Here is a 55914-nt window from a genome sequence, read left to right on the forward strand (position 1 = left end):
GATGTGCACAGATTTTAAAAATCATACAAATATTTTTATGTGATTGATTTTTGAGATTATTTGTTATTTTTACGCAGCAGTAATTAAGTATGAGTTTCAGGTTATTTCTAAGCCCATGAATGGGCTGCTGCCTGCTTAAGAAAACAGGCGTCGTGTCACGCACTGAGAAAAATGATCTCCAGCCGTTACGTTTAAACAACGCGGGATGACGCCTGGACAGCCTTCATCCCGTTGTACAACCCGATCGCAAGACCTGATTAATAAAAAATATAAGCTGACCTGATTAAAGTGATTTTTGATGTAAATTACGACTTTGTGGTGATCCGATAAATAAAAATAAGCCGCGCGGGTGAGATATTTAAAATGTTTCAGCGGACATACTCTTCACCGTAACGACGCGTTAACACAATACGAGTCGTTTTAACAAGTAGCATTGTTATAGGGTTATGGCGTGATTAAATAACCAGGTCCAGGGTGACAACATGAAAAACACATCGTTAATTATGATGTTTACATTACTGGGTGCGCCTGGATTTGTAACCGCAGCGAATTCAGATTTGGCAAATGCTGAATATAACTTTGCGGTTAACGAATTAAGTCTTTCATCACTCAATCAGGCAGCCATTATTGGTCAACGGGGCGTTTTCAATAACGCTGAGGTTAGCCAGGACGGTTCAAGACTCTTATCCATTGTATCTCAGGATGGGGCGGGTAACAGAGCGAGAGTTGATCAATCAGGGAGTTACAATTTAGCCTGGATCGATCAGAGCGGTAACGGGAATGATGCAGGTATTACGCAAGATGGATACGGTAATAGCGCGAAAATTATCCAGAAAGGGTCGGGTAATAGAGCAAATATTACGCAGTACGGTACGCAGAAAACCGCAGTTGTAGTGCAGAAACAGTCGCAAATGGCGATTAACGTTATTCAACATTAGCGCGTTCGCGACGACTTTAATCAATCCGATGGGGGTTTACCATGAAATTTATCAAAGTGGCAGCACTTGCAGCAATCGTAGTTTCTGGTAGTGCTATGGCGGGTTCTATTAATCAGGGCGGATGGGGTCATGGACATGGTCATGGTGGAAACAGTGGCCCAAATTCAACCCTGAATATTTATCAGAACGGTGGCGGTAACTCTGCGGTTGCCCTGCAGACAGACGCCAGAAATTCCGTCCTGAATATTAGCCAGACCGGCGGCTTTAACGGTGCTGACGTTGGTCAGGGTTCTGATGACAGTAAAATCAACCTGACCCAGAAAGGTTTTGGCAACAGTGCGACACTTGATCAGTGGAACAGTAAAAAATCCGTTATGAACGTTAGCCAGTCCGGCGGCTTTAACGGTGCACTCGTAGACCAGACTGCGTCCAACTCGACTGTTAACGTTACCCAGATCGGTTTTGGTAACCACGCGTCAGCTCATCAGTACTGATACTGAAATCTGTGCTACAAAAAAACAGGGCATCAGCCCTGTTTTTTTCGGGAGTTCATCATGAATACCTTAATTCTACTCGCCGCGCTTTCCAGCCAGATCACCTTCAAAACGTCACAGCAGGAAAATATGACCACCATTGTTCCTCAGGTCACTCTGGCGCAGTCGTGTGATTGTCAGGTTCAGATTGTTTCTGTGCGAGAAGGGCAGGGGGGACAAAGTTCTTCCCGGCAGCAAAACACCCTTTTTATACCCGCTAATCAGACGATTGATTTAATGCGCCTGAGTTTAAATATTAATGCGGGAGACACGGTAAAAATCGTTGTCACCGTTTCAGACGGTAAATCGCTGCATTTATCACAACAGTGGTCGCCAGCGGAACGCTCGCTCTAAACGTTCATGAAATCAATAGGTTGAGAATGTGGCGGGTCTGTGCCGTTGAGCTATGCTGATATCAGGGACCAGGTCGTTATGTTCCGTAACGTGAAACTTCGTTTGCAATAATAAATGAAGCGCGTTTACCCCTCATGGACGATTTTCATTGAGGAGTACCTATAATGAACAACTATTTTGCTCGACTCATGGCAGGTCTGGGTCTGGTCGTTTCTGCTTTGAGTATCCCGGCTTATTCGGCCACGGTTGTTGACGGCGGTGTCATTCATTTTCGCGGTGCCATTGTCGCCGACCCCTGTGAAGTCACTCCCCAGAAGCAACAGTTTGCCATGTCATGTCCAGATAATAACCGTATGCAAACGCGTATGGTCAGCTATGAAGAGGCGCTTAACGGGAAAGTGAGCGACTCAAACGTGGCAACGCTCAATATGAAATACCTTAATCCTGAAAAAACGCTCGCGGTTGTCGAAATCCAGTATCGCTAATGCGCGCTCTCCCGCCCTGCGATGGATGAGGATTTTTTCTGATAGTTTTTTCTCCCGGTCTCCTCTGCGATACACTTAAGAAAATGGCGGGTTGCAGAGGGGCTTTATGAAACCGCAAATTGAAATTATTCATGGCGATATTACGACAGTGCACGTCGACGTTATCGTCAATGCGGCCAATCCATCCCTGATGGGGGGAGGCGGCGTGGACGGGGCTATCCACCGGGCTGCCGGACCGCAGCTGCTGGAAGCCTGTAAAACCGTGCGGCAACAGCAGGGCGAATGTCCTCCCGGTCACGCGGTGATTACGCTGGCGGGCAATCTGCCTGCGAGAGCGGTAATTCACGCGGTAGGGCCGGTCTGGCATGGCGGGGACCAGCACGAAGCGAGTATTCTGGAAGAGGCTTACCGGAACTGTCTGCGACTGGCCGCCGACAACGGTTATAAAACGATGGCGTTTCCGGCCATCAGCACCGGCGTGTATGGTTACCCTAAGGCCGCTGCCGCAACGATCGCCGTAGAAACCGTTTACCGCTATTTGTCGCTAAAACCGCTGCCAGAGAAGGTGATTTTTGTCTGTTTCGACGACGACACCACGCATCTTTATCAGCGGCTTCTGACTCAGCGCAGACAAGAGCTGGAGAGCTGATGCAAACGCGGCGCATCTGATGCGCCGCGTGATTTATGAGGCTTTTGCCTGCGGTTTTCCTGAAAAGAGGAAGCGCAGGAGCGGGATCCGCAGATGGATTTCGTAGAGTACGATTGCCACCCCTACAACAAACACCAGCCCGGTAAAGAAGCCCAGCGTGTTGGAGGCGATGTGCGGTGTGATGTAAGCCCCGAAGAAAAGCGTCAACGGGTGATGCACCAGATAAATAAACAGTGATGCATTAACGAAGTAGGTCACGCGGCTGGACTTAAAGTTCAGCAAGCGGTGGCCCAGTGCGAATACCACGTTCACCATCCACAGCCCCAGCAGCATAGTGATCACGCTTTCCGTTTCATACATCCAGGCGTCGCCGCTGCCGTAGCGCTGATTCAGCAGATAGGCCGCGAACGCGAGGGTGGCCCCCAGCGCGCACCACGGTGATGGGGTGACAAACAGCGATTTAAGCTTCGTATGAATAAAAGCCAGCGCGCCGATTAAAAAGAACGGAATGTAGAACAGGGACTGCATCACCACAAAATTAAATAACCCGTCGCTCAAAATCGGCGGATAGACGATAAGCAGCGTCCGTCGCACGGCGGCATAGGCAATCCCCAACAGCAAGAAGAGCACAGACAGTTTGCCCATCGTAACGTTGGCGAAGAAGGTGTCGGCTTTTGTACTCAGACGGTGGCGCAGGCGGCTGAAAATCAACAGGCTCACCGTTGTGAGCACCACCAGCACCAGCAGGAACCACAGGTGAGACACCAGCTCCCAGACCAGCGTATTGTACTTTTCATACAGCGTAAGGTTCGGCCAGTTCTCCGCTTTGCCTTTGACATATTGCAACATAATGAACTGAGGCAGCGTCAGCAGTGGAATTGCGGTCAGCATGGGGATCCCCACGCGCTCTACGCGCACTTTCCACCAGCGCTTGAGCGGGTATCGCAGAAACAGCATGTAAGAAAAATAGCCGGATATGACGAAGAATACCTGCATACGGAAGGCGTGAATAAAGTCATTAAACAGCGTCAGCCACCAGGAGGGCATCTGGCTATTCACATGCCAGGTGTGGCTTGAGTAAATCAGCGAAATGTGAAAGGGGATCCCCAGTAGCATCAGCCAGGCCCTGATCGAGTCGAGGAAATATTCACGTTCTGTTGGTGTTGTGCTCATATAACGTTGTGCATTCTCAGACTTTTCGTCTTATCCCTAAGACTCATAATGGTTACATTCGAAGCCAACCCTACACCAAGACCGACACCCTGTCTCCAGGATAAGCACGCAAAGTGAATAGCGGGTTCTTTCATTTGCTTATTCCATGAGCCAGCAGCTGAACAAAGCAGTGATAATGTTGTCGGATTGCCTGAGTTTCCATTAAAATGGATCGGATCGATATAAGCACACAAAGGGGGAAGTGCTTACTTATTATGAAACATAAACCACAGATGATGAAAATGCGTTGGTTGGGTGCTGCAGTGGTGTTATCACTGTATACCTCATCGGCACTGGCCTTTAACATCGACGATGTCGCAAAACAGGCAAAATCGATGGCAGGCAAGAGCTACGAAGCGCCGAAAAGTAACTTGCCCTCCGTTTTCCGCGACATGAAGTATGCGGACTATCAGCAGATCCAGTTCAATCACGACAAAGCGTACTGGAGCAATATTAAAACCCCGTTCAAGCTTGAATTTTATCATCAGGGTATGTACTTCGACACGCCTGTTGCCATCAATGAAGTGACGGCAACCGCGGTACGTAAGATCAAGTACAGCCCGGATTACTTCAATTTTGGCAATGTGCAACACGACAAAGATACGGTGAAAGACCTGGGCTTCGCAGGCTTTAAGGTGCTTTACCCGATCAACAGCAAAGATAAAAACGACGAAATCGTCAGCATGCTTGGAGCCAGCTATTTCCGCGTTATTGGCGCGGGGCAGGTGTACGGGCTTTCTGCGCGTGGTCTGGCTATTGATACCGCGCTGCCATCAGGTGAAGAGTTCCCGCGTTTCCGTGAGTTCTGGATTGAACGTCCAAAGCCAACGGATAAGCGTCTGACCATTTATGCGCTGCTGGATTCCCCGCGTGCAACCGGTGCCTATCGCTTTGTAATTATGCCGGGTCGTGACACGGTAGTTGACGTGCAGTCCAAGGTTTACCTGCGTGATAAAGTGGGCAAACTGGGCGTTGCGCCACTGACCAGTATGTTCCTGTTTGGGCCGAACCAGCCGTCACCGGCAACTAACTTCCGCCCGGAACTGCACGACTCCAACGGTCTGTCTATTCATGCCGGCAACGGTGAGTGGATCTGGCGTCCGCTGAATAACCCGAAACATCTGGCGGTTAGCAGCTTCGCAATGGAAAACCCGCAAGGTTTTGGCCTGCTGCAGCGTGGTCGTCAGTTCTCCCGCTTTGAAGATTTGGACGATCGCTATGACCAGCGACCAAGCGCCTGGGTCACGCCAAACGGTGACTGGGGTAAAGGCAAGGTCGAGTTGGTAGAGATTCCAACCAACGACGAAACCAACGATAACATCGTCGCTTACTGGACGCCGGATCAACTGCCGGAAGCCGGTAAAGAGATGAACTTCAAGTACACCATTACCTTCAGCCGCGACGAAGATAAGCTGCATGCGCCGGATAACGCGTATGTAATGCAGACTCGCCGCTCAACGGGTGATGTGAAGCAGTCTAATCTTATCCGTCAGCCTGACGGTACCGTGGCGTTTGTCGTGGACTTCACAGGCCAGGATATGAAGAAACTGTCGCCGGACACCGCCGTTGCCGCTCAGGCCAGCATCGGTGATAACGGTGAAATCGTTGAGAATACCGTGCGTTACAACCCGGTAACCAAAGGCTGGCGTCTGACCTTGCGCGTGAAAGTGAAAGATCCGAAACAGACCACTGAAATGCGTGCTGCGCTGGTCAGTAACGATCAGCCGCTGAGTGAAACCTGGAGCTATCAGCTACCTGCCAATGAATAATACATCTGAATATATTGATGCCATGCCGCTGACGGATATCGAAAAAGCGGCACTGCCAAAGAGCGACATCCGCGCGGTTCACACCGCGCTGGATGGTGAACATCATACGTTTTCCCGTGATGATGATACGCCGCTCGGGTCAGTCAAGGCGCGTCTGGAGCAGGCCTGGCCGGACTCGCTGGCGGAAGGGCAGTTGATTAAAGACGACGAAGGACGCGATCAGCTTCAGGCGATGCCGAAGGCTACGCGTTCCTCTATGTTCCCCGATCCATGGCGCACCAACCCGGTGGGTCGCTTCTGGGATCGCCTGCGCGGGCGTGATGTGACGCCGCGCTATCTGTCGCGCCTGACGAAAGAAGAGCAGGCGTCCGAACAGAAATGGCGTACCGTTGGGACAATCCGTCGCTATATCCTGCTGCTTCTGACGCTGGCGCAGACGGTCGTCGCGACCTGGTACATGAAAACTATCCTGCCTTACCAGGGCTGGGCGTTTATCAACCCGACGGACATGATGGGCCAGGATCTCTGGGTCTCCTTCATGCAGCTGTTGCCGTATATCCTGCAGAGCGGCATTCTCCTGCTGTTCGCGGTCCTCTTCTGCTGGGTCTCGGCCGGTTTCTGGACCGCGCTGATGGGCTTCCTGCAATTGCTCATGGGGCGTGACAAATACAGCATTTCGGCGTCAACGGTCGGGGATGAACCCCTTAATCCCGAGCACCGTACCGCGCTGATTATGCCTATCTGTAACGAAGACGTTGACCGCGTATTTGCGGGCCTGCGTGCGACCTGGGAGTCCGTGAAGGCGACAGGCAACGCGGAGCATTTCGACGTTTACATCCTGAGCGACAGCTACAACCCGGATATCTGCGTGGCGGAACAAAAAGCGTGGATGGAGCTGATTGCAGAAGTGCAGGGCGAAGGCCAGATCTTCTACCGTCGTCGCCGTCGTCGCGTGAAGCGTAAAAGCGGCAATATCGATGACTTCTGCCGTCGCTGGGGTAACCAGTACAGCTACATGGTGGTGCTGGATGCTGACTCCGTCATGAGCGGAGAGTGCCTGAGCGGTCTGGTGCGTCTGATGGAAGCCAACCCTAACGCCGGTATCATTCAGTCCTCGCCAAAAGCGTCCGGAATGGACACCCTTTATGCGCGCTGCCAGCAGTTCGCCACCCGTGTTTACGGGCCGCTGTTTACGGCCGGTCTGCACTTCTGGCAGCTGGGTGAGTCGCACTACTGGGGCCACAACGCCATTATCCGCGTGAAGCCGTTCATTGAACACTGTGCGCTGGCGCCGCTGCCGGGTGAGGGTTCGTTTGCCGGTTCTATTCTGTCGCATGACTTCGTAGAAGCGGCGTTGATGCGTCGTGCTGGCTGGGGCGTCTGGATTGCCTACGACCTGCCGGGATCCTACGAAGAGCTGCCGCCGAACCTGCTGGACGAGCTTAAGCGTGACCGCCGCTGGTGTCACGGTAACCTGATGAACTTCCGCCTGTTCCTGGTAAAAGGGATGCACCCGGTTCACCGCGCGGTGTTCCTGACGGGCGTGATGTCTTATCTCTCCGCACCGCTGTGGTTTATGTTCCTGGCGCTGTCGACTGCCTTACAGGTGGTTCATGCCCTGACGGAGCCGCAATACTTCCTGCAACCGCGGCAGCTGTTCCCGGTGTGGCCGCAGTGGCGTCCGGAGCTGGCGATTGCGCTGTTTGCCTCCACCATGGTGCTGCTGTTCCTGCCTAAGCTGCTCAGCATCATCCTGATCTGGTGCAAAGGCTCGAAAGAGTACGGCGGTTTCTTCCGCGTGACCCTTTCACTGCTGCTGGAAGTGCTGTTCTCGGTCCTGCTGGCGCCGGTACGTATGCTGTTCCACACCGTGTTTGTGGTCAGTGCGTTCCTGGGCTGGGAAGTGGTCTGGAACTCACCGCAGCGTGACGACGACTCCACGCCGTGGGGTGAAGCCTTTATGCGCCACGGTTCTCAGCTGCTGCTGGGTCTGGTGTGGGCTGCCGGGATGGCGTGGCTGGATCTGCGCTTCCTGTTCTGGCTGGCGCCGATTGTCTTCTCGCTGATCCTGTCGCCGTTTGTGTCCGTGATTTCCAGCCGTTCAACGGTGGGGTTGCGAACCAAACGCTGGAAGCTGTTCCTGATCCCGGAAGAGTATTCCCCGCCGCAGGTGCTGGTGGATACCGATCGTTACCTGGAACAGAACCGCAGTCGCTCGCTGGATGACGGCTTCATGCACGCCGTGTTTAACCCGTCATTCAACGCCCTGGCGACGGCAATGGCGACCGCGCGTCACCGCGCCAGCCAGGTGCTGGAGATTGCCCGCGATCGTCACGTTGAGCAGGCGCTTAACGAGACCCCGGAAAAACTCAACCGCGACCGTCGTCTGGTGCTGTTGAGCGACCCGGTGACAATGGCGCGTCTTCACTACCGCGTGTGGTCCGCTCCGGAGAAATACTCTTCGTGGGTGAACTACTATAAGGACGTGAAGCTGAATCCGCTCGCTCTGAAGGCGAAGTAAGCAGTTAAATAAGGCGAGTAAGCGAAGCTCCACCCGCCATATAAAATACCGGCTTAATCGCCGGTATTTTTTTAGAGGTTAAAGATGAGAATAATCATCGTCGTTATGGTGGCATGCCTGCTCAGCGGCTGCGGCAGTATCATCAGTCGCACCATCCCAGGGCAAGGCCACGGAAATCAGTATTACCCGGGCGTGAAATGGGATCTTCGTGATTCCGCGTGGCGCTACCTGACCGTGCTCGATCTACCGTTCTCGCTGATTTTCGACACGCTGTTGCTGCCGATAGATGCCAGCCACGGCCCTTACGAATAGCGTAAATTAACGCTCGTCCCACTCGTCGGCTGCGGTTTGACCTTCTTCCGTATCCAGCGGCGGCTCGAGCTGAAACTCACCCTCATCCCACTCGTGCAGGGTATTCTCTTCCAGCCATTCCTGCCGAAGTTCGATTTCGTCATAGTCGCCATCAAAGACGGCCTGCGCACCTTCACCACTTAATATCGGCAAACATTCCCCTTCTTCACCGTCATCGGCAAAGAATTCGGCCTGCCACATAATATCCCCATCCTGCAGAACGTATTTTTGGATATTAAGCTGTTGCACGTCAGCATCTTCTTCTTCAACGCCGGGGTTGTCGGCGAGGAACTCTTCACGAGCGGCATCAATAGCTTCTTCCAGCGTGGCGTACATGGTCATTGGTGTCTCCCTGTTTTCCAGAAGGTTTCAGGGAAAGAATAGCTGAATATAAGATTCTGCAAGTATGAATGCGAAAATAAGCTATCAGGCGTTCGTCTTATTCCGTCACGGGCCGCAGCGCGCGGGATAAACTGAACCATGAATAGATGGCATTGAACAACACGACGCCCGCCGTCACGATAAAGACGGCGCGAAAACCGAAGCTGGCGGAAATCCCGGCCCCGAGCAGCGGTCCGGTGACGTTACCGATGTCGCGGAATGACTGGTTATAGCTGAAAATACGCCCGGCAATCTGGTTCGTGGAGTTGTAGACCAGCAGGGTCTGTACGGCGGGCAGCAGCGCGCCGTCGGCGGCACCCAGCAAAAAACGCAGGACGCCCAGCTGCCATGGCGTTTGCACCATCGACATCGGGATAAGCAGCAGGACGGAAATCACCAGCGCGCAGATCAGAATTTTTTCCGGACCCACCCGGTCTCCCAGTTTCCCCAGCCTCGGGGCGCTCAGCAGCGCCGCCACGCCGGGTACGGAGGCAATCAGCCCGCTGATGAACGCAATATTGCTGACGTTACCCGCCAGGTCGCGAACGTACAGCGTCAGAATAGGGGCAATCGACCCGGTGGCTACCTGAATAATCAGGGTTGTCACGAACAGGCTCAGCACCAGTCTGGGATTTTTGAGCGAGGTCAGCACCTCTCTGGCGTGGAGCATCTCTTTTTTGGCGACAGGCGTGAAGTTTTCCCGGATACAGAGCAGGGTGACGATGAAGCACAGGAACAACACGCTGGCGGTGATAAAGAAGACCGGGCGCAGGCCGTAGTTATCCGCCAGTAATCCCCCGGCCAGCGGTCCAAGCAGAGCACCGCTCACGCCGCCGGTTGAGAGCGTGCCCAGCGCCCAGCCGCTTTTATGGCGGGGAATTTGCGTGGCAATCAGCGCATTCGCGTTGGGAATAAATCCCCCCAGCAGGCCCAGCAGCGCGCGCAGGATCAGAAACTGCCAGACGTTCTGCGCCACGCCCATCAGCGCCATGATAATGGCCATCCCCAGCGCCGAACGCAGCAGCATGATTTTACGTCCCTTGCGATCGGCAAGGCCGCCCCAGAAGGGCGAGGCCATCGCGGAAAAGAGAAATGTGATGCTGAATACCAGACCGGACCACATATTGAGCGCGCTGTGGCCCGTAACGCCTAGCTGTTCGACGTAGAGCGGCAGGAATGGCATAACCAGGCTAAAGGCCGCGCCGGTAAGAAAACAGCCAAGCCACGCAACCGCGAGGTTACGCTTCCAGTTTATGGGGGCATCTGAGGGTGACATAACTATCCGCATAATGAGGTGCAGAGCACCTGAAGCATAAAGTAATAAGCCTGCTAATTATGCGCCTGGGTTATGATTGCCGCAATGATGAGGAGCTTTTAAAGCTAAAACGGCATGCGGCCCTGAGGACCGCATGAGGATTAATAGCGGGACGGCGTGCCTTGTGGCCGCGTTTTAAAACGGCGGTGCAGCCACATGTACTGCTCGGGCGCCAGCATGATGCACTTCTCCACAACGCTGTTCATCCAGCGCGCGGTGGTTTCCGCATCGTCAAGCGGTGGCGCAAGCTCCGGCTCCAGCATCATCAGCTCGTAGCCTGAACCATCCGGCTTACGGCGAGGGACGAAAGGCACGATGGCGGCTTTGGACATCCGCGCCAGCATCCAGGTACCGGTCGTTGTGGCGGCCTCTTCAACGGCGAAGAAGGGAACAAATACGCTGGCCTGTGGGCCATAGTCGTGGTCGGGGGCATACCAGACCACTTCGCCGGATTTCAGCGCGCGGATCATCCCCTTCAGGTCCTTACGGTCGATCATGCTTTTGTTGGAGCGCATGCGGCCGTTGGTCTGGATTAAATCGATGACCGGGTTATCGTTAGGACGATAAACGCCAATGCCGGGCGCCTGCATGCCGAACATGCGCGCCCCGATTTCCAGCGTCAGGAAATGAACGCCGATCAGCAAAACGCCCGTCTGGTTGGCCTGAAGCGTATGCACAGGCTCCATGCCGGTTCCCGTTACCTCGCTCCAGCGGGCCATGCGTTTGTCCGGCCAGAACCACGCCATACCGGTTTCCATGAGCCCCATCCCGACGGATTCGAAATTCTTCGCGACCATATCGTGACGCTCTGGCTCGCTCATCTGCGGAAAACACAGCTCAAGATTGCGGTACGCGATTCTGGCGCGACGCTTCATAAACAGTTGCGCGAAGCGGCCCAGAAATTTACCCAACCGAAAAATAACAGGGTAGGGAAGCTGTACCAGAAGCCATAAAAAGCCGATGCCAAGCCAGGTCAACCAATAGCGGGGATGCAAAAGGGCGGCAGTAAATTTTGGTAACTGGGTCATGTCTTTCCTGTGTTCAAACGTCCTGTTTTGCTAGTGTCTCATTTTTTGAGACATAGCCAAAATATCTGCTTTCGAAGCGTACACGAATACAGCAATTGTTAAGCCTGATTAATCAGGGTGTGTGAAATGTAGCGTAAATTGTGGGGATGTAAATTGGTTTTGTTTGCTATATGATGCCGACCGATTTTTCATTCTCTCTAACGATTCCAGGACTGTACACCATGCCAGTGTTACACAACCGCGTGTCGAATGAGATGTTGAAAGCGCGTATGTTGGCTGAAACCGAACCGCGCACAACCATCTCTTTCTATAAATACTTCACGATCGACGATCCGCAGGCGACCCGCGATGCGCTTTATCAGGCGTTTACGGCCCTGAACGTCTTCGGCCGCGTCTACCTTGCCCGTGAAGGCATTAACGCGCAAATTAGCGTACCGGAAAGCAAAGTCAGCGCTTTCCGCGAGTGTCTTTATCAGTTCGATCCGGCCCTCGACGGCTTACGCCTGAACATTGCCCTGGACGATGACGGGAAATCCTTCTGGGTGCTACGTATGAAGGTGCGTGAACGCATCGTGGCGGACGGTATCGACGATCCTGCGTTTAACGCGGCGGATGTCGGTGAATATCTCAAGGCTGCGGAAGTGAATGCGATGCTGGACGATCCGGATGCCGTGTTCATTGATATGCGTAACCACTATGAATACGAAGTGGGGCATTTCGAGAACGCGATGGAAATCCCGGCCGATACCTTCCGCGAGCAGCTGCCCAAAGCGGTTGAGATGATGCAGGAACATAAAGATAAAAAGATCGTTATGTACTGTACCGGCGGTATCCGCTGTGAGAAAGCCAGCGCGTGGATGAAGCACAACGGCTTTAATAAGGTCTGGCATATTGAAGGCGGCATTATCGAGTACGCCCGCCGCGCCCGCGAGCAGGGTTTACCGGTACGCTTTATCGGGAAAAACTTTGTCTTTGACGAGCGTATGGGTGAGCGTATTTCTGAAGACGTTATCGCCCAGTGCCACCAGTGCGGCGCACCGTGCGATACCCACACCAACTGCAAAAACGACGGGTGTCATCTGCTGTTCATTCAGTGCCCGGCCTGTGCCGAGAAGTTTAACGGCTGCTGTAGCGAACTGTGCAGCGAAGAGAGCATCCTGCCGGAAGAAGAGCAGCGTCGCCGTCGCGCAGGACGTGAAAACGGCAACAAGATTTTTAATAAATCACGCGGCCGTCTGAATACCAAACTGGGTATCCCTGACCCGGAATGATAATAACGCCCGGCACGGCGAAAGCCTGCCGGGCGAATCTATTATGATTTCTGCTGTACGCCTTCAACGGAAATAATCAGCTCAACGTCCTGAGACGCCGGGCCTAAATCCGTTGTGATATTAAAATCTTTCAGGTGAATTTTACCCGCCGCTTCAAAACCTGCGCGTTTACCGCCCCACGGATCGTCACCCTGACCCAGTAATTTAGCATCCAGCGTGACCGGTTTTGTTACGCCGTTAAGCGTCAGGTTGCCGGTAATATTCAGCTTATCACCCTCTTTTTTCACTTCCGTGGAGGTGAAGGTAGCCTGCGGGTATTTCCCGACATTGAGGAATTCCCCACTGCGCAGATGTTTATCACGTTCAGCATGATTAGTATCCACGCTGTTGGTATTAATGGTTACGTTGACCTTATCGGCGGCAGGATTCTTCTCGTCAAAGGTGAATGTGCCGTCAAAATCTTTAAAGGTACCGTACAGCCAGCTGTATCCCAGGTGCTGAATACGGAAATTGACGAAAGCGTGCTGGCCCTCCTTATCAATTTTATAATCAGCCGCCACGGCGGAACCGGCGGTGAATAACAGAGAACCCAGGGCGATACCCAGCAGGTGTTTTTTCATTTTATGCTCCAGAGTCAACTGACGAGCGGCCAAGCATGCGCTTTAGCGTATCGTCTTTATCAATAAAATGGTGCTTGAGGGCGGCAAGCCCGTGCAGCACGGACAGGATCACGACGCTCCACGCAAGCCAGAGGTGAACGACCCCGGCGGTGTCAGCCTGAGCGCCCGCATCGCTGAGCGTTGCCGGGACGTCAAAAAGGCCAAAGACGCTAATCGGCTTACCGTCCGCCGTTGAGATAAGGTAGCCGCTGATCAGAATGGCGAAGAGCAGCGCATAGAGCGCGATATGCGCGGCAACGGCACTCAGGCGGGTCATTTTTCCGTGGGTCTTCGGCGCCGCGGGCGGCGGGGAAATATGTCGCCAGATCACGCGAAAAACCAGACCCAGCATCAGGAGAACGCCAATGCTTTTATGTAACTCCGGTGCCTGGTGATACCAGCCGTCGTAATAGCTGAGCGTGACCATCCAGAGTCCAAGGCCAAACATACCGTAGACGGCAATAGCAAATATCCAGTGCAAACCTATGGATATTATTCCGTAGCGCCGAGAGGTGTTACGCAGTTGCATCAGAATGTCCATTTTCGTATTAACCGAAGGGTAAAAATGAACGGGAAGATGTGACATTGCAACTGAAATAATTGTCTATTGATTTGTATTTTATTTATTTCAGCAATTTTGAAAGGAAAGGGCGAAGGTAATTCAATGCCTTCGTGCAAGAGGAGTTGAGAGTTTCAATAAAGCTAAATTAATGTCAATTATTGTCAGTCAGGGTTTTCAATAAAATACAACGTAAACAAAATCAATAATAGCCAGCAGCGCCCACAATAAGATATAGAGCATGAAATGCTCGCGAATATTATTCATCAGAAAGCTAACGATCCTGCGCATAATGCCCCGTAATGCAGTGTGAATAAAACGGGCCCCGGAACCTCCGGAGCCCGTGCGGATTATCTGTTAAAACGCGAGAGTGAGAAGGGCGTCAGATCAAACTGCGGCGCGATGCCCTGGCCAAACTGTGCGGCGATCTCGCCCAGCACGGAAGCGAACTTAAAGCCGTGGCCGCTCAGCCCGGTGATCAGCAGGACGTTGTCATGCCCTGGCAGGGTATCAATGATAAAGTCTTCATCCAGCGTGTTGTCGTAGGTACAGGCCGCGCCATACAGCAAGCCACCGACGCCCGGAAGGATAGTACGCAGGAACGAGAAGGCTTCCGAACCATCCTGTGGATAGGCGCCAAAAGGCTTACGCTCTTCAGGGGAGGCGATCGCCTGGCCACCGTTGTGTTTACCGATTTTCAGCGCGTCTTTCTCGGAAGGGAAACCGTAGAACTGATCGCCATTCGGCAATTCGCCGGTGAAGGCCGGGAATTTATTCTGCGCGCTGTAGCGACCATCCGACTGGAACCAGGAGAAGACCTTCCGCACCGGCTGGATTGGCAGTTCCGGCAGCAGGCGAGTGACCCAGGTTCCGGCGCTGACGAGCAGGCGGGACGCTGAATAGTCGCCGTCAAAAGTCGTTACCGTGACGCCATTCTCGTCATGGGTGATGGCCTCCACCGGACAGTTAAACAGCTGCGCACAGCCGGCCTTAGCGGCAAGATCGATCCAGGTTTTGATTGCCGTTTCACAATGCAGCACGCCGGAGTGGGCTTCAAAGAGGCCGATGTAATCGTCCGGGACGGTAATTTCAGGCCAGCGCGCGGTAATGCCCGTTGCGTCCAGCTTCTCAACATCCAGATTAAAGGCTTTTGCGCTGCGCTCGACGCCGGCGAGAAAATCAGAATGAGCAGGGCCAAGGTTGATGACGCCGGTACGCTCGAAAATACGCTCTTCGGTCTGTGTCGCCAGTTCATCCCACAGCGTCTGGGCGCGAAGCACCAGCGGCACATAGCGCTCGCCTTCTCCATACGCATGGCGCATGAGACGGGTATCGCCATGATGGCTGCCCTCCGAATGAGGAGGAAGGTGGGCATCGATCATCAGGACCTTCAGACCTGCCTGTGTTGCGTAATAACCGGCGGCGGAACCCACGGAGCCGCTACCAATAATGATTAAGTCGTATCTCATATGCATCTCATAAACTGATGTTTTGTTAGCAGAGTAATTAACAACGCGGGGTTAGACAAGGGAGAAATAAATAAGGCACCGCGTGGGTGCCTGTAGAGAGAAAAGTGGGCATAAGCTTAGTGCCGTTTATACTCATTTTCCTGATAGTCGCCAGATTCTATTTTTGCAATACCTGCCTCTAAAATAGAAATAAACTGACGGGCGACGTCTGTTGTTAGCCACAGCGTCTGTCCAACTTCCGCTTCTTCACGGTTGAGTTGATTCGGGGTCTGGTAGTGCAAACGCAGCATCAGCGCATCGTAGCTATCTACGGTACTGATATCCCAGCCAACCAGTGGATGGGTCTGGATCACTTCACTATTCTTTTCCATTATAACCCCCTTAATGCGTGTTAGAAGACAACGGCTCTGAGGTTCAATGCATGTTTTTCTGAAAGCATCTTCAGTATACCAAGTAATAAGGGTTCCAACGGGAAAAATAAACAGGTGGCAACACATTTTTCTGCTTTTTAGGATTGTTCGAACAATAAAACACCATCTCGTTCACGATTTTTAAAGAAGATGCCGAATTAATTTGAACTTGCAGGATTTTTAGACAAAAAAAGCCGGGGCGACCCGGCAAAAAAACACAATGAGGGAGCAGTGTTAATCTGTGATAAACCAGTCGTCTGCGCTTTCCCACGTTTCCTGCAGGATTTCGCTGATGCGATCTTTATCTTCTTTCGCAGCACCAATGACGGAGAGGTTGTTCGCCGCGGCGTAACGCACCGTTACGGCACCCGCGTTGTCGGGAAAGGTGTTGTTAATACGGCGGGATAATTCGCCTGCCAGTGCATCAAGCGCGCCGGCAGGCAGAACGGTTGTTTTGGCTATGGTGACTTCAATACGCATAAATGCCCCCTGTGTAATATACTGTTTATTTATACAGGTATATTATCGGTTTGACAACAAGGGGCATTGATTTTTTAACGTTTTACCGTCCAGTTAACGGTTTCGCCCGCCAGGAATGGGATCAGCGTGTCATCCGTCAGCGCAATGGACTCCTCAACGTGGCTCGCTTTACGCTCCAGTTCGATGAAGGTGTCGTTGACCGGCAGGCCGTAGAAGCGCGGGCCGTTAAGGGAGCAGAACGCTTCAAAATGTTCGAGCGCGTTCATCTCTTCAAAGACGGTCGCGTAGCTGGCCAGTGCCGTTGGGGCGTTGAAGCAGCCTGCACAGCCGCAGCTCGCCTCTTTGCGGTGGCGGGCGTGAGGTGCGGAATCGGTGCCGAGGAACGCGCGGGAGAACCCGCTGGCGACCAGCTCGCGCAGCGCCTGCTGGTGGATGTTGCGCTTGAGAATAGGCAGACAGTACAGGTGAGGACGCACCCCGCCCACCAGCATGTGGTTACGGTTAAACATCAGGTGCTGTGGCGTAATGGTCGCGGCGATAAGATCGTTGCCGTCGCGTACATACTCTGCCGCGTCTTTGGTGGTGATATGCTCAAAGACCACTTTAAGCGCGGGCAGGCGCTGGCGCAGAGGCTCCATTACGGTCTCGATAAAGCGGGCTTCACGGTCGAAGATGTCAATCTCGGCATGCGTGACTTCACCATGGACCAGTAGCGGCATGCCCAGTTTCTGCATGCGTTCCAGAACCGGCATGATGGCATCAATACTGGTGACGCCGTGGCTGGAGTTGGTGGTGGCATTTGCCGGGTAGAGTTTCGCCGCCGTAAATACGCCTTCGTTAAACCCGCGCTCCACTTCGTTCGGATCCAGCGAGTCGGTAAGATAGCAGGTCATCAACGGGGTAAAATCGTGTCCCGCAGGAACGGCATCCAGGATGCGCTGGCGATAGGCCATCGCGGCATCGACGGTGGTGACTGGTGGAACCAGGTTAGGCATGACAATCGCGCGGCCATAAATTTCGCTGGTATAAGGCACGACGGTTTTCAGCATATCGCCATCACGCAGATGGATATGCCAGTCGTCAGGGCGGCGGATTTTAAGAACCTGGGGTTGTGCAGTCATGGAAGCTCCGGCTTGTCAGGAATCAGTCATAAGGATGGCTGTTTTTGCCGGACACAAATCATAAGCGGAAACGTTTTCGTTTGCACACTTTTCCGTAAAAAAAAGGGCGCCGCAGCGCCCTTCAGGTTAATCGGTGAAAGGAATGATAATTTCACCCGGTTTCACCTCAATGCCTTTTGCATATTTTTTCGCCAGAGCTTCACCCTTGCTTTTGTCTTCGCTTAAGACGTACGCGGGCTGCTGGTTAAAGTAATTTCGCAGCGACTGGTTCAGATAGGGCATCAGGGTTTGCAGAACCGGTGCCATCTTGTCCGGCGACACCTGCGCATCGACGACTTCCATCTCCTGCAGGAAAATTGCCCCTTTCTCTTTGTTGAAAACGGGCAGGGCCTTCAGCTTGAGCTTGATGTTGGCCTTCTGATTGCCAAAGAGGGATGACATATCGAGATCCGCATCACCGGCCAGGGTAACTTTGTTTGGCTCTTCACGTCCGATCTGGCTGGTCAGGTTCGTCAGGACGATATGCGCGTCCGCCAGTCCTGGCACGCCAATGTCTTTAGAGAAATTGTTATGTTTTTCCAGCGCCTGATTAATTTCCTGTTCACTGACGGTATATTGCGTGAGCTGGTTACAGCCAACCAGCAGGCCGCTGACTACTAATGCCGCGGCAAAGACAATTTTCTTCATAGTGTTCCTCAACGAAAAATCGGCGCTTCTGTCCTGTTACGCCAGTATGTCAGTGTGAATTGGCAGAAACCAGCAGAAAAAACTGAGAAGTGGGGCGGGAGGGACTCCCGCCCGAGGGAAAGGCTACGCGCCAGGCTCGAGCATACCGCTCGCGCTGCGTTTCGGGCTGAACTGCCACCACAGAGCAAGGAGCGTCATAAAACCCACCGCGCCGAGCATCATCCACGGGAGTTCGGGCTGGTTAAACGCTTTGCCGGCATCAAACAACCAGCCGCCACCCGCGTAACCTAATGCGCCGCCAAGCGCCAGCCCCAGCCGGCTGAACCCCATATAGCTGCCGCGCGCACGCGCATCCGCAAGCGAGGCGCTCAGCGTTTCACGGGCAGGTTCGGCGATGATCGAGCCAATATAGAACGTGCAAATCAGCGTAAACAGCTGCTGGAGAGAGTTCACCAGGCCGATCGGCATCATGCTCAGCGTCATCAGGAACAGACCGGCCATCAGGCGATGCTCCAGACGAAAACGCCGTTCGCTCCAGCGGGCAATCGGATAAAGCAGCGTTAACGACAGGCAGGCTTCGATGGCGTACATCCATTTAACGGCTGCAGGGGTCCCCGCGATGTCGTTAACCATGATCGGCAGCATCAGCATGACCTGCACAGCCAGCATGTAGTATCCCGTCAGGGTCAACACATAGGTGACAAAACGCCTGTCGCGCAGGACGCGGCCAAGCCCTTCCCGGACCGGCGCTTTGACCGTCGACAGTTTCCAGGCGGGCAGGAACAGGCCATTGAACAGCGCGCACAGAATAAAGAGCACCGCCCCAGCGGCGCAGACCAGACGGAAGTCATACTGCAGCAGCCAGCTTCCCAACAGGGCGCCGATAACCGCCCCTGCACTGTCCTGCATCATCAGAATCGAGAAGAAACGGCCGCGGTGCTGGGGGCGAATAAGCTTTACCACTAGCGCGGTGCGTGGCGGATCGAACAGCGTGCCGCCGATACCGGAGAGGAAACAGGAGAACCAGAGCAGCCAGGGCTCCTGGGCGACCGCCATCGTGGCAAAGCCTGCCGCGCGCAGCAGCATACCGGTAACGATCATCGGTTTAGCGCCGAAGCGGTCAGCGATGGCCCCGCCAAAGACGCCCAGGCCCTGCTGGACAAACTGGCGTAGCCCCAGGGCAATGCCAACCATTAATGCCGCCCAGCCCATCTGATCGACAAAGCGGATCGATATCAGCGGAAAAACGACAAAAAAGCCGAGCACGACCAGCATGTTATCGACGAGCAGGAAATATTTACCCAGGCTCCTGGCCTGTGATACGCGGGACATTTTCCCTCCAGGGAAAATAAGAAGGTGAGCACGCTAACATTCTGCGGTGTCGCCGCGTTTTTTCCCACCCCCGGGGGTGACAATATTTTTTTATCAAAAGGGTGCTTTGATAGAGAGTTCTCATCGAAAAATGTGAAAAGAGGTGAAAATGGTATGTCACTGTTTTCACAGACGGCGCAGGCGCAGGTATAGTAAAGCTAATGGGTCAGCAGAAGTGACGGGAAGGAGTGGTATCGATGTTTGGCTATCGCAGCAATGTGCCAAAAGTGCGTCTGACAACGGACAGGCTGGTCGTTCGTCTGGTGCATGAGCGTGATGCCTGGCGTCTGGCGGATTATTACGCCGAGAATCGCCAGTTTTTAAAACCCTGGGAACCCGTTCGGGATGAGAGCCATTGTTACCCTTCCGGCTGGCAGGCGCGCCTCAGCATGATTACGGAATTTCACAAGCAGGGCAGCGCGTTCTATTTTGCGCTGCTGGATCCCGAAGAGAAAGAGATTATCGGGATCGCTAATTTTTCAAACGTGGTGCGCGGGTCGTTTCACGCCTGCTACCTTGGCTACTCCATCGGCCAGAAATGGCAGGGGCAGGGGCTGATGTACGAGGCGTTAACGGTGGCGATCCGCTATATGCAACGCACGCAGCATATCCATCGCATCATGGCGAACTATATGCCGCATAATCAGCGCAGCGGCAATTTGCTGGCCCGCTTAGGGTTCGAGAAAGAGGGTTACGCCAAAGACTATCTGCTGATAGACGGAGAGTGGCGCGACCACGTTCTGACGGCGTTAACCACCCGGGACTGGACCGCAGGTCGTTAAGGAGAAAAGATGAAGTATCAGCTAAACGGTACAGAAGCGCGCGTGATTGGGTGCTTACTCGAAAAGCAGGTTACCACGCCGGAGCAGTATCCGCTCTCCGTCAACGCCGTGACCATGGCCTGCAACCAGAAGACCAACCGCGAGCCGGTGATGAACCTCAGCGAGCATGAGGTTCAGGACGTGCTGGATGCGCTGGTAAAACGCCACTACCTGCGCACCGTCAGCGGCTTCGGCAACCGCGTGACCAAATACGAACAGCGCTTCTGTAACTCCGAATTCGGCGACCTGAAGCTGAGCAGTGCGGAAGTGGCGGTCATCACCACGCTGTTGCTGCGCGGGGCGCAGACGCCGGGAGAGCTGCGCACGCGCGCTTCCCGTATGCATGAGTTCAGCGATATGCAGGAAGTTGAGCAGACCCTGGAAGGGCTGGCCTCACGTGAAGACGGCCCATACGTGGTGCGACTGGCGCGCGAGCCGGGCAAACGTGAAAGCCGCTATATGCATCTGTTCAGCGGCGACGTCGATGTCGCTACCGCTACCGTGGAGAGCGACGCGGGATCCTCAGCAAGTAATGACACTCTTGCCGCGCGCGTAGAAGCGCTGGAAGACGAGGTCGCCGGGCTGAAACAGCGCCTGGATGCGTTGCTGGCACATCTGGGAGACTGACGGTGAAAAAATTACGCGTAGGCGTGGTGGGGCTCGGCGGCATCGCGCAAAAAGCCTGGCTGCCTGTTTTAGGTGCAGCAACGGACTGGACCCTGCAAGGGGCATGGTCACCCACTCGAGAAAAGGCAGAACGTATCTGCGAAACCTGGCGCATTCCGTATGCTGCCTCCCTGCAGGATCTGGCCCGCGAGTGTGATGCGGTCTTTGTGCATACCTCAACGGCAACCCACTATCAGGTGGTAAGCGAGCTGCTCAATGCGGGGGTTCACGTCTGCGTGGATAAGCCGCTGGCGGAAAATGTTCAGGATGCCGAACGGCTGATTGAGCTGGCCGCGCGCAAAAAACTGACGCTGATGGTGGGTTTCAACCGCCGCTTTGCGCCGCTTTACCAGCAGCTGAAGGCGCAGTCGGACACGCTCGCCTCGCTGCGGATGGATAAGCACCGCACCGACAGCATTGGGCCAAACGATCTGCGCTTCACCCTTCTGGATGATTATCTGCACGTTGTGGATACGGCGCTGTGGCTGAGCAACGGCCATGCGCAGCTGAAGAGCGGTACCCTGTTAACGAATGACCAGGGGCAGATGGTCTACGCGGAGCACCACTTTGCCGTTGAGCATCTTCAGATTACCACCAGCATGCACCGTCGTGCGGGAAGTCAGCGTGAATCCGTGCAGGCGGTGACCGAGGGCGCGCTGTACGACATTACGGACATGCGCGAGTGGCGGGAAGAGAAGGGCAACGGCGTGGTGACGCTCCCGGCGCCAGGCTGGCAGAGCACCCTCGAGCAGCGCGGTTTCGCAGGATGCGCCCGTCACTTTATCACCTGCGTGCAAAATCAGACGGTTCCTGAAACGTCCGGCGAGCAGGCCATTATGGCGCAGCGCATTGTGGAAAGGCTCTGGCGCGATGCCATGAGCGAATAACTCGCTGTAACATCTGCGGATAGTAATTCGTTGAAATCCGGTTAGACTAAGCGCCGCTTGTTGGCTTTGCCGGGTGGCGCTTACGCTAACCCGGTCTACAAATCCGTATGGTTCTGGAAATTCACGTTAATGAACTTATTAAAATCGCTGGCGGCCGTCAGCTCGATGACCATGTTTTCCCGCGTGCTGGGTTTTGCGCGCGACGCCATTGTGGCAAGGGTATTTGGTGCAGGGATGGCCACGGACGCCTTTTTCGTCGCGTTCAAATTGCCGAACCTGCTGCGTCGTATTTTTGCTGAAGGGGCGTTTTCCCAGGCATTCGTGCCTATACTCGCGGAATATAAAAGCAAGCAGGGTGAAGACGCGACGCGCGTCTTTGTTTCTTATGTCTCCGGGCTGCTGACGCTGGCTTTGGCGGTGGTGACCGTTCTCGGGATGCTGGCCGCGCCGTGGGTGATTATGGTGACCGCGCCCGGTTTTGCCGATACGGCTGACAAATTTGCGCTGACCTCGCAGCTGCTGCGCATTACTTTCCCCTATATTCTGCTCATCTCGCTGGCCTCGCTGGTGGGGGCGATCCTGAACACCTGGAACCGCTTCTCTGTCCCGGCGTTTGCGCCAACGTTTCTCAACGTCAGCATGATCGGTTTTGCCCTGTTCGCCGCGCCGCACTTCAACCCGCCGGTGCTGGCGCTGGCCTGGGCGGTTACCGTCGGCGGCGTGCTGCAGCTGGCGTACCAGCTGCCGCATCTGAAAAAAATCGGCATGCTGGTGCTGCCGCGCATCAATCTTAAAGATGCCGGGGCGATGCGCGTGATCAAGCAGATGGGGCCCGCCATTCTCGGCGTCTCCGTCAGCCAGATCTCGCTTATCATCAACACCATCTTTGCCTCTTTCCTCGTGTCCGGCTCGGTATCCTGGATGTACTACGCCGACCGTCTGATGGAGTTCCCGTCCGGGGTGCTGGGTGTGGCGCTGGGGACCATCCTGCTGCCGTCGCTGTCGAAAAGTTTTGCCAGCGGAAACCATGATGAATATTGCCGCCTGATGGACTGGGGTTTACGTCTCTGCTTCCTGCTGGCCCTGCCAAGCGCGGTAGCGCTGGGTATTCTGGCCAAACCGCTGACGGTGTCGCTCTTTCAGTACGGGAAATTCACCGCCTTTGATGCCGCCATGACCCAGCGCGCGCTGATTGCCTACTCGGTCGGCTTGATGGGGCTGATCGTCGTCAAGGTGCTGGCGCCCGGGTTCTACTCGCGTCAGGACATCAAAACGCCGGTGAAAATTGCCATCGTGACGCTGATTATGACCCAGCTGATGAACCTGGCGTTTATTGGTCCGCTGAAGCATGCCGGCCTGTCGCTGTCTATTGGTCTGGCGGCCTGTCTGAATGCCGGGCTGTTGTACTGGCAGCTGCGCAAGCAGGATATTTTCACGCCGCAGCCGGGGTGGGGAAGTTTCCTGGCACGTCTGATCGTTGCGGTACTGGTGATGTCAGCCGCGCTGCTCGGCATGATGTACGTGATGCCGGAGTGGTCCGTCGGCACCATGCCTTATCGTCTGATGCGGCTGATGGCCGTGGTAGGCGTCGGGGTGGTGGCTTACTTTGCCACGCTCGCGGTGTTGGGATTCAAAGTGAAAGAGTTTGCCCGCCGTACGGCATAAACGCCAAAAGGGGAGTTCACCTTATGGTGCTCCCCGCTGCATGATTTGTCGCACAGGCGTCAAATCGAAATCTTTTTAACTCCCGCAATACGTGCAGTCGCTGTTTGACCATCCGCACCGTACAGTCCGGTTTCTTTATGCGGTTTCAATACCTCAAGCGCCTGCTGATTACGTTCAATCTGACCTTCCAGTAGCCAGCCGTTGTGCTGGTTAAGGTCGCGCAGGTGCTGGGTTTTTTCGGTAATGGTTTGCCAGCGCTCAATAATATCGTCATTGGCGCTACGCTTAGGATCCTGCTCAGCGCGGCGCTGCTGCTCCAGATAATCCAGCGTCGCCAGTAGCGAACTCTTATCTTCAGTAATACGCTGCAGCGCGCTGCCGTTGATGTGACCGGAAGAGAGATGCTGCTGTTCAGCGTCCATTACCGTTTTCAGGTCGTTAAGAACAACCGTCATTTGATCCAGTATTTCTGACAGTCGACTCATACGGTTAGTTACTCTGTAAGAAACTCTGTGCTTCCTGAATCAGGGCGTCAGCGATTTTGCTGGTGTCCATTTTCAGCTCACCGTTACGAATAGCCGTTTTCAGCGCTTCAACACGTTCCATATTGATATCGTTGCTGCCTGGCTGCATCAGTTTTGCCTGTGCGTCGCTCAGGGTCACGCTGGTGCTGTTGGACGTTGACGGTTTTTCCAGACGCGTTTTCTGCGCAGGAGCGTCATTCGTTTCGCGAGGTTGTACAGCGCTTACCGGCTTCAGGGCTGATGTACGATCAATGCTCATAGTGTTGTCCTCATCGAGGGTTCGCGGCGTTTGCGCCTGACATCATCATTAGTGGAATATTTATCGGCACGCGCCGCGAAATCTTTAAAAAGATTATAGGTTAATCAGAATATTCCCATCAGAATCGACGGTTCCGCTCACCACCTGGCCTGAGGACATTCTGACGCGGGCGTTTTGCGCCACCGCGGCATTGTTTAACGCTTTCCCTTCACTGTTGATGCTAAAGCCATCTCCGTTGGCCACCACCATCACCTGTTGACCTGCTTTTACCCGCCATGACTGACGCAGCATTGAGAGCTGTATCGGCTGGCCGGGTGCGACATCGCGCAGGCTGACGGCGTCCTGTGCCTGGTTCATTTCCAGCATGGTGCGTGGAGGCAGCTGGTCCAGACGGCCGCGCTTTAACGTCACGCTGTTCGTCTGCAGCACGCTGCCGCGCGCAATGGGCACGGCGGCGACAACATAATTGCCCGTCGCCTGAACTGCAACCTGTAAATAGCGTTTTTCGTTCGCGCAGCGTGCCAGCACGTTCACATTTCCCCACAGCCGGGTGGTTCCCGTCACGCTGAATGACGGTTGGTCACAGGTCGGGTACAGATTCGGTGGGGTGCGCACGGTAACGTTAACCTCATCGCTAAAGCCCGCCAGCTTTTCAGCAAAAAAAGCCGTCAGCCGATCCTGTAAGCCTTCAGCCTGCACCAGAGGGCTAAACAGCAAGAAAGTTGCCACCAGGCCACGTTTTAACGTTTGCATCGCAAGTTCCACCGTTTCCAGAGTTGAATGAATTCTACCTGCAGTGGTTTTGCATCAACGCAATAAATAGCGACGCATTTTGCGCTTATTCCGTCGATAGGGGAGACCGGGTGAGATTTAAGCTGTGAACTGAAATTTTGCCATCAGCGGAGGAGACATGCTCGATAAACTCGACGCCGCGTTACGTTTTCAGCAGGAAGCGCTCAATTTACGCGCCCAGCGGCAGGAGATTTTAGCCGCCAACATCGCTAACGCCGATACCCCAGGGTTTCAGGCGCGCGATATTGATTTTTCCAGTGAACTCAAAAAGGTGATGGAGCGTGGACGTGCCGAAGGAACGGGTGTTGCACTTGCCATGACATCCTCTCGCCATATTCCTGCTCAGGCGATGACCGCGCCAGCGACCGATTTACTTTACCGCATTCCCGATCAGCCCTCACTCGACGGTAACACCGTGGATATGGACCGGGAGCGTACCCAGTTTGCCGATAACAGTCTGAAATACCAGACGGGCCTGACCGTACTCGGCGGACAAATCAAAGGCATGATGAACGTCCTGCAGGGGGGGAACTGATAGATGGCCTTGTTGAATATTTTTGATATTGCCGGTTCGGCGTTAACCGCGCAGTCCAAACGCCTGAACGTGGCTGCCAGTAACCTGGCGAACGCCGACAGCGTAACCGGACCAGACGGCCAGCCTTATCGCGCCAAACAGGTTGTCTTTCAGGTCGATGCTGCGCCGGGCGCGGCGACGGGCGGCGTGAAGGTGTCTGATGTGGTAGAGAGCCAGGCGCCGGACAGACTGGTGTATGAGCCGGGTAACCCGCTCGCGGATGCCAGCGGATACGTGAAAATGCCAAACGTGGATGTGGTGGGTGAGATGGTGAACTCCATGTCGGCTTCCCGCAGCTACCAGGCCAACGTTGAAGTGCTGAATACCGTGAAGAGCATGATGCTCAAAACGCTCACTCTCGGCCAGTAAAGGAGACATGCATGTCCATCGCCGTAAATGTGAATGATCCTACGAACTCGGGTGTTAATAACACGAAGAGTACGACGGGTTCTAACTCCCTCACCGGGAGCAATGCCTCCGATCTTCAGGGCAGCTTTCTGACGCTGCTGGTGGCGCAGCTTAAGAACCAGGATCCCACCAACCCAATGCAGAACAACGAACTGACCACGCAGCTTGCGCAGATCAGCACCGTGAGCGGCATTGAGAAACTCAACACCACCCTCGGCTCCGTCTCCGGGCAGATCAACAGTGCCCAGTCTCTGCAGGCGGCAAGCCTGATTGGCCACGGGGTGATGATCCCGGGAACCACGATTCTGGCGGGCACCAGCACCACTGAAGGCAACAGCACAACGACCACCACGCCGTTTGGCGTTGAGCTCCAGCAGGCGGCTGAGAAGGTCACTGCAACGATCATGGATGCCAATAACGTGGTGGTTCGCACCATTGATATCGGTGAGCTGAAGGCGGGCGTTCACACCTTTACGTGGGATGGCAGCCTGACCGACGGCACTAAAGCACCAAACGGTTCTTACAAAGTAGCGATCAGCGCCAGCAACGGGACGACCCAGCTGGTGGCGCAGCCGCTGCAGTTCGCGCTGGTCCAGGGCGTGATTAAAGGAAGCGACGGCAACAAACTGGATTTGGGAACCTCTGGTTCCACCACACTCGACGAAGTTCGGCAGATTATCTAAGCCTTAACACTTATCAGGAGTAAGTCATGGCCTTTTCTCAAGCGGTCAGCGGCCTGAATGCTGCGGCCACCAACCTGGACGTCATTGGCAACAACATCGCCAACTCCGCGACCTATGGTTTTAAATCCGGTTCTGCTTCATTTGCGGACATGTTTGCCGGTTCCAAAGTCGGCCTGGGCGTGAAAGTTGCGGGCATCACTCAGGACTTTACCGACGGTACCACCACCAACACCGGTCGTGGTCTGGACGTTGCTATCAGCCAGAACGGTTTCTTCCGTATGGTCGATTCCAACGGTTCTGTGTTCTACAGCCGTAACGGCCAGTTCAAGCTGGACGAAAACCGTACGCTGATTAACATGCAGGGCATGCAGCTGACGGGCTACCCGGTAGCTGGAACGCCTCCAACCGTTCAGACCGGTGCGAACCCTCAGGCGATTACTATCCCGAATACCCTGATGGCGGCGAAATCAACCACCACCGCGACGCAGCAGATCAACCTGAACTCAACCGATCCTGTTCAAACTGCCCCGTTCGATGCGACCAACCCGGATACCTATAACAAAAAAGGGACCGTGACCGTATTCGACAGCCAGGGTAACGCCCACAACATGTACGTCTACTACGTGAAGACGGCCAACAATAAATGGGATCTTTACACTCAGGACGGCAGCGTTGCGGGTTCTACTGCAGCGAAAGCGGCGCAGATGAACTTTGATGCGAACGGTAACCTGGCGGGTGTCTACAACTACGACGCTGCGGGTGTACTGAGCGCAACGCCAAACGCCACGCCGGCCATTAACATCACCACGGGTTCTGTCAGCGGTGCGACGGCGGCGACCTTCTCCCTGAGCTTCCAGAACTCCATGCAGCAGAACACCGGTGCAAACAGCGTTGTGGCAACCAATCAGAACGGCTACAAGCCTGGCGACCTGGTGAGCTACCAGATCAACGACGATGGCACCGTGGTGGGAAGCTACTCTAACGAACAGTCTCAGGTTCTGGGCCAGATCGTGTTGGCAAACTTCGCGAACAACGAAGGCCTGAAATCTGAAGGCGACAACGTCTGGTCTGCCACTCAGTCCTCCGGCGTGGCGCTGCTGGGTACCGCAGGCACCGGTAACTTCGGCAAGCTGACTAACGGCGCGCTGGAAGCTTCCAACGTGGATATGAGTAAAGAACTGGTGAACATGATCGTCGCGCAGCGTAACTATCAGTCGAACGCGCAGACCATCAAAACCCAGGACCAGATCCTCAACACGCTGGTTAACCTGCGTTAAGCGGCTAACAGGAAAGCGCAATGGATCACGCAATATATACCGCGATGGGCGCGGCAAGTCAGACGCTCAATCAGCAGGCCGTTACCGCCAGCAACCTGGCAAACGCCTCTACGCCGGGCTTTCGCGCGCAGCTTAATGCGCTGCGCGCGGTGCCGGTTGAAGGGCTGTCCCTGCCGACCCGTACGCTGGTGACGGCATCAACCCCTGGCGCAGATATGACGCCTGGGCAGATGGACTACACCTCGCGCCCGCTGGACGTTGCCCTGCAGCAGGACGGCTGGCTGGCGGTGCAAACGGCCGACGGCAGCGAAGGCTATACCCGTAACGGCAATATCCAGGTGAGCGCGACGGGCCAGCTGACGATTCAGGGTCATCCGGTAATGGGGGAAGCGGGTCCGCTGACCGTGCCGGAAGGCTCTGAGCTGACTATCGCCGCGGACGGTACCATTTCGGCGCTGAACCCGGGCGACCCGGCCAATACCGTTGCGCCCGTCGGACGTCTGAAGCTGGTGAAAGCGGAAGCCAAAGACGTGCAGCGCGGCGACGACGGCATGTTCCGTCTGACCCAGGCGGCGCAGGCGACGCGTGGCGCCACGTTACAGGCCGATCCGAGCATCCGCGTGATGTCCGGCGTTCTGGAAGGCAGCAACGTCAAGCCGGTCGAAGCCATGACCGACATGATTGCCAGCGCCCGTCGTTTTGAAATGCAGATGAAGATCATCAGCAGCGTGGATGAAAACGCGGGCAAGGCTAACCAACTTCTGGCTATGAGTTAACAGGACTCCTTATGATCAGTTCTTTATGGATCGCGAAAACTGGCCTGGACGCCCAGCAAACCAATATGGACGTGATTGCCAACAACCTGGCAAACGTGAGCACCAATGGTTTCAAGCGTCAGCGTGCCGTTTTCGAAGATTTGCTTTATCAAACTATCCGTCAGCCGGGCGCGCAGTCTTCTGAACAGACGACGCTGCCGTCGGGCCTGCAGATCGGTACCGGTGTTCGTCCGGTGGCCACCGAGCGTCTGCACAGCCAGGGCAACCTGTCTCAGACCAACAACAGTAAAGACGTGGCAATCAAAGGCCAGGGCTTCTTCCAGGTGCAACTGCCTGACGGGACCTCTGCCTATACCCGCGACGGTTCGTTCCAGGTCGATCAGAACGGCCAGCTGGTGACGGCGGGTGGTTTCCAGGTTCAGCCTGCGATTACTATCCCGGCGAATGCCCTGAGCATCACCATCGGACGTGACGGTGTGGTCAGCGTGACCCAGCAGGGACAGGCCGCGCCGGTTCAGGTCGGGCAGCTCAACCTGACCACCTTCATGAACGATACCGGTCTGGAAAGCATTGGTGAGAACCTCTACACCGAAACGCAATCCTCCGGTACGCCGAATGAGAGCACCCCGGGCCTGAACGGCGCGGGTCTGCTGTACCAGGGTTATGTTGAAACGTCCAACGTGAACGTGGCGGAAGAGCTGGTGAATATGATCCAGGTCCAGCGCGCGTATGAAATTAACAGTAAAGCAGTGTCGACGACCGACCAGATGCTGCAGAAACTGACGCAACTCTAAGGTGTAGCCCGGTGCGGTAAACGCCGCACCGGCTCCCTGTTTTCGAAGATGAAGGCAATGCAAAAAAACGCGGCGTTTCGTTATCCGATACTGACTGTTCTGGCTGTCACCCTCAGCGGGTGTGCTTTGATCCCGTCTAAACCATTGGTCCAGGGTGCGACGACTGCCCAACCCGTTCCTGGCCCCGCGCCAGTGGTAAACGGCTCCATTTTCCAGACCGCGCAGCCGATTAATTACGGCTATCAGCCGCTGTTTGAAGATCGCCGCCCGCGTAACGTCGGCGATACATTGACCATTGTGCTGCAGGAAAACGTCAGCGCGAGCAAGAGCTCGTCGGCGAACGCCAGCCGCGATGGCAAAACCAATTTTGGCTTCGATACCGTGCCACGCTATCTCGAAGGGCTGTTCGGCAACGCGCGTGCTGATGTGAACGCGTCCGGCGGCAATACCTTTAACGGCAAAGGCGGCGCGAACGCCAGCAACACCTTCAGCGGTACGCTGACGGTCACGGTTGACCAGGTACTGGTTAACGGCAACTTGCACGTTGTGGGTGAAAAACAGATCGCCATCAACCAGGGCACTGAATTCATTCGCTTCTCGGGCGTGGTTAACCCTCGCACCATCAGCGGCACCAACACCGTTCCGTCCACCCAGGTGGCGGATGCGCGCATTGAGTACGTCGGTAACGGCTATATCAATGAAGCGCAAAATATGGGTTGGCTGCAGCGCTTCTTCCTTAATTTATCGCCGATGTAAGCGAGGTGACCCATGTTTAAATCGATCTTCGCCGTGGCGCTCGCGCTGGTGGCAACATTTGCCCAGGCTGACCGTATTCGCGACCTCACCAGCGTTCAGGGCGTTCGTGAAAACTCCCTGATTGGCTATGGCCTGGTGGTCGGTCTGGATGGTACCGGTGACCAGACGACCCAGACGCCGTTCACCACCCAAAGCCTGAACAACATGCTTTCCCAGCTCGGCATTACCGTGCCGGCGGGAACCAACATGCAGCTGAAAAACGTGGCCGCGGTAATGGTCACTGCGTCCTACCCGGCGTTTGCGCGTCAGGGGCAGACCATTGATGTGGTGGTCTCCTCAATGGGTAACGCCAAAAGCCTGCGCGGCGGTACGCTGCTGATGACTCCGCTGAAAGGCGTTGACAGCCAGGTCTATGCGCTGGCGCAGGGGAACATTCTGGTTGGCGGTGCGGGGGCATCCGCAGGCGGAAGCAGCGTGCAGGTGAACCAGCTGAACGGTGGACGTATCACCAACGGTGCGATCATTGAGCGTGAACTGCCGACCCAGTTTGGCGCGGGCAACACCATCAACCTGCAGCTTAATAATGAAGACTTCACCATGGCGCAGCAAATTGCCGATACCATCAACCGCAGCCGCGGCTACGGTAATGCAACGGCACTCGACGCGCGCACCGTGCAGATCCGCACCTCCACCGGCAGCAGCAACCAGGTGCGCATGCTGGCGGATATCCAGAATATGGAAGTGAACGTTCCGGTCCAGGATGCGAAAGTGATCATCAACTCCCGTACCGGCTCGGTGGTGATGAACCGGGAAGTGTCGCTGGACAGCTGTGCCGTGGCGCAGGGTAACCTTTCCGTGACGGTAAACCGTTCCGCGAACGTGAGCCAGCCGAATACGCCATTTGGTGGCGGTCAGACGGTGGTGACGCCGCAAACGCAGATTGATATGCGTCAGAGCGGCGGGTCGCTGCAGAGCGTTCGCTCCAGCGCCAACCTGAACAGCGTGGTGCGCGCCCTGAACGCCCTGGGCGCAACGCCGATGGATCTGATGTCCATTCTGCAATCCATGCAAAGCGCGGGCTGCCTGCGCGCCAAACTGGAAATCATCTAATGCTGACCGATAGCAAACTGTTGACCAGTGCAGCCTGGGACGCCCAGTCGCTCAACGAACTGAAAACCAAAGCAGGCAAAGACCCGGCGGCGAACATCCGCCCGGTCGCCCGCCAGGTGGAAGGGATGTTTGTACAGATGATGCTGAAAAGCATGCGTGAAACCCTGCCGAAAGACGGGATGTTCAGCAGTGATTCAACGCGTCTCTACACCAGCATGTATGACCAGCAGATTGCGCAGCAGATGACCGCCGGTAAAGGCCTCGGTCTGGCTGACATGATTGTGAAACAGACCGAAGCCGCGCAGGGCATTCAGCCTCAGGATCAGACGCAGCAGGTGCCGATGAAGTTCGACCTGGAAACGGTGACCAGTTATCAGAACCAGGCTCTGACGCAAATGGTGCGTAAAGCGATGCCAAAAGCCACGGGCAGCGGCGATGAGCCGCTCTCCGGTGACAGCAAAGACTTCCTGGCGCAGCTTTCTCTGCCCGCGCGCCTTGCCAGCGAACAGAGCGGCGTGCCGCATCACCTGATTCTGGCACAGGCCGCGCTGGAGTCGGGCTGGGGCCAGCGTCAGATCCGCAAGGAAAACGGCGATCCGAGCTTCAACATCTTCGGCGTGAAGGCCACCTCCAGCTGGAAGGGGCCAACAACGGAGATCACGACCACCGAATACGAGAACGGTGCGGCGGTGAAGGTCAAAGCAAAATTCCGCGTCTACAGCTCCTATCTGGAAGCATTGTCCGACTACGTTGGCCTGCTGAGCCGCAATCCGCGTTATACCGCCGTTACGCAGGCGGCGACGGCGGAGCAGGGCGCTCAGGCCTTACAAAACGCGGGCTACGCGACTGACCCGAACTATGCGCGCAAGCTCACCAGCATGATCCAGCAGCTGAAATCCATGGGCGAGAAGGTCAGCAAAGCCTATAGCACAGATATTGAAAATCTGTTCTGAAAGTTCTCAAGTCCCGGTGGAGGTTGCCGATAACCTTCATCAGGACTCGTGTCTGAACGTATAAAAGGAACCCCCATGTCCAGTTTGATTAACAGCGCCATGAGTGGCCTCAGTGCCGCGCAGTCGGCACTCAATACCGTCAGTAATAATATTTCAAGCTATAACGTGGCAGGTTACACCCGCCAGACCACGGTGCTGGGTGCATCTAACAGCACGCTGACTGGCGGTGGCTGGGTAGGTAACGGGGTTTATGTCTCCGGTGTCCAGCGTGAGTATGACGCCTTCATCACCAACCAGCTGCGCGCCGCGCAGACGCAGAGCAGCGGTCTGACGACGCGCTATCAGCAGATGTCAAAAATTGACGATGTGCTCTCCGATACCACCAACTCGCTCTCCACCACCCTGCAGGACTTCTTCAAAAGCCTGCAAACCCTGGTGAGCAACGCGGAAGACCCGGCAGCACGTCAGACGGTGCTGGGTAAAGCGGGCGGTCTGGTCAATCAGTTCAAAACCAACGATCAGTATCTGCGTGACCAGGATACGCAGGTCAATACCGCGATTGGGACCAGCGTGTCTCAGATCAACAACTATGCCAAACAGATTGCGAACCTGAACGATCAGATTTCCCGTCTGACCGGCGTCGGTGCGGGCGCATCGCCTAACGATCTGCTCGACCAGCGCGATCAGCTCGTGACTGAACTGAACAAAATCGTGGGCGTGGAAGTCTCCGTGCAGGATAGCGGCACGTTTAATATCTCTCTCGGCAACGGTTACAGCCTGGTGCAGGGCAGCAAAGCCAGCCAGCTGGCGGCTGTGAAGTCCAGCGCCGATCCGGCTCGTACGACTATCGCCTACGTCGATGACGTGGCGGGTAATATTGAGATCCCCGAGAAATTTATCACCACCGGTTCTTTAGGCGGTTTACTGACATTTCGTGCTGAAGATCTGGATAAAGCCCGTAACAGCCTGAACCAGATGGCGCTGGCCTTTGCCGACGCGATGAACACGCAGCATGAAGCCGGTTTTGATGCGAACGGTGATGCGGGCGGTAAGCTGTTCAACTTCGGTTCTCCGGCGGTCCTGTCCAACAGCAAGAACGGCGGCTCTGCCGTTGTTACGGCTTCTGTGGCGGACAGCAAACAGGTCCAGGCGACAGACTATAAGCTGCAGTTTAACGGCACTGACTGGACGGTCACCCGTACGTCAGACAAAACCAGCTTTACGATGAGCCCGGATGCCAGCGGCAATCTGTCGTTTGATGGCCTTAACGTCAACGTGAGCGGCACGGCAAATACCAAAGACAGCTTTACCGTGAAGCCTGTTTCCAACGTCATCATGAACATGGATCTCGCGATCAGCGACGAGTCCAAACTGGCGATGGCATCGGTGCAGAACGGCGGCGAAAGTGACAACCGTAACGGCCAGAAACTGCTCGATCTGCAAAACGGCAAAGTGGTGGGTGGAAATAAAACCTTCAACGATGCGTATGCCTCTCTCGTCAGTACCGTCGGTAGCTCAACGGCGTCACTGAAGGTGAGCAGCCAGACGAAAGCCAACGTGGAAACGCAGTTAATCAAGCAGCAGCAGACCATCTCTGGGGTAAACCTCGACGAAGAGTATGGCAATTTGCAGCGTTATCAGCAGTATTACCTGGCCAATGCCCAGGTTCTACAAACTGCCAGTACGCTCTTCGATGCAATTATCAACATTCGTTAAGGTTGAGGTGAACAATGCGTATTAGCACCCAGATGATGTACGAGCAGAACATGCGTGGGATCACCGATTCCCAGAGCAGATGGCTGAGCTACGGTGAGCAGATGTCCACCGGCAAGCGCGTCAATCGTCCTTCGGACGATCCTATCGCCGCGTCGCAGGCCATCGTTCTGTCACAGTCTCAGTCGCAAAACAGCCAGTTTGCGCTCGCGCGTACCTTTGCAACGCAGAAGGTCTCGCTGGAAGATAACGTGTTAACCCAGGTCAACACTGCGATCTCAAGCGTGCGCGAGAAGCTCGTTTATGCGTCAAACGGCACATTAAGCGATGACGACCGTCTTTCTCTGGCAACCGATATTCAGGGGATCCGCGATCAGCTGATGAACCTGGCCAACACGACGGATGGTAATGGTCGCTTTATCTTTGCGGGATACAAAACCGAGAGCGCACCGTTTGATGCCGCGACCGGGGATTACAACGGCGGCGCTGAGGCCATCACGCAGCAGGTTGATACGGCGCGAAATATGACCATCAGCCATACCGGACAGCAAATTTTCGAAAGCATTACCAGTAATGCGGAACAGCTGCCGGGCGGTGGATATGGCCAGACCAACATGTTCAAAATCCTGGATTCTGCTATTGCCTCGCTGAAGACACCGATTGAGAACGATCCGGCTGCCGCAACGGCGCAAAGCCAGGTGATTGCCAATGCGCAAATCGGCATCAAAAACTCCCAGAACAATGTCCTGACGGTCGTTGCGGATGTGGGAACCAAGATGAACGAGCTGGAAAAACTCGACACGCTGGGCGATGACCGTGCGCTGGGTCAGACCAAGCAGATGAGTGACCTGGTGGATGTTGACTGGAACGAAGCGATTTCCTCTTACACCATGCAGCAGGCGGCCTTGCAGGCGTCTTATAAAGCGTTTAGCGATATGCAGGGCATGTCTCTGTTCCAGCTGAACAAATAACATCTTGACCTCTTGGAACATGTCTTGAAACTGGGCATGTTTTACTGCCCAATCCGTCTGGATTGGGCATTTTTTTTATGCAACTTCTGCTGATGCGGAGGTGACTCTTGCGCTTTCTATCAGACGGATTGCCAGCGCAATGACGCCACAGACCGTCGCCAGCGCGACCACGCCCGTCCAGCCGGCCAGCGAGTAGATATTGCTGCCTAACGCGGAACCCAGTGCCATCCCGATAAAGACCACCGTAAAGAGCAGGGCGTTGAGACGACCGCGCGCCTGCGGTTCAAGACTGTATACCAGGTTCTGGTGAGCGACCAGGCTGGACTGCAGACCCAGGTCGAACCCGACGGCGGAGATGGCGATCAGAATCAGCTGTCCATGAACGCCCAGCGCGGGCATCAGGAACATCAGGGCGAATGAGACGGTCACAAGAACGGCACCAATCTGCGTGACTTTTCCTGCGCCCAGTTTGTCTGCCAGACCCCCTGCCAGCGGGGCAGCTAACGCACCGGCGGCACCTGCAATACCAAATCCTCCCGCTACAGCGCTACCCAGGTGATAGCGTTCCAGCAGCATGACCGCAAGCGTAGACCAGAAGGCGCTAAAGGCAATCGACAGGAAGCCCTGAGCCAGCGCCGCACGGCGCAGCGCCGGATAGCGACGCCACAGATGCTCCATTGAGCGCATCAGCGCGGGGTAGCTCAGCGTGGAGTGAATGGCAAAACGGGGAAGCACAAACCACATCATCACCCCGACGAACGCAATGCTCGCCGCCGCCAGCTGGTACATGACGCGCCAGCCAAACGCTTCGCCCACCACGCCGCTCACGGTTCTTGATAATAAGATACCCATCAGCAGCCCGGTCATTACCGTACCCACGGTTTTCCCCTGTTTACCTTCCGGCGCAAGGATGGCTGCGGCAGGGACAATATCCTGTGCCATGGTGGCGGCCATGCCGATGAGCAGGCTGGCCAGTAGCAGAGAGTGTATCTGCCCGGTCAGGCTACAGCCGAGAAGAAACAGCGCCAGCGCCGCACTTTTTATCAGGATTAACGTCCTGCGGTCGTGGCGATCGCCGAGCGGGAGCAGGAACAGGATCCCCAGGGCATATCCCGCCTGGGTGAGCGTCGGAACCATGCCCATTCCTTCGATACTCAGGTGAAGGTCTGCGCCCATCAGCGGCAGCAGAGGCTGGGCATAATAGATAGATGCCACGCTGAAACCTGCACCGATCGCCAGCATTAAGATTACCCAGCGGCTCACGGCATGGGCGGCGGTTGTTGTGTTCATAAGATGTTCCTCATTCGTCGTGTGAGGCTATTTTTTATCAGTACGCCTTGCGACGGTAGCGGGCCCGGTGGTAAAACGCTTATACGTTGAACGTATAAGTGCAAATGCGATGAAAAGAGCTGAGCGTATAGACAGGGTGGAGCTAATGCGGACGTTTGTTCGTATTGTGGAGGCGGGATCCCTCTCTGCGGCGGCACGGCAGCTGGCTACTACCCAGGCCACGGTAAGCAGACGGTTACAGTCGCTTGAGACCATGCTGGGCGTGCGCCTGATATTGCGCACCACCCACACGACGCGGCTGACGGATGACGGCGAGCGCTGCTATCAGCACGCCCGTCGGGTGATTGACAGCTGGCTGGCGCTGGAAGATGAGGTGGGGCAGACGGAAGATGAGCCGGTAGGCGTGCTGCGGGTGCGCGCTCCGCACGCGTTTGGTCAGGATCAGCTTCTGAAACCCGTAACCGAGTTTTTGCAACGCTATCCCCAGCTTTCGATTGAGTGGATGCTCAACGATCGGTCAGCGGACTTCCTCGGCGACAACCTTGACTGTGCGATTCGGGTGGGCGTGGAAGTCGATCCGGCGACCGTGTCCGTGCTGCTGGCCGAAGTGCCGCGCTCGGTGGTGGCTTCACCGGCACTGCTGGCCCGTTTCCCGTCGGTTACCACGCCGGAGGATTTGCAGCAGTTTCCCTGGATAGCGATCAGCTCATTCTACCAGCGCCACGTGGAGCTTTTTCACGATGCATCACCCGCCACCGCGCGGATTGCTATTACGCCACGGCTGAGCACCGACAGCCTGTATGTCGCACGTAACACGGCGCTCACCGGGCTTGGCGTGGCGGTGGTATCCAGCTGGACGGTACAGGATGATATTCGGGAAGGTCGGCTGGTGCATTTGCTGCCAGAGTGGCAGCCAGCGGCGTTACCGGTGCATCTGGTTTACCCCTGGTCCCGCTATTATCCGGCACGCTTGCGGCGTTTTCTGGAGTTGATGCGCCAGGTCATGCCGGAGGTCACCGGGATGAGAAAGCCCGTGCAGCAGCCATAAAAAAAGCCGACCATAAGGTCGGCTTTTTACTTTCAGCGTCGTTATTCGACAGACTGCGGACGCGTTGCCGGTGCAGTTGCCTGATGCGTTGCACTGTGGCCGCCTGCAGCGCCTTTACCGTCGAAGCTGAATGCCGGGCGTACCCAGTCGCTGTGACGCGGGGCTTCCGGCACGTAATCCGGTGCCGGGGCGCGCGTCATTGGTGCTGTCGCCACGTGGGCTGCGGCTGGTGCAGAAACAACCGGCTCAGGTTTCACCTCAGGCGCTTTCGCTTCTTCGACAACCGGTTCAACCTGAATCTCAACGTCCTGAACGACTTCTTCAGTGGTGGTTTCAACGAGGGTTTCTGCGGTGTCTTCCACTGCGGCTACAGGTTCAGCCTCTTCAGCGACTTCCTCAGCCACCACGGCATCTTCTTCGGCGATAAGCTGCGGTGCGGCATCAACCGGCGCGGCAATCACTTCTGGATGGGTGGTTTCAACTTCCACTGCGTGAGGTGCTTCAGCTTCAACAACCTCAGGTTCAACAACCTCAGGTTCAACCACGGTTGCCGCTTCAGTCACGACAGCTTCTACCGCGGCTGCTGGTGCAATCACCTCTTCGGTTACAGGCTGTTCTTCAACAACCTGCTCCGGGCGAGCAACCGGGTAGCGGATCCAGACTTTGCCGGAGGCCATTTCTGGTGAAGCACAGGCAATGGTCAGCGGCATTGGCGACTGAGTCGGGTAACGCTCGTCACGATAGCGACGACGGCGCTGGCCGCTGACGCGCAGATGACGTGGAGAACGACGTGAACGGCGCGGCATACCGGCGTTATCACGGTTTTCACCGTTATCATCCTGCTCAACGTTGTTTTCAACGACCGCTGGCAGGTCAACTTTTGCCACTTGTGTACCGGTTGCGATCTCGCTGGTTTCAACCGCGATAGCGCCTGACTCTTCGGTTGCTTCAGAGGCGAAGCGAACTTTCTGAGAAAGCTGGCGCTGCTTACGACGCGGCATTACCTGAGTGCGTTCTTCCTGCTCGCCGTCCTGCTGTTCAACAGGCTCTTCACGGTTCAGGTTTTTGACTTCCTGCTGTGCCTGACGCTTCTCGTCGTTACGGCGACGGCTGCGTTCACGGCGCGGCTGCTGGTCGTCACGCTGTTTGCTCTTCTCAGACTCATCGCCCGCTTGCTGGCGAATTTCACGATCTTCAACATTCGTCTGTTGTTTCTCGCGACGATTGCGACGGTTGTCTTCGCGTTGCTCACGGCCTTCGCTATTCTCAGAGCGGTTGTCACGGTTATCACGACGCTCGCTGCGGTCATTGCGCTCGCTGCGGTCATTACGATCGCGGCGGTTGTTCTGACGCTTACGGCGATCCTGCTGACGCTCTGGCTTGGCTGCTTTTGGCTCTTCTTTCGGCTGCTCTGGCTGAACTTCTTCTTCAGCAAACATCTTCTTCAGCGCGCCAAAGAAGCGGCTCAGCAGACCCGGTTGCGCCGGCTGGGCTTTTGCTACCGCGGCTTCTGGTTTCTGCGCTGCAGGTTTGGCCGCAGGTTTTTCCAGGGCAGCTTCCGGTGGCGCTTCAGGCATGATGAAGGTCGCTAATGCAGGCTGCTCTGGCAGTTTGCGCTCGGCTGGCTCTTCATCGGAAGGCAGGGACATCTCTTCTTCATGCAGCTTCGGCAGCAGGTAGCTGAGGGTGGTCGTCTCTTCGCCCTTACGCACGCGCAGCACGTGATAGTGTGGGGTCTGCATCTGGTCGTTTGGCACGATGATGCAGCGAACGCCACCCTGACGCGCTTCAATCGCACTTACCGCTGCACGTTTTTCGTTAAGCAGGTAAGAGGCAACGGGCACCGGCACAATAGCGTGAACCTCTTTGGTGTTCTCTTTCAGCGCTTCTTCTTCAATCAGACGCAGAATGGAGAGGGACAGAGATTCGTTATCACGCACGGTACCGGTGCCGGAGCAGCGCGGACAAACGTGATGGCTGGACTCGCCGAGAGACGGGCTCAGACGCTGACGGGACATCTCCAGCAGGCCAAAGCGTGAGATATGGCTAATCTGGATACGCGCCCTGTCCTGACGCACCGCTTCGCGCAGACGGTTTTCAACCGCACGCTGGTGGCGTACCGGGGTCATGTCGATGAAGTCGATAACAATCAGACCACCCAGGTCGCGCAGGCGGAGCTGGCGGGCGATTTCATCAGCGGCTTCGAGGTTAGTGTTGTAGGCAGTCTCTTCGATATCGCCACCGCGCGTTGCACGTGCGGAGTTGATGTCGATAGCGGTCAGCGCTTCAGTGGTATCGATAACGATAGAACCGCCGGATGGCAGACGCACTTCACGCTGGAAGGCGGACTCAATCTGGGATTCGATCTGATAGTGGCTGAACAGCGGGATTTCACCGGTGTACAGTTTAATTTTGCTGGTGAAATCCGGACGACCCAGCGCGGCGATGTGCTGGCGCGCCAGCTCAAGCACTTTCGGGTTATCGATCAGAATCTCACCGATGTCCTGACGCAGATAATCACGGAAGGCACGCACAATAACGTTGCTTTCCTGGTGGATCAGGAACGGAGCAGGGCGGCTTTCGGCTGCTTTCTGAATGGCTTCCCAGTGCTTCAGACGGAAGCTCAGGTCCCACTGCAGCGCTTCGGCTGATTTGCCAACGCCAGCGGTACGCACAATAAGCCCCATGCCATCAGGCAGTTCGAGGCTTGCCAGCGCTTCTTTCAGCTCGGTACGGTCATCACCTTCGATACGGCGAGAGATGCCACCCGCACGCGGGTTGTTAGGCATCAGCACCAGATAGCTCCCTGCCAGGCTGATAAAGGTGGTCAGTGCGGCACCTTTGTTGCCACGCTCTTCTTTATCAATCTGAACGATAACTTCCTGACCTTCACGCAGAACATCTTTGATGTTTGGGCGGCCATGGGCGTTGTAGTTTGCGGGGAAATATTCGCGGGCGATTTCTTTCAGAGGGAGGAAACCATGACGCTCAGCACCGTAATCGACAAATGCAGCTTCAAGGCTTGGTTCAATGCGGGTGATTTTACCTTTGTAAATGTTCGCTTTTTTCTGTTCGTGTCCAGGACTTTCGATATCCAGATCGTACAGGCGCTGCCCATCCACAAGGGCGACACGCAACTCTTCTTGCTGAGTTGCGTTGATTAACATTCTTTTCATCGTAACTTACTCGTTATTCTTACATTGACGACAAAGCTGCGGGCAAGGTGACGCTTTCCGGGGTATGAACCGATGGCCTCGTGTCTGTTCACGTCGCCAACCTCACGGTTGTCGCTCGCTTAAGAGGCGCAGAGTGTCGGTTGCCTGTATTTCATACGGAAACACAGCGCAATTATCAGGGGAATTGCCTGGGTAGAACTCTCCAGAGAACAATCCTTATACCGGGAAGTACTGCAACCCGCAGCCCGCTAACTGCCTGAAAGATCAATACGTCTTACGCCATTGCTGCGTGGATGATCGGTCAGACAAAATTGGTCATTCCGTCAACATCCTTACTTAACCAGGATTTAACACGGAAAACAGCCTCATTATTCCACTGCTCGCCGGGTTATAGCAAGATGACTTTTACCAATTATCACCCGGTTACTCACAGTTTCTTCACTTCAGAATGGCGATTGGTTTAATAACCACCAAATCGGTTGCGCGAAACCGGGAGCTGGCCGGATAAAAGTAAATATAAGCATAGAAAAATGAGTGGCGCTAATGGCTGACGATATTTAGAATCGCCAACCATGAAAACAGAGACTCCAGCCGTAAAAATGGTTGCCATCGCCGAAGATGACGCGGGGCAACGTATCGATAACTTTTTGCGCACCCAGTTGAAAGGTGTACCAAAGAGCATGATTTACCGCATCCTGCGCAAGGGCGAGGTGCGGGTGAACAAAAAACGCGTGAAGCCTGAGTACAAACTCGAGGCGGGCGATGAAGTGCGTATTCCGCCGGTGCGCGTTGCGGAACGTGAAGAAGAGACCGTTTCACCGAAGCTACAGAAAGTGGCGGCCCTGAGCGATGTGATCCTGTACGAAGATGACCACATTCTGGTGCTCAATAAACCGTCAGGAACGGCTGTTCATGGCGGCAGCGGTCTGAGCTTCGGCGTGATTGAAGGGCTGCGTGCCCTGCGCCCGGAAGCGCGCTTCCTTGAACTGGTGCACCGTCTTGACCGTGATACCTCTGGCGTACTGCTGGTGGCGAAAAAGCGTTCTGCGCTGCGTTCGCTGCATGAACAGCTGCGTGAAAAAGGGATGCAGAAAGACTACCTGGCGCTGGTGCGCGGTCAGTGGCAGTCCCATGTAAAAGTGGTGCAGGCGCCGCTGCTGAAGAACATTCTGCAAAGCGGCGAACGTATTGTCCGCGTGAGCCAGGAAGGAAAACCGTCTGAGACGCGCTTTAAGGTTGAAGAGCGCTATGAGTTTGCCACGCTGGTGCGCTGCAGTCCGGTGACCGGTCGTACCCACCAGATCCGCGTGCATACGCAGTTCGCAGGGCACCCCATCGCCTTTGATGACCGCTATGGCGACCGCGAGTTTGATAAGCAGCTGGCGGGGACGGGGCTGTCGCGTCTGTTCCTGCATGCGGCAGCGCTGAAGTTTACCCATCCTAATACGGGAGAAGTCATCCGTATTGAAGCGCCGCTGGATGAGCAGTTGAAACGCTGTCTTAAGGTTCTGCGCGGCTAAGGTAAACGTAAAACGGCAACGAATGTTGTCGTTTTTAATGTTTGCTCCCTCTCCCTGTGGGAGAGGGCCGGGGTGAGGGCATCAGGCCGCAGTTTAGTAGGCCCATGCAAGCGAAGCGCCGCTGGGCAAAAGTCACATGGTCAGCGGATTACACTCTTCTCGTCTTAACATCTGACACAGGGCAATCAGCGGTAACCCCACCAGCGTGTTGGGATCGCGACCGTCCAGCTTGTCGAACAGCGCAATCCCCAGTCCTTCGCTTTTAAAGCTCCCCGCACAGTTCAGCGGACGTTCCCGACGCACATAATCCACGATCTCTTGCTCGCTGAGATGGCGAAAGTGTACGTCGAACGGCTCGCATTCGGTTTGCAGATGACCGGTGGCGGAGTTATAAAGCGCCAGGCCGGTATAAAAGGTCACGATAGTGCCTCGCGCGCGCAGAAGCTGCTGGCAGGCGTTCTCCTCCGTATGGGGCTTGCCGGTGATTTCGCCGTCCAGCACGCAAACCTGGTCTGAGCCTATAATCAAATGTGCGGGGTAATGTGCGGCCAGCGACTGCGCTTTCTCTTTAGCAAGACGCATCACCAGATGACGCGGTGATTCGCCCGGCTGTGGCGTCTCATCAACCTCTGGCGCGGCGCATTCAAACGGGATCCCGAGCTTTTCCAGCAGCATTCGGCGGTAGGGAGACGTGGAAGCAAGGACGAGATTTGGCATATTTTTATCACCAGATATAGCGTATCGATGCCAGCCATTTTAAACTACAGGCCGCAATGTGTGCGAATAATTGGCAAAAGGCAGCTCTGGTTGCCTTTTTCTTTGACTCTATGACGTTACAAAGTTAATATGCGCGCCCTATGCAAAAGGTAAAATTACCCCTGACTCTTGATCCGGTTCGTACGGCTCAAAAACGCCTCGATTACGAAGGTATCTATACTTCCGATCAGGCTGAGCGTATTGCCGAATCCGTAGTCAGTGTGGACAGTGATGTAGAATGCTCCATGTCGTTCGCTATCGACAACCAGCGTCTCGCCGTTTTAACCGGTGATGCAAAGGTGACGGTAACGCTCGAATGTCAGCGTTGCGGGAAACCGTTTGTACAGCATGTTCACACAACGTATTGTTTCAGTCCGGTTCGTTCTGACGAACAGGCTGAAGCACTCCCGGAAGCGTATGAGCCGATTGAGGTTAACGAATTCGGTGAAATCGATCTTCTGGCTCTGGTTGAAGATGAAATCATCCTCACCTTGCCAGTCGTTCCGGTGCATGATTCTGAACACTGTGAAGTGTCCGAGGCGGACATGGTCTTTGGGGAACTGCCTGATGAAGCGCAAAAACCAAACCCATTTGCCGTATTAGCCAGCTTAAAGCGTAAGTAATTGAGGAGTAAGGTCCATGGCCGTACAACAGAATAAACCAACCCGTTCCAAACGTGGCATGCGTCGTTCCCATGACGCGCTGACCGCAGTTACCAGCCTGTCTGTAGACAAGACTTCTGGTGAGAAACACCTGCGTCACCACATCACCGCTGACGGTTTCTACCGCGGCCGCAAGGTTATCACTAAGTAATCACGCGCAAGCGTGATTAGGCTTAGTGAGGATTTCCCCGTGCAAACGGGGAATTTACCGAACCAGGCTGCGACGATACCTTGACACGTCTAACCCTGGCGTTAGATGTCATGGGGGGAGATTTTGGCCCTTCCGTGACAGTGCCTGCAGCATTGCAGGCACTGAATTCTAATTCGCAACTCACACTTCTTTTAGTCGGCAATCCCGACGCAATCACGCCATTACTCGCAAAAGCTGACTTTGAACAACGTTCGCGTCTGCAGATTATTCCTGCGCAGTCAGTTATTGCCAGTGATGCCCGACCCTCGCAGGCGATTCGCAATAGTCGTGGCAGCTCTATGCGGATAGCGCTGGAGCTGGTGAAAGAAGGGCGAGCTCAGGCTTGCGTCAGCGCGGGAAATACCGGCGCGCTGATGGGGCTGTCGAAATTGCTGCTCAAACCTATTGAAGGTATTGAGCGCCCTGCGCTGGTAACGGTGTTACCGCATCAGCAGAAGGGCAAGACGGTGGTGCTCGATTTGGGCGCTAACGTCGACTGTGATAGTACTATGCTGGCTCAGTTTGCCGTGATGGGATCGGTGCTGGCAGAAGAAGTTGTCGGGATCAACACTCCCCGTGTTGCGTTACTGAACATTGGTGAAGAAGAGACCAAAGGCCTGGACAGCATTCGCGAAGCAGCTGAATTGCTCAAACAGGTTCCCTCCATCAACTATATTGGTTATCTCGAAGCCAATGAGTTGTTGACGGGTAAAACGGATGTTCTGGTGTGCGATGGCTTCACCGGAAACGTCACGTTGAAGACCATGGAAGGGGTCGTACGCATGTTTCTTTCTCTGCTGAAATCTCAGGGAGAAGGCAAAAAAAGCGCCTGGTGGCTGATTTTATTGAAGCGTTGGTTACAAAAGAGCCTGACGCGGCGATTCAGTCACCTCAACCCCGACCAGTATAATGGCGCCTGTCTGTTAGGATTGCGCGGCATCGTGATTAAGAGTCATGGCGCCGCCAATCAGCGAGCATTTGCTGTCGCGATTGAACAGGCAGTGCAGGCGGTGCAGCGACAAGTCCCTCAGCGGATTGCCGCTCGCCTGGAATCTGTATTAGCTAAAAGTGACTGAGCGTACATGTATACGAAGATTTTAGGTACCGGCAGCTACCTGCCAAAACAAGTGCGTACCAACGCCGATCTGGAAAAAATGGTAGATACGTCTGACGAGTGGATTGTCACGCGCACAGGTATCCGTGAACGTCGTATTGCCGCGCCAGACGAAACCGTGTCGACCATGGGTTACGAAGCCGCACAGCGTGCTATCGAAATGGCGGGCATTGATAAAGAACAGATTGGTTTGATCGTGGTCGCCACGACGTCTGCCACGCATGCTTTCCCAAGCGCAGCGTGCCAGGTGCAAAACATGCTCGGCATTAAAGGCTGTCCGGCGTTTGACGTCGCTGCCGCGTGCGCAGGCTTCACCTATGCGCTGAGCGTCGCCGATCAGTACGTGAAATCCGGTGCCGTTAAATATGCGCTGGTGATCGGTGCTGACGTGCTGGCGCGTACCTGCGATCCAACCGATCGTGGAACGATCATTATTTTTGGTGATGGTGCGGGTGCAGTGCTGCTGGGGCAGTCCGAAGAGCCAGGTATCATCTCTACGCATCTGCATGCTGATGGCAGCTATGGCGAACTGTTGACCCTGCCTAACGCCGATCGCGTTAATCCGGACAACTCGATTTACCTGACTATGGCAGGGAACGAGGTGTTCAAGGTGGCGGTAACCGAGCTTGCACACATCGTTGATGAAACGCTGGAAGCGAATAACCTTGAGCGTACCGCACTCGACTGGCTGGTGCCGCATCAGGCGAACCTGCGTATCATCAGCGCGACCGCGAAAAAGCTGGGCATGTCGATGGATAACGTTGTGGTGACGCTGGATCGTCACGGCAACACCTCTGCGGCGTCGGTACCGTGCGCATTTGATGAAGCGGTACGCGATGGACGAATCAAACGGGGCCAGCTGGTCTTGCTTGAAGCCTTCGGTGGCGGGTTCACCTGGGGTTCCGCGCTGGTTCGTTTCTAGTATAAGGAATAAAAAATGACGCAATTTGCTTTTGTGTTCCCGGGCCAGGGCTCTCAAACCGTTGGGATGTTGTCTGAAATGGCAGCACGCTATCCGGTAATTGAAGAGACTTTCCGTGAAGCTTCTGATGCACTGGGTTATGATTTATGGGCGCTGACCCAGCAGGGGCCGGCCGAAGAACTGAACAAAACCTGGCAGACCCAGCCAGCGCTGCTGACCGCGTCCGTTGCGCTGTGGCGTGTCTGGCAGCAGCAGGGCGGTAAAGCGCCAGCGCTGCTCGCGGGTCACAGCCTGGGTGAATACTCTGCGCTGGTGTGTGCCGGCGTGATCGCGTTTGCTGACGCGGTACGTCTGGTTGAACTGCGCGGTAAATTCATGCAGGAAGCGGTGCCGGAAGGCACGGGCGGCATGTCTGCCATCATCGGTCTGGATGATGCTGCAATTGCAAAAGCGTGTGAAGAATCTGCTGAAGGCCAGGTTGTCTCTCCGGTAAACTTCAACTCGCCGGGCCAGGTGGTTATTGCCGGTCATAAAGAAGCGGTTGAACGTGCGGGTGCGGCCTGTAAAGCAGCGGGTGCTAAGCGTGCGCTGCCGCTGCCGGTCAGCGTGCCGTCTCACTGTGCGCTGATGAAGCCTGCTGCCGAAAAACTGGCGGTTGAGCTGGAAAAAATTACGTTTAACGCACCGACGATTTCCGTTGTGAACAACGTCGATGTGAAATGCGAAACCACGCCGGAAGCGATCCGTGACGCGCTGGTTCGCCAGCTCTACAGCCCGGTACAGTGGACTAAAACCGTTGAGTTTATGGCCGCTCAGGGCGTTGAGCACCTGTATGAAGTCGGCCCAGGTAAAGTCCTCACCGGTCTGACAAAACGTATTGTTGACACCCTGACAGCCTCGGCAATTAACGAGCCGGAAGCGATGTCAGCGGCACTCTCGCAATAAAAGAGGAATACCATGAGTTTTGAAGGAAAAATCGCCCTGGTCACTGGCGCAAGCCGCGGTATCGGGCGTGCAATTGCTGAAACACTGGTTGCGCGCGGCGCGAAGGTGATTGGTACAGCAACCAGCGAGAATGGCGCTCAGGCCATCAGCGAGTATCTGGGTGCAAATGGTAAAGGTCTGGTACTGAATGTGACCGAACCTGCATCTATCGAATCTGTTCTGGAAAATATTCGCGCAGAGTTTGGTGAAGTGGATATTCTGGTAAACAATGCCGGGATCACTCGCGATAACCTGTTAATGCGAATGAAAGACGACGAGTGGAACGATATCATCGAAACCAACCTGTCATCTGTATTCCGTCTGTCAAAAGCGGTAATGCGCGCTATGATGAAAAAGCGTCATGGACGTATTATCACTGTCGGTTCTGTGGTTGGTACCATGGGAAATGCTGGTCAGGCTAACTACGCTGCGGCGAAAGCAGGTCTGATTGGTTTCAGTAAGTCGCTGGCGCGTGAAGTCGCGTCCCGCGGTATTACTGTAAACGTTGTTGCTCCGGGCTTTATTGAAACGGACATGACGCGTGCGCTGACTGATGAGCAGCGTGCGGGTACGCTGGCGGCAGTTCCGGCGGGTCGTCTTGGCGACCCTAAAGAAATCGCCAGTGCGGTTGCATTTTTAGCCTCTGACGAAGCGGGTTACATCACTGGTGAGACCCTCCACGTCAACGGCGGGATGTATATGGTTTAACCACGAGATACACTAAATCATTCTGGTTGGATCAAGGCGGCAAGACCGAGAAGCCTGGGAGCATAGATTACTATGTGACCGGGATTAGAGGGCGCAGCCAACGCAGAGGCAGCCTGGATGATGACGTGTAGAAAAATATTTGCGTTATTAGGGCAAATGGCCTCAAAATAACGTAAAATCGTGGTACGAACTGCCGGGATTTAGTTGCAAATTTTTCAACATTTTATACACTACGAAAACCATCGCGAAAGCGAGTTTTGATAGGAAATTTAAGAGTATGAGCACTATCGAAGAACGCGTTAAGAAAATTATCGGCGAACAGCTGGGCGTTAAGCAGGAAGAAGTTGTGAACTCCGCTTCCTTCGTTGAAGACCTGGGCGCAGATTCTCTTGACACCGTTGAGCTGGTAATGGCTCTGGAAGAAGAGTTTGATACTGAGATTCCGGACGAAGAAGCTGAGAAGATCACCACCGTTCAGGCTGCCATTGATTACATCAACGGTCACCAGGCGTAAGTGAACATCTCCAGGCGGTCATTCGACCGCCTGAGTTTTATCTTTTTTAGTCCCACGAATCTCTTTTTTTATCCCTCCCTGGAGGACAAACGTGTCTAAGCGTCGTGTAGTTGTGACCGGACTTGGCATGTTGTCTCCTGTCGGCAATACCGTAGAGTCCACCTGGAAAGCTCTCCTTGCCGGTCAGAGCGGCATCAGCCTAATCGACCATTTCGATACTAGCGCCTATGCAACGAAATTTGCTGGCTTAGTAAAGGATTTTAACTGTGAAGAGATCATCTCGCGCAAAGAACAGCGCAAGATGGATGCCTTCATTCAATATGGAATTGTCGCTGGCGTTCAGGCCATGCAGGATTCTGGCCTTGTGATTACGGAAGAGAACGCAACCCGTATTGGCGCCGCTATCGGCTCCGGGATTGGCGGTCTTGGCCTGATCGAGGAAAACCATACATCTCTGATGAATGGCGGCCCGCGTAAGATCAGCCCGTTCTTCGTTCCGTCCACGATTGTTAACATGGTGGCGGGTCACCTGACCATCATGTTCGGCCTGCGTGGGCCAAGCATTTCTATCGCGACTGCCTGTACGTCTGGCGTACATAACATCGGCCAGGCCGCGCGCATTATTGCGTACGGCGATGCAGATGCTATGGTTGCGGGCGGTGCTGAAAAAGCCAGTACCCCACTGGGTGTGGGCGGTTTTGGTGCGGCGCGTGCGCTGTCTACCCGCAATGATAACCCGCAGGCGGCGAGCCGTCCGTGGGATAAAGACCGTGACGGCTTCGTGCTGGGCGACGGGGCGGGCATGATCGTACTGGAAGAGTACGAGCACGCGAAAAAACGCGGCGCGAAAATTTATGCTGAAATCGTTGGTTTCGGCATGAGCAGCGATGCTTACCACATGACGTCTCCTCCTGAGAACGGCGCGGGTGCTGCGCTGGCGATGGAAAACGCGATTCGTGATGCGGGTATTACTCCAGCACAAATTGGCTACGTGAACGCGCACGGTACTTCTACACCTGCAGGTGATAAAGCTGAAGCTCAGGCGGTTAAGTCTATCTTCGGCGAATCTGCCAGCCGCGTAATGGTGAGCTCCACCAAGTCCATGACCGGTCACCTGTTGGGTGCGGCGGGTGCAGTAGAGTCAATCTACTCCATCCTTGCGCTGCGCGATCAGGCTGTTCCGCCAACCATCAACCTGGATAACCCGGATGAAGGTTGCGATCTGGACTTCGTTCCTCACGAAGCGCGTCAGGTTAGCGGTATGGAGTACACCCTGTGTAACTCCTTCGGCTTCGGCGGCACCAACGGTTCTCTGATCTTCAAAAAGATCTGATCCTGACGTCCCGATAGCTTTTAAAAAGGTCCGCTTGCCGGGCCTTTTTTATTAAGCCTAATCTTCTTGTCGGCTGCATGACATCCTGCCAGACTAAATGCCCACGCATAAGGAGCCACCATGTTTTTAATCAATGGCCTTGAGCAGGACACGCTGCCTGCCAACGACAGGGCGATACAGTTCGGTGATGGTTGCTTTACGACGGCGCGCATTCTGGACGGCGATGTCTGCCTGCTGGAGGCGCACATTCGACGCCTGCAGCATGGCTGTGAAAAGCTCATGATCCCCTTTACGCACTGGGACACGTTGCGACAGGAAATGTGCCAGTTGGCAAGCGGTAAGGACAGCGGCGTACTCAAAGTCATCATCAGCCGCGGCAGTGGAGGCCGGGGTTACAGCGCCGCATCGTGTATCAACCCTACGCGTATTCTCTCCGTTTCTGCTTATCCCGCGCATTACACTCGCTGGCGAGAAGACGGCATCACGCTGACGCTGAGCCCATTACGACTGGGACGAAACCCGATGCTGGCCGGGCTTAAGCATCTCAACCGCCTCGAGCAGGTGCTCATTCGTACTCATCTTGAACAGACGGACGCCGATGAGGCGCTGGTTCTTGACAGCGAAGGGTTCATTACGGAATGCTGTGCGGCTAATTTACTCTGGCGGCAGGGGGAAGAGGTGTTCACTCCGTCGCTGGAACACGCTGGCGTAAATGGGTTAATGCGTCAGTTTTGTCTGCAACAGCTGGCACGCTCTGACTTTCGCGTTGTCGAAGTTAGCGCAGGAGAAGCGGCGCTACAGACCGCCGATGAAGTCATCATCTGCAATGCGCTGATGCCTGTTGTACCCGTCCGTGCGTATGGCCAACAACGCTGGTCTTCGCGCGAGCTGTTTCAGTTTTTAGCCCCGATATGTGAGCAAACCAGATAGTCATGAAAAAAATGTTGCGCTTTGTCCTTATCCTCATCGTCGCGCTGGGCGTCGCCGGCGGAGCAGGCGTATGGAAAGTTCGCCAGCTGGCGAACAGCAAGATCCTGGTTAAAGACGAAACGATCTTTACCCTGAAAGCGGGAACCGGCCGTCAGGCGCTTGGGGAACAGCTCTATGGCGACAAGATTATCAATCGTCCACGCGTATTCCAGTGGCTATTGCGCGTGGAACCTGAGCTGTCACATTTCAAAGCCGGTACCTATCGCTTTACGTCGGGAATGACCGTCAGAGAGATGCTGCAGCTGCTGGAAAGCGGTAAAGAAGCCCAGTTCCCCCTGCGGTTTGTGGAAGGGATGCGCCTGAGTGATTACCTCAAACAGCTGCGTGACGCGCCGTATATCAAACATACGTTAAAAGACGATAGCTATCAGACGGTGGCAGAAGCGCTGAAGCTTGAACATCCGGAATGGGTGGAAGGCTGGTTCTGGCCAGACACCTGGATGTACACGGCAGGCACGACCGATGTGGCTATCCTGAAGCGGGCGCACAAAAAAATGGTTGCCGCCGTAGATGCCGCCTGGGAAGGGCGGATGGAAGGATTGCCTTACAGCGATCCGAACCAGTTCGTCACCATGGCCTCGATCATCGAGAAAGAGACGGCCGTCGCTGCTGAGCGCGATCGGGTGGCGTCAGTATTTATCAACCGTCTGCGCATCGGCATGCGTCTGCAAACCGACCCTACCGTAATCTACGGCATGGGTGAGAGCTATACCGGCAAGATCTCAAGAAAAGATCTGGAGACGCCAACGGCGTATAATACCTACGTGATTAGCGGTTTACCGCCGGGCCCGATTGCCACGCCGAGCGAGGCGTCGCTCAAAGCCGCCGCGCATCCGGCTAAAACACCGTATCTCTATTTTGTGGCTGATGGAAAAGGGGGGCATACCTTTAACACCAACCTTGCCAGCCACAATCGCTCTGTTCAGGACTATCTGAAGGCACTTAAGGAAAAAAATGCGCAGTAAATACATTGTCATTGAGGGACTCGAAGGGGCGGGTAAAACCACCGCCCGCAACGTGGTGGTGGATACGCTCAAAGCGCTTGGCGTGGCGGACATGGTATTTACCCGCGAGCCGGGCGGCACGCAGCTGGCTGAAAAGTTGCGCAGCCTGGTACTGGATATCAAATCCGTCGGCGACGAAGTTATCACTGACAAAGCCGAAGTGCTGATGTTCTACGCGGCGCGCGTTCAGCTGGTTGAGACGGTGATCAAACCCGCGCTGGCCGAGGGCAAGTGGGTGATCGGCGACCGTCACGATCTGTCGACTCAGGCGTATCAGGGCGGAGGACGCGGCATCGACCAGACAATGCTTGCCACGCTGCGTAATGCCGTACTGGGTGATTTTCGCCCCGACCTGACGCTCTATCTGGATGTGACCCCGGAAGTGGGTCTCAAACGTGCCCGCGCGCGCGGCGAGCTGGACCGCATTGAACAAGAGTCGTTTGATTTCTTTAACCGCACCCGTGCGCGCTATCTTGAACTGGCCGCACAGGACAGCTCAATTTGTACCATCGATGCGACGCAGTCTCTGGACGACGTTACGCGCGACATTCAGCACACCATTACGCAGTGGGTGCAGGAGCAGCAGGCATGAAATGGTATCCATGGTTGCGCCCACACTTTGAACAGCTGATCGGCAGCTATCAGGCGGGTCGGGGGCATCATGCGTTACTGATTCAGGCGTTGCCAGGAATGGGTGATGATGCGTTGATTTATGCCATCACCCGTTTTCTGATGTGTCAGCAGCCGGAAGGGCACAAGAGCTGTGGTAAATGCCGTGGCTGCCAGCTGATGCAGGCAGGCACGCATCCTGACTACTACACCCTTGAGCCTGAGAAGGGCAAAAGCGCGCTCGGTATCGATGCCGTGCGTGAAGTCAGTGAAAAATTGTATGAACACGCGCGACTGGGCGGCGCTAAAGTGGTCTGGCTTAAAGACGCCACCTTGCTTACCGAGGCGGCAGCTAACGCCCTGCTTAAAACCCTGGAAGAGCCGCCGGTTAAAACGTGGTTTTTCCTCTCATGCCGTGACCCGGGACGATTGCTGGCGACGTTGCGCAGCCGTTGTCGTCTTCATCACCTGGCAGTACCTCAGGAATCGTGGGCGCTGAGCTGGCTTGAACGAGAGGTGACAACGTCACCTGAGAGTGCTCTGTCCGCCTTGCGCCTGAGCAGCGGCGCGCCCGCGGCGGCGCTGGCACTACTGCAGCCTGACGTCTGGTCAGAGCGAGAAACGCTCTGCCGGGCCCTGGATGTCTCACTGAACAGTCAGGACTGGCTAAGTTTACTGCCTGCGCTTAACAGCGATCGGGCCGTTGATCGTCTGCACTGGCTGGCCTCCCTACTGCTGGATGCGCTCAAAATCCAGCAAGGTGCAACGCTTCTGACTAACCCGGACGCGTTGCCGCTGGTGAATACGCTGGCGAACCGGCTCTCAGGGACGGTTCTTCACGCGATGCTCCATGACATCTGCCAGAGCCGTGAACAGCTTTTAACCGTAACGGGTCTTAATCGCGAGCTTTTACTGACCGACCAGTTACTGCGTATCGAACATTACCTGCAACCCGGCGTCACACCGCCAGTTTCCCATCTCTGAGAGAGACATTATGTTTTTAGTCGACTCACACTGCCATCTTGATGGCCTGGATTATCAATCCCTGCATAAAAACGTGGATGACGTGCTGGCAAAAGCCGCTGCCCGCGATGTGAAATTCTGTCTTGCGGTGGCGACGACGCTGCCGGGCTATCGCTCCATGCGTGAGCTGGTGGGCGTTCGCGATAACGTGGTGTTCTCCTGCGGCGTGCACCCGCTGAATCAGGACGAGGCCTACGATGTTGAGGATCTGCGCCGACTGGCAGCAGAAGAGGGCGTGGTAGCGATGGGCGAGACCGGGCTGGACTATTTTTACACGCCGGAAACCAAACCGCGCCAGCAGGAGTCCTTCCGCAACCATATTCGCATTGGTCGGGAACTGAATAAGCCGGTTATCGTCCACACCCGCGATGCGCGTGCGGATACTCTGGCTATCCTCCGGGAAGAAAACGTGACGGATTGCGGTGGCGTACTACACTGTTTCACAGAAGACAGAGAAACGGCGGGGAAGCTGCTTGATTTGGGGTTTTATATCTCGTTTTCGGGGATCGTGACGTTCCGTAACGCTGAGCAGCTGCGTGATGCTGCACGATATGTTCCGCTCGATCGCATTCTGGTGGAGACGGATTCTCCGTATCTCGCACCGGTGCCGCATCGCGGTAAAGAGAACCAGCCCGCTATGACGAGAGATGTGGCTGAGTACATGGCCGTACTGAAGGGCGTCAGCATCGATGAGCTGGCCCGCGTGACGACGGAAAACTTCTCCACGCTGTTCCATATCGACCCCGCCCGCCTGCAATCTGTTTGATACACCTGTTTTTTTTAGGCTCGTAATTAATAAGTAAAGCGAGTAAAGTTCACCGCCTCATTTGGGGCGGTGAGTGTGTATTTAGACACATCCGGACATGCTTTTTGTAAATAACTGAAAGTTTTTCGACCGCCTTAAGCTGAAACGTGATAGCCGTCAAACAAACTCAGAGGGAATTATTTTACTCTGTGTAATAAATAAAGGGCGCTTAGATGTCCTGTCCACGGCACGGTACTCCCCCCGGGCCAATGCGTGAAAGCGTAAAAAAAGCACAAATACTCAGGAGCACTCTCAATTATGTTTAAGAATGCATTTGCTAACCTGCAAAAGGTCGGTAAATCGCTGATGCTGCCAGTATCCGTACTGCCTATCGCAGGTATCCTGCTGGGTGTCGGTTCTGCTAACTTCAGCTGGCTGCCAGCCGTAGTGTCCCACGTGATGGCCGAAGCAGGCGGTTCTGTCTTTGCTAACATGCCACTGATCTTCGCGATCGGTGTGGCTCTGGGCTTCACCAATAACGACGGCGTTTCTGCGCTGGCTGCAGTGGTTGCCTACGGCATCATGGTGAAAACCATGGCTGTGGTTGCGCCGCTGGTTCTGCATTTACCGGCAGAAGAGATCGCCGCGAAACACCTGGCGGACACCGGTGTTCTGGGCGGTATCATCTCCGGTGCGATTGCAGCGTATATGTTTAACCGCTTCTATCGCATCAAGCTGCCTGAGTATCTGGGCTTCTTCGCGGGCAAGCGTTTCGTTCCGATCATCTCTGGTCTGGCAGCGATTTTCACTGGCGTGATCCTGTCCTTCATCTGGCCACCAATCGGCTCTGCTATCCAGACCTTCTCTCAGTGGGCTGCTTACCAGAACCCGGTTGTGGCGTTTGGTATCTACGGCTTCATCGAGCGTTGCCTGGTACCATTCGGTCTGCACCACATCTGGAACGTTCCATTCCAGATGCAGATTGGTGAATTCACCAACGCAGCAGGTCAGGTATTCCACGGCGATATCCCACGTTACATGGCGGGCGACCCAACTGCAGGTAAACTGTCTGGTGGCTTCCTGTTCAAAATGTACGGTCTGCCAGCAGCTGCGATTGCTATCTGGCACTCTGCTAAGCCAGAGAACCGTGCAAAAGTGGGCGGTATCATGATCTCCGCAGCGCTGACCTCGTTCCTGACCGGTATCACCGAGCCGATCGAGTTCTCCTTCATGTTCGTTGCGCCGATCCTGTACGTTATCCACGCGATTCTGGCGGGCCTGGCGTTCCCAATCTGTATCCTGCTGGGTATGCGTGACGGTACGTCCTTCTCTCACGGTCTGATCGACTTCATCGTTCTGTCCGGTAACAGCAGCAAACTGTGGCTGTTCCCAATCGTGGGTGCGTGCTATGCGGTTGCTTACTACACCATCTTCCGCGTGCTGATTAAAGCACTGGACCTGAAAACTCCGGGTCGTGAAGATGCGACAGAAGACAGCAAAGCTGGCGCTACCAGCGAAATGGCTCCGGCACTGGTCGCAGCGTTCGGCGGTAAAGAGAACATCACTAACCTGGACGCGTGCATCACTCGTCTGCGTGTGAGCGTTGCCGACGTGGCGAAAGTAGACCAGCCGGGTCTGAAAAAACTGGGCGCAGCGGGCGTAGTTGTTGCAGGTTCTGGTGTACAGGCAATCTTCGGTACCAAATCCGATAACCTGAAAACCGAAATGGATGAGTACATCCGCAGCAACTAAGTTGTGACATGGGGAGACTAAGGCAGCCGAATGGCTGCCTTTTTTATTTGTGTCTTAAAAAACGCCACTGAGACGCGAGAGCGGTCACTCTTCAGTCAGCTGATGAACATTCAGGAAAGAAATCGAGGGAGGAGGTTGAAAGGACAGGAGAAACTCGCTCATACTCTTGGATTGTGTCACACACCGATCCCGGGAGTGTGTTTACAGCGGACGCATTGCGCCAGATTAAACAAAAAAGGAAAAGGTCATGGCTGAAGAAACGATTTTCAGTAAAATTATCCGCCGCGAAATTCCGTCAGATATCGTCTATCAGGATGAACTGGTGACGGCTTTCCGGGACATTTCCCCTCAGGCTCCGACGCATATCCTTATCATTCCCAAT

Annotated in this window: 61 protein-coding genes (1 of these 61 only partly in view); 41 read left to right on the top strand and 20 right to left on the bottom strand. The window is 55.1% G+C overall.

What is annotated here, in order from left to right; translation table 11 throughout:
• A partial coding sequence (locus IM317_RS23925; RefSeq protein WP_227010883.1) for an SKP1 family protein occupies positions 1-199 on the bottom strand: 199 nt, incomplete at its 3' end.
• A gap of 283 nt (positions 200-482) precedes the next feature.
• On the opposite strand from IM317_RS23925, the gene csgB reads away from it, so the two are divergent.
• From csgB to ymdB, 5 genes are all read left to right on the top strand, one after another.
• The gene (gene csgB, locus IM317_RS08590; RefSeq protein WP_033145183.1) at positions 483-938 is read left to right on the top strand and encodes a curli minor subunit CsgB; all 456 of its coding nucleotides are present in this window, start codon (positions 483-485) and stop codon (positions 936-938) included.
• Between the two features lie 41 nt (positions 939-979).
• The gene (csgA, locus tag IM317_RS08595) at positions 980-1432 is read left to right on the top strand and encodes a curli major subunit CsgA (RefSeq protein ID WP_033145184.1); all 453 of its coding nucleotides are present in this window, start codon (positions 980-982) and stop codon (positions 1430-1432) included.
• A 60-nt stretch (positions 1433-1492) separates the two neighbouring features.
• Complete coding sequence (csgC, locus tag IM317_RS08600) at positions 1493-1825, top strand: curli assembly chaperone CsgC (RefSeq protein WP_033145185.1); 333 nt, start codon at positions 1493-1495, stop codon at positions 1823-1825.
• A gap of 164 nt (positions 1826-1989) precedes the next feature.
• Positions 1990-2310 carry a type 1 fimbrial protein gene (locus IM317_RS08605; protein WP_033145186.1) on the top strand — a complete coding sequence of 107 codons (321 nt, stop codon included), beginning with the start codon at positions 1990-1992 and terminating at the stop codon, positions 2308-2310.
• A 106-nt stretch (positions 2311-2416) separates the two neighbouring features.
• Positions 2417-2959, top strand: a complete 543-nt coding sequence (gene ymdB / locus IM317_RS08610; RefSeq protein ID WP_023311113.1) for an O-acetyl-ADP-ribose deacetylase — start codon at positions 2417-2419, stop codon at positions 2957-2959.
• Positions 2960-2992: 33 nt separating this feature from the next.
• On the opposite strand, the gene mdoC is transcribed toward ymdB, so the two are convergent.
• Positions 2993-4132 (bottom strand): glucans biosynthesis protein MdoC, encoded by a 1140-nt coding sequence (gene mdoC, locus IM317_RS08615; protein WP_033145187.1) that lies wholly within the window; start codon positions 4130-4132, stop codon positions 2993-2995.
• Positions 4133-4386: 254 nt separating this feature from the next.
• On the opposite strand from mdoC, the gene mdoG reads away from it, so the two are divergent.
• From mdoG to IM317_RS08630, 3 genes are all read left to right on the top strand, one after another.
• Positions 4387-5940: a glucans biosynthesis protein MdoG gene (gene mdoG / locus IM317_RS08620; protein ID WP_021240787.1), complete on the top strand. Its 1554-nt coding sequence runs from the start codon at positions 4387-4389 to the stop codon at positions 5938-5940.
• Positions 5933-8461, top strand: a complete 2529-nt coding sequence (gene mdoH, locus IM317_RS08625; RefSeq protein ID WP_033145188.1) for a glucans biosynthesis glucosyltransferase MdoH — start codon at positions 5933-5935, stop codon at positions 8459-8461. The genes mdoG and mdoH overlap by 8 nt, the downstream gene beginning before the upstream one ends.
• An 84-nt stretch (positions 8462-8545) precedes the next feature.
• The gene (locus IM317_RS08630) at positions 8546-8773 is read left to right on the top strand and encodes a YceK/YidQ family lipoprotein (RefSeq protein WP_033145189.1); all 228 of its coding nucleotides are present in this window, start codon (positions 8546-8548) and stop codon (positions 8771-8773) included.
• Positions 8774-8779: 6 nt separating this feature from the next.
• Here IM317_RS08630 and IM317_RS08635 read toward each other — a convergent pair whose 3' ends face one another.
• The 3 genes from IM317_RS08635 to IM317_RS08645 all read right to left on the bottom strand — a co-directional run bounded on the left by IM317_RS08635 (position 8780) and on the right by IM317_RS08645 (position 11536).
• The gene (locus IM317_RS08635; RefSeq protein ID WP_033145190.1) at positions 8780-9154 is read right to left on the bottom strand and encodes a MysB family protein; all 375 of its coding nucleotides are present in this window, start codon (positions 9152-9154) and stop codon (positions 8780-8782) included.
• 97 nt (positions 9155-9251) lie between these two features.
• On the bottom strand, positions 9252-10469 hold the full coding sequence (gene mdtG, locus IM317_RS08640) for a multidrug efflux MFS transporter MdtG (protein WP_033145191.1): 1218 nt from the start codon (positions 10467-10469) through the stop codon (positions 9252-9254).
• A 140-nt stretch (positions 10470-10609) separates the two neighbouring features.
• Positions 10610-11536 carry a Kdo(2)-lipid IV(A) acyltransferase gene (locus IM317_RS08645; protein ID WP_023311120.1) on the bottom strand — a complete coding sequence of 309 codons (927 nt, stop codon included), beginning with the start codon at positions 11534-11536 and terminating at the stop codon, positions 10610-10612.
• 221 nt (positions 11537-11757) lie between these two features.
• Between IM317_RS08645 and IM317_RS08650 the strand changes: the two genes are divergently transcribed.
• On the top strand, positions 11758-12807 hold the full coding sequence (locus IM317_RS08650; RefSeq protein ID WP_033145192.1) for a rhodanese-related sulfurtransferase: 1050 nt from the start codon (positions 11758-11760) through the stop codon (positions 12805-12807).
• 41 nt (positions 12808-12848) lie between these two features.
• On the opposite strand, the gene IM317_RS08655 is transcribed toward IM317_RS08650, so the two are convergent.
• The 9 genes from IM317_RS08655 to mdtH form a co-directional block, all read right to left on the bottom strand.
• Positions 12849-13427: a YceI family protein gene (locus IM317_RS08655; protein WP_033145193.1), complete on the bottom strand. Its 579-nt coding sequence runs from the start codon at positions 13425-13427 to the stop codon at positions 12849-12851.
• 1 nt (position 13428) lies between these two features.
• Positions 13429-13995: a cytochrome b gene (locus IM317_RS08660; RefSeq protein ID WP_033145194.1), complete on the bottom strand. Its 567-nt coding sequence runs from the start codon at positions 13993-13995 to the stop codon at positions 13429-13431.
• A gap of 207 nt (positions 13996-14202) precedes the next feature.
• Entirely contained in the window at positions 14203-14316 is a 114-nt protein-coding gene (locus tag IM317_RS08665; protein ID WP_033145196.1) for a YceO family protein, read from the bottom strand.
• Positions 14317-14375: 59 nt separating this feature from the next.
• Positions 14376-15494, bottom strand: coding sequence for an N-methyl-L-tryptophan oxidase (gene solA, locus IM317_RS08670; RefSeq protein WP_033145197.1), 1119 nt, complete (start codon positions 15492-15494; stop codon positions 14376-14378).
• 116 nt (positions 15495-15610) lie between these two features.
• On the bottom strand, positions 15611-15865 hold the full coding sequence (gene bssS, locus IM317_RS08675) for a biofilm formation regulator BssS (protein WP_008500827.1): 255 nt from the start codon (positions 15863-15865) through the stop codon (positions 15611-15613).
• A 273-nt stretch (positions 15866-16138) separates the two neighbouring features.
• Complete coding sequence (gene dinI / locus IM317_RS08680) at positions 16139-16384, bottom strand: DNA damage-inducible protein I (RefSeq protein ID WP_008500826.1); 246 nt, start codon at positions 16382-16384, stop codon at positions 16139-16141.
• Positions 16385-16458: 74 nt separating this feature from the next.
• Positions 16459-17505, bottom strand: coding sequence for a dihydroorotase (pyrC, locus tag IM317_RS08685; protein ID WP_033145198.1), 1047 nt, complete (start codon positions 17503-17505; stop codon positions 16459-16461).
• 126 nt (positions 17506-17631) lie between these two features.
• A complete protein-coding gene (locus IM317_RS08690) occupies positions 17632-18192 on the bottom strand; it encodes a lipoprotein (protein ID WP_023311126.1) in 561 nt (186 codons plus the stop codon).
• Positions 18193-18315: 123 nt separating this feature from the next.
• Complete coding sequence (gene mdtH / locus IM317_RS08695) at positions 18316-19524, bottom strand: multidrug efflux MFS transporter MdtH (protein ID WP_033145199.1); 1209 nt, start codon at positions 19522-19524, stop codon at positions 18316-18318.
• 236 nt (positions 19525-19760) lie between these two features.
• On the opposite strand from mdtH, the gene rimJ reads away from it, so the two are divergent.
• The 4 genes from rimJ (at position 19761) to murJ (ending at position 23602) form a co-directional block, all read left to right on the top strand.
• Positions 19761-20345, top strand: a complete 585-nt coding sequence (gene rimJ / locus IM317_RS08700) for a ribosomal protein S5-alanine N-acetyltransferase (RefSeq protein WP_008500822.1) — start codon at positions 19761-19763, stop codon at positions 20343-20345.
• A 9-nt stretch (positions 20346-20354) separates the two neighbouring features.
• Positions 20355-21011 (top strand): YceH family protein, encoded by a 657-nt coding sequence (locus IM317_RS08705; protein WP_033145200.1) that lies wholly within the window; start codon positions 20355-20357, stop codon positions 21009-21011.
• A gap of 2 nt (positions 21012-21013) precedes the next feature.
• Positions 21014-21937 carry a Gfo/Idh/MocA family protein gene (locus tag IM317_RS08710; protein WP_033145201.1) on the top strand — a complete coding sequence of 308 codons (924 nt, stop codon included), beginning with the start codon at positions 21014-21016 and terminating at the stop codon, positions 21935-21937.
• A gap of 129 nt (positions 21938-22066) precedes the next feature.
• Positions 22067-23602 (top strand): murein biosynthesis integral membrane protein MurJ, encoded by a 1536-nt coding sequence (murJ, locus tag IM317_RS08715; protein ID WP_033145202.1) that lies wholly within the window; start codon positions 22067-22069, stop codon positions 23600-23602.
• A gap of 59 nt (positions 23603-23661) precedes the next feature.
• Here murJ and flgN read toward each other — a convergent pair whose 3' ends face one another.
• From flgN to flgA, 3 genes are all read right to left on the bottom strand, one after another.
• A complete protein-coding gene (flgN, locus tag IM317_RS08720) occupies positions 23662-24087 on the bottom strand; it encodes a flagella biosynthesis chaperone FlgN (protein WP_008500818.1) in 426 nt (141 codons plus the stop codon).
• Between the two features lie 4 nt (positions 24088-24091).
• Positions 24092-24385 (bottom strand): flagellar biosynthesis anti-sigma factor FlgM, encoded by a 294-nt coding sequence (gene flgM, locus IM317_RS08725; protein WP_023311133.1) that lies wholly within the window; start codon positions 24383-24385, stop codon positions 24092-24094.
• A 93-nt stretch (positions 24386-24478) separates the two neighbouring features.
• Positions 24479-25138 carry a flagellar basal body P-ring formation chaperone FlgA gene (gene flgA / locus IM317_RS08730; RefSeq protein WP_023311134.1) on the bottom strand — a complete coding sequence of 220 codons (660 nt, stop codon included), beginning with the start codon at positions 25136-25138 and terminating at the stop codon, positions 24479-24481.
• 157 nt (positions 25139-25295) lie between these two features.
• Between flgA and flgB the strand changes: the two genes are divergently transcribed.
• The 11 genes from flgB (at position 25296) to flgL (ending at position 35192) form a co-directional block, all read left to right on the top strand.
• Positions 25296-25712, top strand: a complete 417-nt coding sequence (flgB, locus tag IM317_RS08735; protein ID WP_023311135.1) for a flagellar basal body rod protein FlgB — start codon at positions 25296-25298, stop codon at positions 25710-25712.
• Between the two features lie 3 nt (positions 25713-25715).
• Positions 25716-26120: a flagellar basal body rod protein FlgC gene (flgC, locus tag IM317_RS08740; protein ID WP_008500814.1), complete on the top strand. Its 405-nt coding sequence runs from the start codon at positions 25716-25718 to the stop codon at positions 26118-26120.
• 11 nt (positions 26121-26131) lie between these two features.
• Positions 26132-26842, top strand: coding sequence for a flagellar hook assembly protein FlgD (flgD, locus tag IM317_RS08745; RefSeq protein ID WP_033145203.1), 711 nt, complete (start codon positions 26132-26134; stop codon positions 26840-26842).
• A 26-nt stretch (positions 26843-26868) separates the two neighbouring features.
• Positions 26869-28119: a flagellar hook protein FlgE gene (gene flgE, locus IM317_RS08750; protein ID WP_033145204.1), complete on the top strand. Its 1251-nt coding sequence runs from the start codon at positions 26869-26871 to the stop codon at positions 28117-28119.
• A gap of 20 nt (positions 28120-28139) precedes the next feature.
• Positions 28140-28895: a flagellar basal body rod protein FlgF gene (locus IM317_RS08755; RefSeq protein ID WP_033145205.1), complete on the top strand. Its 756-nt coding sequence runs from the start codon at positions 28140-28142 to the stop codon at positions 28893-28895.
• 11 nt (positions 28896-28906) lie between these two features.
• Positions 28907-29689: a flagellar basal-body rod protein FlgG gene (flgG, locus tag IM317_RS08760; RefSeq protein ID WP_008500810.1), complete on the top strand. Its 783-nt coding sequence runs from the start codon at positions 28907-28909 to the stop codon at positions 29687-29689.
• A 57-nt stretch (positions 29690-29746) separates the two neighbouring features.
• Positions 29747-30445 (top strand): flagellar basal body L-ring protein FlgH, encoded by a 699-nt coding sequence (gene flgH / locus IM317_RS08765; protein ID WP_024909015.1) that lies wholly within the window; start codon positions 29747-29749, stop codon positions 30443-30445.
• A gap of 12 nt (positions 30446-30457) precedes the next feature.
• A complete protein-coding gene (locus IM317_RS08770; protein ID WP_029740346.1) occupies positions 30458-31555 on the top strand; it encodes a flagellar basal body P-ring protein FlgI in 1098 nt (365 codons plus the stop codon).
• A complete protein-coding gene (gene flgJ, locus IM317_RS08775) occupies positions 31555-32508 on the top strand; it encodes a flagellar assembly peptidoglycan hydrolase FlgJ (protein WP_033145206.1) in 954 nt (317 codons plus the stop codon). The genes IM317_RS08770 and flgJ overlap by 1 nt, the downstream gene beginning before the upstream one ends.
• Before the next feature lie 75 nt (positions 32509-32583).
• Entirely contained in the window at positions 32584-34224 is a 1641-nt protein-coding gene (flgK, locus tag IM317_RS08780; protein WP_033145207.1) for a flagellar hook-associated protein FlgK, read from the top strand.
• A 14-nt stretch (positions 34225-34238) separates the two neighbouring features.
• Positions 34239-35192 (top strand): flagellar hook-associated protein FlgL, encoded by a 954-nt coding sequence (flgL, locus tag IM317_RS08785; RefSeq protein WP_033145208.1) that lies wholly within the window; start codon positions 34239-34241, stop codon positions 35190-35192.
• Positions 35193-35267: 75 nt separating this feature from the next.
• Here flgL and IM317_RS08790 read toward each other — a convergent pair whose 3' ends face one another.
• Complete coding sequence (locus IM317_RS08790) at positions 35268-36482, bottom strand: MFS transporter (RefSeq protein WP_033145209.1); 1215 nt, start codon at positions 36480-36482, stop codon at positions 35268-35270.
• 145 nt (positions 36483-36627) lie between these two features.
• Here IM317_RS08790 and IM317_RS08795 point away from each other — a divergent pair, with 145 nt between their 5' ends.
• A complete protein-coding gene (locus tag IM317_RS08795; protein WP_072196675.1) occupies positions 36628-37530 on the top strand; it encodes a LysR family transcriptional regulator in 903 nt (300 codons plus the stop codon).
• Between the two features lie 41 nt (positions 37531-37571).
• Here the strand turns inward: IM317_RS08795 and rne are convergent, their stop codons facing one another.
• Positions 37572-40706, bottom strand: coding sequence for a ribonuclease E (gene rne / locus IM317_RS08800; protein ID WP_033145211.1), 3135 nt, complete (start codon positions 40704-40706; stop codon positions 37572-37574).
• A 572-nt stretch (positions 40707-41278) separates the two neighbouring features.
• Here rne and rluC point away from each other — a divergent pair.
• Positions 41279-42226 (top strand): 23S rRNA pseudouridine(955/2504/2580) synthase RluC, encoded by a 948-nt coding sequence (rluC, locus tag IM317_RS08805; RefSeq protein WP_024909023.1) that lies wholly within the window; start codon positions 41279-41281, stop codon positions 42224-42226.
• A 132-nt stretch (positions 42227-42358) separates the two neighbouring features.
• On the opposite strand, the gene IM317_RS08810 is transcribed toward rluC, so the two are convergent.
• On the bottom strand, positions 42359-42943 hold the full coding sequence (locus tag IM317_RS08810) for a nucleoside triphosphate pyrophosphatase (protein WP_033145212.1): 585 nt from the start codon (positions 42941-42943) through the stop codon (positions 42359-42361).
• A 140-nt stretch (positions 42944-43083) separates the two neighbouring features.
• Here IM317_RS08810 and yceD point away from each other — a divergent pair, with 140 nt between their 5' ends.
• The 15 genes from yceD to hinT all read left to right on the top strand — a co-directional run.
• Positions 43084-43605, top strand: coding sequence for a 23S rRNA accumulation protein YceD (gene yceD, locus IM317_RS08815; RefSeq protein ID WP_014883375.1), 522 nt, complete (start codon positions 43084-43086; stop codon positions 43603-43605).
• Between the two features lie 16 nt (positions 43606-43621).
• The gene (gene rpmF, locus IM317_RS08820; protein WP_003857964.1) at positions 43622-43795 is read left to right on the top strand and encodes a 50S ribosomal protein L32; all 174 of its coding nucleotides are present in this window, start codon (positions 43622-43624) and stop codon (positions 43793-43795) included.
• Positions 43796-43875: 80 nt separating this feature from the next.
• Entirely contained in the window at positions 43876-44910 is a 1035-nt protein-coding gene (gene plsX, locus IM317_RS08825; RefSeq protein ID WP_060568787.1) for a phosphate acyltransferase PlsX, read from the top strand.
• 6 nt (positions 44911-44916) lie between these two features.
• The gene (locus IM317_RS08830) at positions 44917-45870 is read left to right on the top strand and encodes a beta-ketoacyl-ACP synthase III (protein WP_023311150.1); all 954 of its coding nucleotides are present in this window, start codon (positions 44917-44919) and stop codon (positions 45868-45870) included.
• 15 nt (positions 45871-45885) lie between these two features.
• The gene (gene fabD / locus IM317_RS08835; protein ID WP_033145214.1) at positions 45886-46815 is read left to right on the top strand and encodes an ACP S-malonyltransferase; all 930 of its coding nucleotides are present in this window, start codon (positions 45886-45888) and stop codon (positions 46813-46815) included.
• Positions 46816-46827: 12 nt separating this feature from the next.
• Entirely contained in the window at positions 46828-47562 is a 735-nt protein-coding gene (fabG, locus tag IM317_RS08840; protein WP_008500795.1) for a 3-oxoacyl-ACP reductase FabG, read from the top strand.
• Between the two features lie 277 nt (positions 47563-47839).
• Positions 47840-48076 (top strand): acyl carrier protein, encoded by a 237-nt coding sequence (acpP, locus tag IM317_RS08845; RefSeq protein WP_003857954.1) that lies wholly within the window; start codon positions 47840-47842, stop codon positions 48074-48076.
• A gap of 91 nt (positions 48077-48167) precedes the next feature.
• A complete protein-coding gene (gene fabF, locus IM317_RS08850; RefSeq protein ID WP_024909028.1) occupies positions 48168-49409 on the top strand; it encodes a beta-ketoacyl-ACP synthase II in 1242 nt (413 codons plus the stop codon).
• 120 nt (positions 49410-49529) lie between these two features.
• Positions 49530-50339: an aminodeoxychorismate lyase gene (gene pabC / locus IM317_RS08855; protein ID WP_033145215.1), complete on the top strand. Its 810-nt coding sequence runs from the start codon at positions 49530-49532 to the stop codon at positions 50337-50339.
• A gap of 2 nt (positions 50340-50341) precedes the next feature.
• A complete protein-coding gene (yceG, locus tag IM317_RS08860; protein ID WP_033145216.1) occupies positions 50342-51364 on the top strand; it encodes a cell division protein YceG in 1023 nt (340 codons plus the stop codon).
• Positions 51354-51995: a dTMP kinase gene (gene tmk / locus IM317_RS08865; protein WP_023311155.1), complete on the top strand. Its 642-nt coding sequence runs from the start codon at positions 51354-51356 to the stop codon at positions 51993-51995. The genes yceG and tmk overlap by 11 nt, the downstream gene beginning before the upstream one ends.
• A complete protein-coding gene (gene holB / locus IM317_RS08870) occupies positions 51992-52996 on the top strand; it encodes a DNA polymerase III subunit delta' (RefSeq protein WP_033145217.1) in 1005 nt (334 codons plus the stop codon). Before tmk ends, holB begins: the two co-directional genes overlap by 4 nt.
• A 10-nt stretch (positions 52997-53006) precedes the next feature.
• Positions 53007-53801, top strand: a complete 795-nt coding sequence (locus IM317_RS08875; RefSeq protein WP_029739870.1) for a metal-dependent hydrolase — start codon at positions 53007-53009, stop codon at positions 53799-53801.
• A gap of 297 nt (positions 53802-54098) precedes the next feature.
• Entirely contained in the window at positions 54099-55532 is a 1434-nt protein-coding gene (gene ptsG, locus IM317_RS08880; protein WP_029739869.1) for a PTS glucose transporter subunit IIBC, read from the top strand.
• Positions 55533-55779: 247 nt separating this feature from the next.
• Positions 55780-55914, top strand: partial view of a purine nucleoside phosphoramidase gene (hinT, locus tag IM317_RS08885; RefSeq protein WP_033145218.1) — the beginning only. Its footprint extends 225 nt past the window's final position; only the first 135 of its 360 coding nucleotides appear in the window; its start codon is at positions 55780-55782; its stop codon lies off the right edge, out of view.

The organism is Enterobacter cloacae complex sp. S3 (assembly GCF_014930495.1).
GTDB lineage: Bacteria > Pseudomonadota > Gammaproteobacteria > Enterobacterales > Enterobacteriaceae > Enterobacter > Enterobacter asburiae_B.

Coding starts and splice junctions, on each gene's coding strand:
- IM317_RS08665 (WP_033145196.1), bottom strand. CDS start 14,316: ATGCGCAGGATCGTTAGCTTTCTGATGAATAATATTCGCGAGCATTTC.
- IM317_RS08875 (WP_029739870.1), top strand. CDS start 53,007: ATGTTTTTAGTCGACTCACACTGCCATCTTGATGGCCTGGATTATCAA.
- flgJ (WP_033145206.1), top strand. CDS start 31,555: ATGCTGACCGATAGCAAACTGTTGACCAGTGCAGCCTGGGACGCCCAG.
- holB (WP_033145217.1), top strand. CDS start 51,992: ATGAAATGGTATCCATGGTTGCGCCCACACTTTGAACAGCTGATCGGC.
- mdoC (WP_033145187.1), bottom strand. CDS start 4,132: ATGAGCACAACACCAACAGAACGTGAATATTTCCTCGACTCGATCAGG.
- IM317_RS08690 (WP_023311126.1), bottom strand. CDS start 18,192: ATGAAGAAAATTGTCTTTGCCGCGGCATTAGTAGTCAGCGGCCTGCTG.
- IM317_RS08645 (WP_023311120.1), bottom strand. CDS start 11,536: ATGACCCAGTTACCAAAATTTACTGCCGCCCTTTTGCATCCCCGCTAT.
- pyrC (WP_033145198.1), bottom strand. CDS start 17,505: ATGACTGCACAACCCCAGGTTCTTAAAATCCGCCGCCCTGACGACTGG.
- flgB (WP_023311135.1), top strand. CDS start 25,296: ATGCTCGATAAACTCGACGCCGCGTTACGTTTTCAGCAGGAAGCGCTC.
- murJ (WP_033145202.1), top strand. CDS start 22,067: ATGAACTTATTAAAATCGCTGGCGGCCGTCAGCTCGATGACCATGTTT.
- IM317_RS08635 (WP_033145190.1), bottom strand. CDS start 9,154: ATGACCATGTACGCCACGCTGGAAGAAGCTATTGATGCCGCTCGTGAA.
- flgE (WP_033145204.1), top strand. CDS start 26,869: ATGGCCTTTTCTCAAGCGGTCAGCGGCCTGAATGCTGCGGCCACCAAC.
- flgM (WP_023311133.1), bottom strand. CDS start 24,385: ATGAGCATTGATCGTACATCAGCCCTGAAGCCGGTAAGCGCTGTACAA.
- fabG (WP_008500795.1), top strand. CDS start 46,828: ATGAGTTTTGAAGGAAAAATCGCCCTGGTCACTGGCGCAAGCCGCGGT.
- bssS (WP_008500827.1), bottom strand. CDS start 15,865: ATGGAAAAGAATAGTGAAGTGATCCAGACCCATCCACTGGTTGGCTGG.
- flgL (WP_033145208.1), top strand. CDS start 34,239: ATGCGTATTAGCACCCAGATGATGTACGAGCAGAACATGCGTGGGATC.
- IM317_RS08650 (WP_033145192.1), top strand. CDS start 11,758: ATGCCAGTGTTACACAACCGCGTGTCGAATGAGATGTTGAAAGCGCGT.
- IM317_RS08810 (WP_033145212.1), bottom strand. CDS start 42,943: ATGCCAAATCTCGTCCTTGCTTCCACGTCTCCCTACCGCCGAATGCTG.
- ymdB (WP_023311113.1), top strand. CDS start 2,417: ATGAAACCGCAAATTGAAATTATTCATGGCGATATTACGACAGTGCAC.
- mdoG (WP_021240787.1), top strand. CDS start 4,387: ATGAAACATAAACCACAGATGATGAAAATGCGTTGGTTGGGTGCTGCA.
- flgN (WP_008500818.1), bottom strand. CDS start 24,087: ATGAGTCGACTGTCAGAAATACTGGATCAAATGACGGTTGTTCTTAAC.
- solA (WP_033145197.1), bottom strand. CDS start 15,494: ATGAGATACGACTTAATCATTATTGGTAGCGGCTCCGTGGGTTCCGCC.
- tmk (WP_023311155.1), top strand. CDS start 51,354: ATGCGCAGTAAATACATTGTCATTGAGGGACTCGAAGGGGCGGGTAAA.
- IM317_RS08705 (WP_033145200.1), top strand. CDS start 20,355: ATGAAGTATCAGCTAAACGGTACAGAAGCGCGCGTGATTGGGTGCTTA.
- mdoH (WP_033145188.1), top strand. CDS start 5,933: ATGAATAATACATCTGAATATATTGATGCCATGCCGCTGACGGATATC.
- yceG (WP_033145216.1), top strand. CDS start 50,342: ATGAAAAAAATGTTGCGCTTTGTCCTTATCCTCATCGTCGCGCTGGGC.
- flgC (WP_008500814.1), top strand. CDS start 25,716: ATGGCCTTGTTGAATATTTTTGATATTGCCGGTTCGGCGTTAACCGCG.
- ptsG (WP_029739869.1), top strand. CDS start 54,099: ATGTTTAAGAATGCATTTGCTAACCTGCAAAAGGTCGGTAAATCGCTG.
- IM317_RS08660 (WP_033145194.1), bottom strand. CDS start 13,995: ATGCAACTGCGTAACACCTCTCGGCGCTACGGAATAATATCCATAGGT.
- IM317_RS08770 (WP_029740346.1), top strand. CDS start 30,458: ATGTTTAAATCGATCTTCGCCGTGGCGCTCGCGCTGGTGGCAACATTT.
- IM317_RS08655 (WP_033145193.1), bottom strand. CDS start 13,427: ATGAAAAAACACCTGCTGGGTATCGCCCTGGGTTCTCTGTTATTCACC.
- rpmF (WP_003857964.1), top strand. CDS start 43,622: ATGGCCGTACAACAGAATAAACCAACCCGTTCCAAACGTGGCATGCGT.
- flgA (WP_023311134.1), bottom strand. CDS start 25,138: ATGCAAACGTTAAAACGTGGCCTGGTGGCAACTTTCTTGCTGTTTAGC.
- mdtH (WP_033145199.1), bottom strand. CDS start 19,524: ATGTCCCGCGTATCACAGGCCAGGAGCCTGGGTAAATATTTCCTGCTC.
- mdtG (WP_033145191.1), bottom strand. CDS start 10,469: ATGTCACCCTCAGATGCCCCCATAAACTGGAAGCGTAACCTCGCGGTT.
- fabD (WP_033145214.1), top strand. CDS start 45,886: ATGACGCAATTTGCTTTTGTGTTCCCGGGCCAGGGCTCTCAAACCGTT.
- rimJ (WP_008500822.1), top strand. CDS start 19,761: ATGTTTGGCTATCGCAGCAATGTGCCAAAAGTGCGTCTGACAACGGAC.
- csgB (WP_033145183.1), top strand. CDS start 483: ATGAAAAACACATCGTTAATTATGATGTTTACATTACTGGGTGCGCCT.
- flgH (WP_024909015.1), top strand. CDS start 29,747: ATGCAAAAAAACGCGGCGTTTCGTTATCCGATACTGACTGTTCTGGCT.
- csgA (WP_033145184.1), top strand. CDS start 980: ATGAAATTTATCAAAGTGGCAGCACTTGCAGCAATCGTAGTTTCTGGT.
- pabC (WP_033145215.1), top strand. CDS start 49,530: ATGTTTTTAATCAATGGCCTTGAGCAGGACACGCTGCCTGCCAACGAC.
- flgK (WP_033145207.1), top strand. CDS start 32,584: ATGTCCAGTTTGATTAACAGCGCCATGAGTGGCCTCAGTGCCGCGCAG.
- csgC (WP_033145185.1), top strand. CDS start 1,493: ATGAATACCTTAATTCTACTCGCCGCGCTTTCCAGCCAGATCACCTTC.
- IM317_RS08605 (WP_033145186.1), top strand. CDS start 1,990: ATGAACAACTATTTTGCTCGACTCATGGCAGGTCTGGGTCTGGTCGTT.
- rluC (WP_024909023.1), top strand. CDS start 41,279: ATGAAAACAGAGACTCCAGCCGTAAAAATGGTTGCCATCGCCGAAGAT.
- flgD (WP_033145203.1), top strand. CDS start 26,132: ATGTCCATCGCCGTAAATGTGAATGATCCTACGAACTCGGGTGTTAAT.
- dinI (WP_008500826.1), bottom strand. CDS start 16,384: ATGCGTATTGAAGTCACCATAGCCAAAACAACCGTTCTGCCTGCCGGC.
- acpP (WP_003857954.1), top strand. CDS start 47,840: ATGAGCACTATCGAAGAACGCGTTAAGAAAATTATCGGCGAACAGCTG.
- rne (WP_033145211.1), bottom strand. CDS start 40,706: ATGAAAAGAATGTTAATCAACGCAACTCAGCAAGAAGAGTTGCGTGTC.
- IM317_RS08795 (WP_072196675.1), top strand. CDS start 36,628: ATGCGGACGTTTGTTCGTATTGTGGAGGCGGGATCCCTCTCTGCGGCG.
- yceD (WP_014883375.1), top strand. CDS start 43,084: ATGCAAAAGGTAAAATTACCCCTGACTCTTGATCCGGTTCGTACGGCT.
- IM317_RS08630 (WP_033145189.1), top strand. CDS start 8,546: ATGAGAATAATCATCGTCGTTATGGTGGCATGCCTGCTCAGCGGCTGC.
- IM317_RS08755 (WP_033145205.1), top strand. CDS start 28,140: ATGGATCACGCAATATATACCGCGATGGGCGCGGCAAGTCAGACGCTC.
- IM317_RS08830 (WP_023311150.1), top strand. CDS start 44,917: ATGTATACGAAGATTTTAGGTACCGGCAGCTACCTGCCAAAACAAGTG.
- flgG (WP_008500810.1), top strand. CDS start 28,907: ATGATCAGTTCTTTATGGATCGCGAAAACTGGCCTGGACGCCCAGCAA.
- IM317_RS08790 (WP_033145209.1), bottom strand. CDS start 36,482: ATGAACACAACAACCGCCGCCCATGCCGTGAGCCGCTGGGTAATCTTA.